This is a genomic window from Streptomyces sp. NPDC043996 (assembly GCF_056435225.1).
Genome location: NZ_JBWKEY010000005.1, coordinates 1 through 57,671, shown reverse-complemented (window position 1 = coordinate 57,671; position 57,671 = coordinate 1). Strand labels below are relative to the sequence as shown.

The 57,671-nt window shown below is 71.1% G+C and carries 43 protein-coding genes and 1 pseudogene; 15 read left to right on the top strand and 29 right to left on the bottom strand.

What is annotated here, in order from left to right:
• Positions 1-236: 236 nt before the first annotated feature.
• Positions 237-389, top strand: coding sequence for a DUF6082 family protein (locus AC07A4_RS14480; RefSeq protein WP_478598888.1), 153 nt, complete (start codon positions 237-239; stop codon positions 387-389).
• Between the two features lie 53 nt (positions 390-442).
• Here AC07A4_RS14480 and AC07A4_RS14475 read toward each other — a convergent pair whose 3' ends face one another.
• The gene (locus tag AC07A4_RS14475) at positions 443-1,645 is read right to left on the bottom strand and encodes a citrate synthase (RefSeq protein ID WP_478597646.1); all 1,203 of its coding nucleotides are present in this window, start codon (positions 1,643-1,645) and stop codon (positions 443-445) included.
• A 121-nt stretch (positions 1,646-1,766) separates the two neighbouring features.
• Between AC07A4_RS14475 and AC07A4_RS14470 the strand changes: the two genes are divergently transcribed.
• The 4 genes from AC07A4_RS14470 (at position 1,767) to AC07A4_RS14455 (ending at position 6,432) form a co-directional block, all read left to right on the top strand.
• On the top strand, positions 1,767-3,035 hold the full coding sequence (locus AC07A4_RS14470) for a citrate/2-methylcitrate synthase (protein ID WP_478597643.1): 1,269 nt from the start codon (positions 1,767-1,769) through the stop codon (positions 3,033-3,035).
• A gap of 36 nt (positions 3,036-3,071) precedes the next feature.
• Positions 3,072-4,007: a sucrase ferredoxin gene (locus AC07A4_RS14465; protein ID WP_478597641.1), complete on the top strand. Its 936-nt coding sequence runs from the start codon at positions 3,072-3,074 to the stop codon at positions 4,005-4,007.
• A gap of 101 nt (positions 4,008-4,108) precedes the next feature.
• Entirely contained in the window at positions 4,109-5,758 is a 1,650-nt protein-coding gene (locus AC07A4_RS14460; protein WP_478597639.1) for a sensor histidine kinase, read from the top strand.
• Entirely contained in the window at positions 5,755-6,432 is a 678-nt protein-coding gene (locus tag AC07A4_RS14455; protein ID WP_478597636.1) for a response regulator, read from the top strand. The genes AC07A4_RS14460 and AC07A4_RS14455 overlap by 4 nt, the downstream gene beginning before the upstream one ends.
• 48 nt (positions 6,433-6,480) lie before the next feature.
• Here AC07A4_RS14455 and AC07A4_RS14450 read toward each other — a convergent pair whose 3' ends face one another.
• The 6 genes from AC07A4_RS14450 to AC07A4_RS14425 all read right to left on the bottom strand — a co-directional run bounded on the left by AC07A4_RS14450 (position 6,481) and on the right by AC07A4_RS14425 (position 13,435).
• Positions 6,481-8,073, bottom strand: a complete 1,593-nt coding sequence (locus AC07A4_RS14450) for a solute symporter family protein (RefSeq protein WP_478597634.1) — start codon at positions 8,071-8,073, stop codon at positions 6,481-6,483.
• Positions 8,070-8,591 carry a DUF485 domain-containing protein gene (locus tag AC07A4_RS14445; protein WP_478597632.1) on the bottom strand — a complete coding sequence of 174 codons (522 nt, stop codon included), beginning with the start codon at positions 8,589-8,591 and terminating at the stop codon, positions 8,070-8,072. The genes AC07A4_RS14450 and AC07A4_RS14445 overlap by 4 nt, the downstream gene beginning before the upstream one ends.
• Before the next feature lie 88 nt (positions 8,592-8,679).
• Complete coding sequence (locus AC07A4_RS14440) at positions 8,680-9,375, bottom strand: response regulator (protein WP_478597629.1); 696 nt, start codon at positions 9,373-9,375, stop codon at positions 8,680-8,682.
• Positions 9,376-9,473: 98 nt separating this feature from the next.
• Positions 9,474-10,622: a sensor histidine kinase gene (locus AC07A4_RS14435; protein WP_478597627.1), complete on the bottom strand. Its 1,149-nt coding sequence runs from the start codon at positions 10,620-10,622 to the stop codon at positions 9,474-9,476.
• Positions 10,623-10,655: 33 nt separating this feature from the next.
• Positions 10,656-11,162, bottom strand: coding sequence for a DUF1453 domain-containing protein (locus tag AC07A4_RS14430; RefSeq protein WP_478597625.1), 507 nt, complete (start codon positions 11,160-11,162; stop codon positions 10,656-10,658).
• A gap of 149 nt (positions 11,163-11,311) precedes the next feature.
• Positions 11,312-13,435: a DNA gyrase/topoisomerase IV subunit B gene (locus AC07A4_RS14425; RefSeq protein ID WP_478597624.1), complete on the bottom strand. Its 2,124-nt coding sequence runs from the start codon at positions 13,433-13,435 to the stop codon at positions 11,312-11,314.
• A 452-nt stretch (positions 13,436-13,887) separates the two neighbouring features.
• Here AC07A4_RS14425 and AC07A4_RS14420 point away from each other — a divergent pair, with 452 nt between their 5' ends.
• Positions 13,888-14,118, top strand: a complete 231-nt coding sequence (locus AC07A4_RS14420) for a DUF7455 domain-containing protein (protein WP_478597621.1) — start codon at positions 13,888-13,890, stop codon at positions 14,116-14,118.
• Between the two features lie 281 nt (positions 14,119-14,399).
• On the opposite strand, the gene AC07A4_RS14415 is transcribed toward AC07A4_RS14420, so the two are convergent.
• The 7 genes from AC07A4_RS14415 to AC07A4_RS14385 form a co-directional block, all read right to left on the bottom strand.
• Positions 14,400-15,230: a S1 family peptidase gene (locus AC07A4_RS14415; RefSeq protein ID WP_478597619.1), complete on the bottom strand. Its 831-nt coding sequence runs from the start codon at positions 15,228-15,230 to the stop codon at positions 14,400-14,402.
• A 138-nt stretch (positions 15,231-15,368) separates the two neighbouring features.
• Complete coding sequence (locus tag AC07A4_RS14410) at positions 15,369-16,916, bottom strand: RNA polymerase sigma factor (RefSeq protein WP_478597617.1); 1,548 nt, start codon at positions 16,914-16,916, stop codon at positions 15,369-15,371.
• A 577-nt stretch (positions 16,917-17,493) separates the two neighbouring features.
• A complete protein-coding gene (locus tag AC07A4_RS14405; RefSeq protein WP_478597615.1) occupies positions 17,494-18,384 on the bottom strand; it encodes a FadR/GntR family transcriptional regulator in 891 nt (296 codons plus the stop codon).
• A 163-nt stretch (positions 18,385-18,547) separates the two neighbouring features.
• Positions 18,548-20,557, bottom strand: a complete 2,010-nt coding sequence (locus AC07A4_RS14400) for an ABC transporter ATP-binding protein (protein ID WP_478597613.1) — start codon at positions 20,555-20,557, stop codon at positions 18,548-18,550.
• 187 nt (positions 20,558-20,744) lie between these two features.
• Positions 20,745-21,506, bottom strand: coding sequence for an NUDIX hydrolase (locus AC07A4_RS14395; RefSeq protein WP_478597610.1), 762 nt, complete (start codon positions 21,504-21,506; stop codon positions 20,745-20,747).
• A 119-nt stretch (positions 21,507-21,625) separates the two neighbouring features.
• Positions 21,626-23,719, bottom strand: a complete 2,094-nt coding sequence (locus tag AC07A4_RS14390; RefSeq protein ID WP_478597607.1) for a glycogen debranching N-terminal domain-containing protein — start codon at positions 23,717-23,719, stop codon at positions 21,626-21,628.
• Positions 23,720-23,935: 216 nt separating this feature from the next.
• Positions 23,936-25,552, bottom strand: a complete 1,617-nt coding sequence (locus tag AC07A4_RS14385; RefSeq protein WP_478597605.1) for a DUF4192 domain-containing protein — start codon at positions 25,550-25,552, stop codon at positions 23,936-23,938.
• 133 nt (positions 25,553-25,685) lie between these two features.
• Here AC07A4_RS14385 and AC07A4_RS14380 point away from each other — a divergent pair, with 133 nt between their 5' ends.
• Positions 25,686-27,875 (top strand): RecQ family ATP-dependent DNA helicase, encoded by a 2,190-nt coding sequence (locus AC07A4_RS14380; RefSeq protein WP_478597602.1) that lies wholly within the window; start codon positions 25,686-25,688, stop codon positions 27,873-27,875.
• Positions 27,876-28,095: 220 nt separating this feature from the next.
• A complete protein-coding gene (locus tag AC07A4_RS14375) occupies positions 28,096-28,752 on the top strand; it encodes a hypothetical protein (protein WP_478597600.1) in 657 nt (218 codons plus the stop codon).
• 428 nt (positions 28,753-29,180) lie between these two features.
• Here the strand turns inward: AC07A4_RS14375 and AC07A4_RS14370 are convergent, their stop codons facing one another.
• From AC07A4_RS14370 to AC07A4_RS14360, 3 genes are all read right to left on the bottom strand, one after another.
• Entirely contained in the window at positions 29,181-29,840 is a 660-nt protein-coding gene (locus AC07A4_RS14370; RefSeq protein WP_478597597.1) for a hypothetical protein, read from the bottom strand.
• Positions 29,841-29,917: 77 nt separating this feature from the next.
• On the bottom strand, positions 29,918-30,619 hold the full coding sequence (locus AC07A4_RS14365) for a ribonuclease HII (RefSeq protein ID WP_478597594.1): 702 nt from the start codon (positions 30,617-30,619) through the stop codon (positions 29,918-29,920).
• Positions 30,620-30,938: 319 nt separating this feature from the next.
• Complete coding sequence (locus tag AC07A4_RS14360; RefSeq protein ID WP_478598887.1) at positions 30,939-31,553, bottom strand: TetR/AcrR family transcriptional regulator; 615 nt, start codon at positions 31,551-31,553, stop codon at positions 30,939-30,941.
• Between the two features lie 126 nt (positions 31,554-31,679).
• On the opposite strand from AC07A4_RS14360, the gene AC07A4_RS14355 reads away from it, so the two are divergent.
• Positions 31,680-33,236, top strand: coding sequence for an MFS transporter (locus AC07A4_RS14355; RefSeq protein ID WP_478597591.1), 1,557 nt, complete (start codon positions 31,680-31,682; stop codon positions 33,234-33,236).
• A gap of 143 nt (positions 33,237-33,379) precedes the next feature.
• Here the strand turns inward: AC07A4_RS14355 and AC07A4_RS14350 are convergent, their stop codons facing one another.
• The 3 genes from AC07A4_RS14350 to AC07A4_RS14340 are packed head-to-tail and all read right to left on the bottom strand — an operon-like array spanning position 33,380 to position 36,605.
• Positions 33,380-34,288, bottom strand: coding sequence for an ADP-ribosylglycohydrolase family protein (locus tag AC07A4_RS14350; protein ID WP_478597589.1), 909 nt, complete (start codon positions 34,286-34,288; stop codon positions 33,380-33,382).
• 12 nt (positions 34,289-34,300) lie between these two features.
• Entirely contained in the window at positions 34,301-34,960 is a 660-nt protein-coding gene (locus AC07A4_RS14345; protein ID WP_478597587.1) for a histidine phosphatase family protein, read from the bottom strand.
• Between the two features lie 34 nt (positions 34,961-34,994).
• The gene (locus AC07A4_RS14340; RefSeq protein ID WP_478597584.1) at positions 34,995-36,605 is read right to left on the bottom strand and encodes an ABC-F family ATP-binding cassette domain-containing protein; all 1,611 of its coding nucleotides are present in this window, start codon (positions 36,603-36,605) and stop codon (positions 34,995-34,997) included.
• 315 nt (positions 36,606-36,920) lie between these two features.
• Between AC07A4_RS14340 and AC07A4_RS14335 the strand changes: the two genes are divergently transcribed.
• Positions 36,921-37,532 (top strand): TetR/AcrR family transcriptional regulator, encoded by a 612-nt coding sequence (locus AC07A4_RS14335; RefSeq protein ID WP_478597581.1) that lies wholly within the window; start codon positions 36,921-36,923, stop codon positions 37,530-37,532.
• Positions 37,533-37,635: 103 nt separating this feature from the next.
• Here AC07A4_RS14335 and AC07A4_RS14330 read toward each other — a convergent pair whose 3' ends face one another.
• On the bottom strand, positions 37,636-38,241 hold the full coding sequence (locus AC07A4_RS14330; RefSeq protein ID WP_478597579.1) for a YdbC family protein: 606 nt from the start codon (positions 38,239-38,241) through the stop codon (positions 37,636-37,638).
• A gap of 33 nt (positions 38,242-38,274) precedes the next feature.
• A complete protein-coding gene (locus AC07A4_RS14325) occupies positions 38,275-39,057 on the bottom strand; it encodes an arylamine N-acetyltransferase family protein (protein ID WP_478597576.1) in 783 nt (260 codons plus the stop codon).
• Between the two features lie 159 nt (positions 39,058-39,216).
• Between AC07A4_RS14325 and AC07A4_RS14320 the strand changes: the two genes are divergently transcribed.
• A complete protein-coding gene (locus AC07A4_RS14320) occupies positions 39,217-39,744 on the top strand; it encodes a TerD family protein (protein ID WP_478597574.1) in 528 nt (175 codons plus the stop codon).
• Positions 39,745-39,806: 62 nt separating this feature from the next.
• Here AC07A4_RS14320 and AC07A4_RS14315 read toward each other — a convergent pair whose 3' ends face one another.
• Together AC07A4_RS14315 and nrdR are read right to left on the bottom strand one after the other, a co-directional pair.
• Positions 39,807-42,701 carry a vitamin B12-dependent ribonucleotide reductase gene (locus AC07A4_RS14315; RefSeq protein WP_478597571.1) on the bottom strand — a complete coding sequence of 965 codons (2,895 nt, stop codon included), beginning with the start codon at positions 42,699-42,701 and terminating at the stop codon, positions 39,807-39,809.
• Positions 42,702-42,839: 138 nt separating this feature from the next.
• A complete protein-coding gene (gene nrdR, locus AC07A4_RS14310; RefSeq protein WP_478597569.1) occupies positions 42,840-43,382 on the bottom strand; it encodes a transcriptional regulator NrdR in 543 nt (180 codons plus the stop codon).
• Positions 43,383-43,895: 513 nt separating this feature from the next.
• On the opposite strand from nrdR, the gene lexA reads away from it, so the two are divergent.
• The gene (gene lexA, locus AC07A4_RS14305; RefSeq protein WP_478597567.1) at positions 43,896-44,681 is read left to right on the top strand and encodes a transcriptional repressor LexA; all 786 of its coding nucleotides are present in this window, start codon (positions 43,896-43,898) and stop codon (positions 44,679-44,681) included.
• Positions 44,682-44,957: 276 nt separating this feature from the next.
• Here lexA and AC07A4_RS14300 read toward each other — a convergent pair whose 3' ends face one another.
• The 5 genes from AC07A4_RS14300 to AC07A4_RS14280 form a co-directional block, all read right to left on the bottom strand.
• On the bottom strand, positions 44,958-46,928 hold the full coding sequence (locus tag AC07A4_RS14300) for an ATP-dependent DNA helicase (protein ID WP_478597564.1): 1,971 nt from the start codon (positions 46,926-46,928) through the stop codon (positions 44,958-44,960).
• A 40-nt stretch (positions 46,929-46,968) separates the two neighbouring features.
• Positions 46,969-48,756, bottom strand: coding sequence for an IucA/IucC family protein (locus AC07A4_RS14295; RefSeq protein ID WP_478598886.1), 1,788 nt, complete (start codon positions 48,754-48,756; stop codon positions 46,969-46,971).
• Positions 48,757-49,048: 292 nt separating this feature from the next.
• The gene (locus AC07A4_RS14290) at positions 49,049-49,825 is read right to left on the bottom strand and encodes a GNAT family N-acetyltransferase (protein ID WP_478597563.1); all 777 of its coding nucleotides are present in this window, start codon (positions 49,823-49,825) and stop codon (positions 49,049-49,051) included.
• A 149-nt stretch (positions 49,826-49,974) separates the two neighbouring features.
• Positions 49,975-52,188, bottom strand: coding sequence for an IucA/IucC family protein (locus tag AC07A4_RS14285; protein WP_478597560.1), 2,214 nt, complete (start codon positions 52,186-52,188; stop codon positions 49,975-49,977).
• A 282-nt stretch (positions 52,189-52,470) separates the two neighbouring features.
• Positions 52,471-54,174: a diaminobutyrate--2-oxoglutarate transaminase family protein gene (locus tag AC07A4_RS14280; protein ID WP_478597558.1), complete on the bottom strand. Its 1,704-nt coding sequence runs from the start codon at positions 54,172-54,174 to the stop codon at positions 52,471-52,473.
• 382 nt (positions 54,175-54,556) lie between these two features.
• Between AC07A4_RS14280 and AC07A4_RS14275 the strand changes: the two genes are divergently transcribed.
• From AC07A4_RS14275 to AC07A4_RS14265, 3 genes and pseudogenes are all read left to right on the top strand, one after another.
• Positions 54,557-55,783: a trypsin-like serine peptidase gene (locus tag AC07A4_RS14275; RefSeq protein WP_478597555.1), complete on the top strand. Its 1,227-nt coding sequence runs from the start codon at positions 54,557-54,559 to the stop codon at positions 55,781-55,783.
• Between the two features lie 341 nt (positions 55,784-56,124).
• Entirely contained in the window at positions 56,125-57,333 is a 1,209-nt protein-coding gene (locus AC07A4_RS14270; RefSeq protein ID WP_478597552.1) for a trypsin-like serine peptidase, read from the top strand.
• Between the two features lie 77 nt (positions 57,334-57,410).
• Positions 57,411-57,671, top strand: a pseudogene (locus AC07A4_RS14265) (helix-turn-helix domain-containing protein); the annotation flags it as partial.

Sequence of the window (57,671 nt, the reverse complement as noted above, 5' to 3'; positions counted from 1 at the left end):
GACAGGCATGGCGTTCGGCACGCACCGCCCTCCTGTGGGGCAGCGCCGTCACCGCCGGCATCGCGCTCGTGGGCCTGGCGTCCTCCTGCTCATCGTCACCCTGCTCATGCAACAGCGTGAGCTGCGCCTCCAGAGACAAGAGCTCGCACATCAGAGGGAAGAACTGACGGCGTCCCGGGCGGAGTTGCGCCGCAGCGCCGTTCTCCGAGGACGACCTCGTCGTCTACGCCTCGAGCCTGCTGTCCAGCCCCGCCTTCCTGCGCTACTGGAACGCCACCCGGGTCCACAAGAGCCAGCTGCCCGCGGACAGCGCGGAAGGGCGCATGTTCCGGATCTTCGAGCGCGCCCTGGCCGCCCAGCGCAGGGGAACACCCCCGTCCACAGCGTGATCGGGGATGTTCCGCGGCCACCGGCCCCGCGCGGGCGTTCGGCGGGGCGCCGCTCAGGCGAGCGGCGGCACCGCCACCGGCGGCTCCACCCCCACGTACCGCGCCGCCGGGCGGATGATCTTCGAGTCCTCCGCCTGTTCCAGGATGTTGGCGCTCCAGCCGACGACCCGCGCGGAGGCGAACGTCGGCGTGAACATCTCACGCGGCAGCCCGCACAGCTCCATGACCACACCCGCGTAGAACTCGACGTTGGTGTGCAGCTCACGCCCCGGCTTGAGCTCCGCGAGGATCGCCTCGACCTGCCGCTCGACCTCCACGGCGAACTCGACGAGGTCGCCGCCGAACTGCTGGGCGATGCCACGGAGCATCCGCGAGCGCGGGTCCTCGGTGCGGTAGACGGGGTGCCCGAAGCCCATGATGCGCTCGCCCGCCAGGACGCGTTCACGGATCCACGGGTCGATGCGGTCCGGCGTACCGATCGCGTCGAGCGTGTCGAGGGCACGGCTCGGGGCACCGCCGTGCAGGGGGCCGGAGAGCGCGCCGACGGCACCGACGAGACACGCGGCGACGTCCGCACCGGTCGACGTAATGACACGAGCCGTAAACGTTGACGCGTTGAAGCCGTGATCAATGGTGGAGATCAAGTATTGCTCAATGGCCCGCGTCCGGACCGGGTCCGGCTCGGAACCGGTCAGCATGTACAAGTAGTTGGCGGCGTACGACAGGTCGTCACGCGGCTCCACGGGGTCGAGGCCCTGGCCTAGCCGGTACAGCGCGGTCAGCAGCGTCGGCACGACGGCGGAGGCGGCGAGCGCGTCGGCGCGGCGCCGGTCACCGTCGATGTCGTACACCGGCCGAAACCCCTTCGAGGCGCCGAAGAGCGAGAGTGCGGTGCGGAGTCCGGCGAGCGGCCCGGAGAGCGCGCTGGCGCGGGCGATGTCGGGCAGCGCCGCGCGCACCTCGTCGGGCAGGTGCCGCAGCGCCGCGGCCTGCTCGGCGAAGGCGGTCCGCTCCGCGACGCCGGGCAGTGAGCCGTGGAACATCAGGTGCCACACGTCCTCGAAGCCGCGGGTCTGCGCGAGCTCCACGGCGGAGTACTGGCGGTAGTGGTAGAAGCCCTCGCGTCCCCGAACGTCCCCGAGACGGGTCTCGGTGACGACGACACCCGCGAGGCCCCTGGGGACCTCGACAGGGCTCCCCGGGGTGACAGGGGCTGTGGGGGTGGTGGGGGCGGCGGCGGAGCCATTGATCGGCATGGGTGTTCCTCGACTTCCTCCCTGGACTTGATTTGACTGTCCATGCTTGACTCGAGTTCTGTCAATATTGATTGAATCAATGCACAAATGCAGGTGTCGAGACACAGATACGGTGACGCCCATGACGGATCAAGAAGCGGGTGCGGTCGCACGCGAGAGGCGACGGATCAGCACCAAGGAGGCCGCGGAACTGCTCGGAGTGAAGCCCGAGACCGTGTACGCCTATGTGAGCCGCGGTCAGCTCAGCAGCCGCCGCGGCCCCGGAGGGCGCGGCAGCACCTTCGACCCCAAGGAGGTCGGGGCACTCGCACGCCGGAACCGGCGCGAACCCGCCGCCGCGGCGGCCGCCAACGAGCTCTCTGTCCGTACCCGCATCACGCTCATCGACAAGGACCGCTACTACTTCCGCGGCGTGGACGCGGCCGAACTGGCCCTGGGCCACTCCTACGAAGAGGTCGCCGAGTGGCTGTGGACCGGCGTCCTGCGCCCCGGCATCCACTTCACGCCCCCGCCGGAACCCGCGGGGGCCGCACGGCTCGCCGTGCGCGCGCTGCCCGCGCACTGCGCCCCCACCGACCGGCTGCGCGTGGCGGCCATCTCGGCGGCGGCCGCCGACCCGCTCCGCTTCGACCTCTCCGAGGAGGCGGTCGTCGGCACGGCGCGCACCCTGATCCCCACCCTCGTCGCGGCGCTGCCGCCCGTCCTGCACACGCATCGCGACGGCGGGCCGCTCGCCGGGCGCCTGTGGGGGCGGCTCAGCGGCCACAAGCCCGAGGAGGCCGCCCTCCACGCCCTGGACACGGCCCTCGCGCTGCTCGTGGACCACGACCTGGCCGCGTCCACCCTGGCGGTCCGCGTCGCTGCGTCCGCGCGCGCCCACCCGTACGCGGCGGTGTCGGCGGGCCTCGGCGTCCTGGAGGGCCCGCTGCACGGCGCGGCGAGCGGCCTCGCGCACCGCATGCTCCTGGAGGTGCTCGACCGGGGAAGCGCGGTACCGGTCGTCGCGGACGAGCTGCGCGCGGGCCGCCGCGTCCCCGGGCTCGGCCACCGGCTCTACGCGGGCGAGGACCCGCGCGCGCAGGCGCTGTTCGGCCTCCTCGAGGTGATGCCGAAGGCCGGCCCCGCCCTGGCCGCGGCGCGCGACGTCGTGGCGACCACCGCCCGCCACACCGACCTGCGGGCCAACGTCGACCTCGCGCTCGCCGTGCTCACCGTGTCGTCCGGCATGCCCGCCGAGGCCGGCGAGACGATCTTCGCGGTGGCGCGGACGGCCGGCTGGATCGCGCACGCCATGGAGGAGTACGAGGAACGGCCGATGCGGATGCGTCCGGTCGGACAGTACGTCGGGCTGCGGCCGCCGCAGCCGTTGCCCACCACGCCGGAGGCGTGAATCACGCCGGGGCGGGCGCGGGTTAGGCTCACCTCCGTGAGTACGTGCGCGACCGCCTCGCGGGACCTGAACGAGCCTCTCGCTGGCACCGCGGCCACCGCCAGGACCTGGCTGCTCCTGGAACAGTCCGGCCCCTGGGGCGCCAAAGCGCTCACGTCCAGCCACCTGGACCCGGAGGTCGGCCGCGCCCTGGAGAGCGCGGCCGAGTCGACCGGCGTGCGCGTCGCGCTCATCCGCCGCCCGGGGCGGCACGCCGACTGCCACACGCCCGCGCGGCACCGGGTGTTCGTGGCTCACACGTCGCCGGGCGCGACCTGGCTGCGCTCCCATGTGATCGACGAGCCACGGCAGTTGCTGGACCTGGACTTCGCCGCGCTCGGCGCAGGCGACCACGGCGGCTTCGGCGCACCGCACACCGGCGAGCCGCTCGCGCTCGTGTGCACGAACGGCAAGCGTGACCGCTGCTGTGCCCTGCTCGGCCGCCCGCTGGCCGCCGAACTCGCCGCATCGGGCGAGGAGGGGGTCTGGGAGATCACTCATCTAGGTGGTCATCGCTTCTCCCCCACGCTGCTCGTCCTGCCGTATGGATACGCGTACGGACGGACAGCGGCCCCCGCGGTGAAGGAGATCCTTCAGGGCGTGCGCGAGGGACGCGTCGTCACCCAGGGCTGCCGGGGGAACTCCGCCTGGGACCGTCCCGGACAGGCCGCGGAGCTCGTGGTGCGCTCGGCCGCCCGGGAGCACAGGGCGGACGTCCTGAGCGTCGTGCGCACGGAGGGCGACGCCCCGCGCTGGACGGTCACGGTCGCCCACGCCGACGGCCGCCGCTGGCAGGTCACCGTCGCCCAGGGCTCCTCGCTGCCGCCGCGACCGGAGAGCTGCGGCGCGGCGCTGGGGTCCCCGGCGCGAATGGACGTGGTGGCCGTGCGCGAGATCACCGACGAGGCCCCCACGCGCGGGGCAGGCGGCTGAGAGCAGCGGCTCCAAGAGATCCCCCTGAGAGCTGCAGCCCCAGGAGATCCCCGCCACACTCCCCTCGGAGAACTCCGTCCGCCGCCGTACCGTTCGTACCCATGAGCCCGACTCCCCCTGCCCGACGTCTACGCCTCGGCCTGCCGCGGCGCGTCTTCTCGCAGGTCCTGCTGATGCAGCTGGCGATCGCCGCCGGGGTCACCGTGCTCGCCACCGGTCTGTTCCTCGCGCCGCTCAGCAAGCAGCTCGACGACCAGGCCATGCGCCGCGCGCTCGCCATCGCCCAGACGACGGCGGCGCAGCCGCGGATCGTCCAGGACCTCACCTCGACGCGTCCGGCGGCCGACGGGCCCGTGCAGGCGGCCGCCGAGCGCATCCGCGAGGCCAGCGGAGCCGAGTACGTCGTGATCATGAACAAGCTGGGGGTGCGCTGGTCGCACACCGACCCCGGCGAGATCGGCAAGGTCGTGTCCACCGACCCCAGCGACGCGCTCGCCGGCCGCGACGTCATGCAGATCGACAGCGGCACGCTGGGCCGCTCCGCGCGCGGGAAGGTGCCGTTGCGGGTCGCGGGCGGCGACATCGTCGGTGCCGTCTCCGTGGGCATCGAGTACGACAGCGTCCGCGAGCGGCTGATCCACACGATCCCGAGCCTCTTCGCGTACGCGGGCGGGGCACTCGCCGTCGGCGCGCTGGCCGCGTACCTGATCTCGCGACGGGTGCAGCGCCAGACCCGGGACCTCGCCTTCTCCGACATCTCGGCGCTGCTGGCGGAGCGCGAGGCGATGCTGCACGGCATCCGCGAGGGCGTCGTCGCCCTGGACCGCGGCGGGCGCGTACGGCTGCTCAACGACGAGGCTCAGCGGCTCCTCGGACTCGGCGCGGAAGCGATCGGCCGGCCGCTGGACGCGGCGCTCGGCCCGGGGCGCACCACGGACGTCCTCGCGGGACGGGTCACGGGCACCGACCTGCTGACCGTGCGCGGCCAGCGCGTCCTGGTCGCCAACCGCATGCCCACGGACGACGGGGGCGCCGTGGCGACCCTGCGCGACCGCACCGAACTGGAGCAGCTCGGCCGCGAGCTCGACTCCACGCGCGGTCTGATCGACGCCCTGCGCGCCCAGGACCACGAGCACGCGAACCGCATGCACACGCTGCTCGGCCTGCTCGAGCTGGAGATGTACGAGGAGGCCGCGGAGTTCGTCGGGGAGGTGGCGGGCGCGCACCGGGTGACCGCCGAGCAGATCACCGAGAAGATCCAGGATCCGCTGCTGGCGGCTCTTCTGGTCGGCAAGGCGACGGTGGCCGCGGAGCGGGGCGTGGCGCTCGCCGTCTCCGAAGGCTCCGTGTTGCCCGACCGGCTCGTCGACCCGGGGGGCCTCGTGACGATCGTCGGGAACCTCGTCGACAACGCGCTGGACGCGGCGGCGGGCACACGGCACGCACGCGTGGAGGTCGTTTTGCGTACCGAGGGTCTACAGGGACGCACGGTCGTGCTCCAGGTGCGCGACTCCGGTCCCGGTGTTCCTCCTGAGCAGCACGAGGCGGTCTTCACGGAGGGCTGGACGACGAAGGAGCCGCCGGTGCACGGCCAACGGGGCATCGGCCTGCCTCTGGTGCGCAGGCTGGCCGAACGGCAGGGCGGTGGCGTACGGCTCGGGACGAGTCCCGACGGGGGCGCCGAGTTCACCGTCGTCCTGCCCGAAGGGCTCGCGGAACCGCGACCGGTCACTGCCGAGGAGGCCCGATGATCGACGTACTGGTGGTGGACGACGACACGCGCGTCGCGGACGTGAACGCCGCCTATGTGGAGAAGGTCCCGGGCTTCCGCGTGGCCGGGCGGGCCCACAATGCGGCCGACGCGCTGCGGCTCGTCGAGGAAGTGCCCATCGACCTGGTGCTGTTGGACCACTATCTGCCGGACGAGACGGGGCTCGCCGTGGTGCGGACGCTGCGCGAACGCGGCCACCAGACCGACGTGATCATGGTGACGGCGGCGCGTGACGTCGCCACGGTACAGGCGGCGATGCGGCAGGGCGCGCTGCAGTACCTGGTCAAGCCGTTCTCGTACGCGGGTCTGCGGACGAAGCTCGACGCGTACGCGACGCTGCGGCGCACCCTGGACGACGGCGGCGAGGCGGAGCAGGCCGAGGTCGACCGGATCTTCGGCGCGCTCTCGGCGACTACGGCGCCCGAGCTGCCCAAGGGACACTCCCCCACCACCGCGGAGCTCGTCCGCAGGGCCCTGATGGCCGCTGAGGGGCCGCTCTCCGCTCAGGAGCTGGGGGAACACACCCGGCTCAGCCGGCAGACCGCACAGCGCTATCTGAAGCTGCTGGAGCGCACGGGGCGGGTGCGGCTGAGCCTGAAGTACGGCGACACGGGGCGGCCTGAGCATCGCTACGAGTGGGTGTCCGGCCGCTGACGCGGTGCCGCCGCACCCGTGCGGCGGCACCCCGTGGCTTCGGCGCGGTCACACGGCGCCCGCTCCGGTCAGCGACCGCACCTCTGTCTCGGCGTGTTTGGCCTCGTCCGCGCGGTCCCTGGAGGTGACCGTGCCGAGCCAGCCCGCCAGGAAGCCCAACGGGATCGACACGAGCCCCGGGTTGTCCAGCGGGAAGTACTGGAAGTCCACGCCGGGGAACAGGGACTCCGGGCTCCCGGAAACCACGGGCGACAGCATGACGAGCACAAGGGCGGGCAGCAGGCCCCCGTACACCGACCACACGGCGCCCCTGGTGGTGAAGTTCCGCCAGAACAGCGAGTAGAGCAGCACGGGGAGATTGGCGGACGCGGCGACCGCGAAGGCCAGGCCCACCAGGAACGCGACGTTGAGATCGCGGGCCAGCAGCCCGAGCCCGATCGCCACGACGCCGATCCCGGCGGCGGCGACGCGCGCCACCGCGACCTCGCTGCGCTGCTTGCCGTGCTTGCGCCGCAAGGACGCGTACAGGTCATGGGCCACGGACGCCGATGAGGCGAGCGTGATCCCGGCGACCACGGCGAGGATCGTGGCGAACGCCACGGCGGCGACGACCGCGAAGAGAACCGTTCCACCGGTGGAATCCGCGCCGCCGCCGAGATCCAGCGCGAGGAGCGGAACCGCCGTGTTCCCCGCCGCGTTCGATCCCCGCACCGCGTCGGTGCCGACGATCGCGGCCGCGCCGAAGCCGAGCACGATCGTCATCAAGTAGAAACCGCCGATGAGGCCGATGGACCAGACGACGGAACGGCGCGCGGCACGCGCGGTCGGCACCGTGTAGAAGCGGGAGAGGATGTGGGGCAGCCCGGCGGTGCCGAGCACGAGCGCGAGGCCGAGACTGATGAAGTCGAGCCGCGCGGTCCAGTCCCCGCCGTACTTCAGGCCGGGCGCGAGGAAGTCACGCCCGTGTCCGCTGCGGTCGGCGGCGGTGCGCAGCAGTTCGTTGAAGTCGCCGTGGAACCGCATCAGGACCAGCACGGTCAGCGCGATCGTGCCGCCCATCAACAGGACCGCCTTCACGATCTGGATCCATGTGGTGGCCCGCATCCCTCCCATCGACACATAGATCACCATGAGCGCGCCGACACCGATCACCGTCCACGCCTGCGCGGCCTCGCTCGTGCCCCCGAGCAGCAGCGCGACCAGCGAGCCCGCCCCCACCATCTGCGCCACCAGGTAGAGCACGGACACGGTGACCGAGGACGTTCCCGCGGCGATGCGCACCGGCCGCTCCCGCATCCGTGCCGCGACCACGTCGGCGAGGGTGAACCTCCCGCAGTTGCGGACCAGTTCGGCCACGAGCAGCAGCACCACCAGCCAGGCCACGAGGAACCCCACCGAGTACAGCAGCCCGTCGTAGCCGTACAGCGCGATCAGCCCGGAGATGCCGAGGAACGAGGCGGCCGACATGTAGTCGCCCGCGATGGCAAAACCATTCTCCATGGGCGAGAACAACCGTCCGCCCGCATAGAACTCCTCCGCCGAGCCGTGGCGATTGCGGCTCACATACGTCGTGATCGCGAGCGTGACCGCCACGAACACGCCGAACAGCACGAGCGCCAGCGTCTGGTGGTCATCGGTCACCGCTCGGCCCCCTGCCTCAGCGCCCGCTCTCTCTCCTGCTCGAACACGGCCCAGCGCAGATCGAGCGCCGCCCGGTCCCGCCGCAGCCGGGCATGCCGCGCATACGCCCAGGTCAGCAGGAACGTCGAGAGGAACTGCGCGAGTCCGGCGAGCATCGCCACGTTCACGGCCCCGGTGACGGGCCGTGCCATGAGCTCCGGCGCGGTCGTCGCCGCTACGACATACGCCACGTACCAGGTGAAGAAGGCGACCGCCGCCGGGACGACGAACCTCCGGTAGCGACGGCGCACCTCCTGGAAAGCGGCGCTCGCCTGCACCTCCAGATAGATGTCGGCCGCGCTGGCGGGCCGCGCCACCGCGGCGTCCGGCCCCGGCGGTGTCGGCGTACCCGTGCCGTCCAGCTCGCCCCAGCCAGAGGCAAGCTCGTCGTACCACGGATCCTTCACATCACCGGGCCGATCCCGCCCGGCATCGCGGCCGTCGTGGTTCTCCACCGAACTCTCCTTGCCCGCAGCCATGTTCGGCCGCGTGCCCAAGGATGGGCAGAACAGGAAGATCCCTGACTCTTGTCCCCCCGCTCTTCACCCCATCAGGTGAAGGTGATCCTCACCTGCGCGTACTCCCCGGCAGCTGCGCGAGACCGTGCCGATACGCGTAACGCACCGCCTGGGCCCGGTCCTTGAGGCCCGCCTTGGCGAACAGGTTGTTGATGTGCGTTTTCACGGTGGCGGTGGAGACGTGCAGCGCTCTAGCGATCTCCTGATTGGTCATCCCTTCCGCGATCAGAGCGATCACCTCCGTCTCCCGCACGGTCAGCCCGTCCGGCGGCTCCGCCCGTCTCGTGGCGGGATCCGGCTCCGAGAGCCGCTCGAGCAGCCGCCGCTGGATCTTCGGCGACAGCCCCGCTTCCCCGGACAGCACGTCCTCGATGGCCCGCACGATCTCGTGACCACCGGCGTCCTTGGTGAGATATCCCCGCGCCCCGGCTCGCAGTGCCGGGAACAGCGACTCGTCGTCGGCGAACGTCGTCAGCACCACGACCTGCGTGCCCGGATACTCGGCCCGGATCCGGCGGGTGGCCTCCGCCCCGTCACAGCGCGGCATCCGCAGGTCCATCAGGACCACATCCGGCGCCAGCTCCGCGACGAGCCGCACCGCCTCTTCGCCATCGCCGCCAGCACCGACCACCTCGACCCCCGGCAGCAGCCCCAACAGCATCACGATGCCCTCACGCACCACGGTCTGGTCATCGACCACGACCACACGCGCGGGCGCCTTGCCACCACCCGTCGCCCCCTGCACGGCGCGACCGTCCTGCCCCAGCCCAGCACCCGCACCGCCCTCAGCACCAGCACCAGCACCAGCCATGGGGGCACCGACGCGGTGCCCTTCGTCCCCTGTCATCCCGGCACCCTCAGCCTCACCGCGAAGCCCTCCTGGTCCGGCCCCGCTTCCAGCGAACCGCCGAGCAACTCGGCACGCTCGCGCATACCCAGCAGACCGTACCCAGCTCCCGAAGCGGCCAGTTCACCCGAATTCCCGCCCGAATCCCTTACGTCCAGCGTGACTTCCCCCTCTCCGTACGCCAGGCACACCGTCACCTTGGCCCCTTGCGCGTGCTTCCGTACGTTCGTCAGGGCCTCCTGCGCCACCCTGCGCACCGCCTGCGAGGCCTCCGCCGCGAGGAGCCGCCGCTTGCCGGAGACCGCGACGGCGGCTCCGTCAGACGCGGCGAGCTCTCGCAGATAGTCCTCGACCGGCGTCATCTCCCCGCGCAGCGCGGACAGCGCCTGCCGGGTCTCGGCGAGGCCTTCGGCGGCCATGGACCGTGCGGCCACCACCCGTTCGAGGACCTGCCGCCGCTCCGCGTCCCGCTCGATCAGCAGCCGGGCCGCTTCCAGGTGGACCAGCTGGGCGGACAGGCTGTGCGCCAGCACGTCATGGATCTCCCGTGCGATCCGGGCGCGCTCGGCCAAGGCGGCCGACTCCGTCTCCGCGGCGCGCGCCGCCCTCTCCTGTGCGAGCAGCCGCTGGGCGTTGCCCCTGGCCTCGGCGTCAAGCCGCAGCACGTATCCAGCGAGACCGAGCCCCACGGTGATGGCGGCCGTGGTCGGCCAGGGGTCCTCGTTCATCACGGCGAACGCTCCCAGTGCCGTCGCGGCGGTGATCACCGCCGCGCCGAGTGGCAGCCGCTCCAGGGCCAGGGCCGCGCTGCCGCACCACAGCACGGCCGCGGGAACGTCGAACCCGGTTGCCTGGGCCGTGGCGCCCATGCCCATGAGCAGCCCCAGCGCCAGCAGAGACGGCCAGGCACGCTGCTCCAGCGTGGCCCGGAAGTACCCCGCGATCACCACCACACACAGAGCGAGCGCCGCCACCGCCAGGGCGACGCCCCAGCCGGGGAGCTCACGCCGTCTGAAAGTGCTCCAGAGCATCATGCCGAGGAACACCACGCGCACGCCCCAGTTGAGCAACCGTCGGGACCGCGTCATCGCCGCGTCGGCGAGCGCCTCCCGAGCGGGCCAGCGCATCCAGCTCTCACGCGTCATGCCGACTCCTCTCCCGTCCGCACGGGCGCCTCCTCACCGTACGGCGCCGGTGAGCGCGGTGGCCGGGCGGAGGGCGTGGACCCGCAGTTCCAGGAGTCCCGCGCGCACCAGGAGTGACGCCGCCAGCGCGAGGAGCAGCGCGCCTGCGCCCTGGTGAACGCCTAGGAGCAGGCCTATGCCCATCAGCCCGAGCCGCGAGGCTATGCCGATGCCCCACACCACAGCGGTGGCTCTGGTGCCCCGGCTCCACACGGATCCGTCGGGCTCGGACCAGACGTGGCTGGTGCGGGCCCAGGCGGCACCCATCAGCAGGCCGACGAGCACCTCGCCGCTGAGCAGCGCGAGGGAGACGGCGGAGTGGTGCGGGTCGATGAGGCCCGACTCCCGCAGAGCGCAGTAGGCGAGCACGGCGGGCACCAGCCACCAGCGTCTGGCCCCTGTCATGTGCTGCGGCTTCATCTGGCGTATGACGACCAGCGCGACGGCGGCGAGGATCAGCAGCGCGTTGGCGAAACCGGGCATCACGGCCTCCGATGGCATGCGCGGACGAAAAAGTGCGACGCCTTCGAAGTTACGGAATCGGCCCTGCTCAGAGCATCGGACCGGGGGTGGATCGCGGGTGGATCAGGTGCCTCCACCCAGGGGTGGAGGCACCTGTCGCGGCAGCGGAGCCGACGGCTCGCCCGCGGCTACGCGTCGATGCGCGAACGGTCGAGCGTGGCCGCCGAGCTCGTGATGAACTCCTTGCGGGGCGCGACCTCGTTGCCCATGAGCAGGTCGAAGACCTGCTCGGACGCTTCGAGGTCGGCGATGTTGATGCGGCGCAGGGTGCGGTGGCGAGGGTCCATCGTGGTCTCGGCCAGCTGGTCGGCGTCCATCTCGCCAAGGCCCTTGTAGCGCTGGATGGAGTCCTTGTACCGCACGCCCTTGCGTTCGAGCTCGAGCAGCGTGTCGCGGAGTTCGCGGTCGGAGTACGTGTAGACGTACTTGTCCTGGCCCTTCTTGGGCTGGACCAGCTCGATGCGATGCAGCGGCGGGACGGCGGCGAACACGCGGCCCGCCTCGACCATGGGCCGCATGTAGCGCTGGAAGAGCGTCAGGAGCAGGCAGCGGATGTGCGCGCCGTCGACATCGGCGTCGACCAGGAGAATGATCTTGCCGTAGCGGGCGGCGTCGATGTCGAAGGTCCGGCCGGACCCGGCTCCTATGACCTGGATGATCGCGCCGCACTCGACGTTCTTGAGCATGTCCGACACGGACGACTTCTGGACGTTGAGGATCTTGCCGCGGATCGGCAGGAGTGCCTGGAACTCCGAGTTCCGCGCCAGCTTCGCGGTGCCGAGGGCGGAGTCTCCCTCAACGATGAAGAGCTCGCTGCGATCGACGTCGTCGCTGCGGCAGTCGGCGAGCTTCGCCGGGAGCGAGGAGGACTCCAGCGCCGTCTTCCGGCGCTGGGCGTCCTTGTGCTGGCGGGCGGCGATGCGGGTGCGCGCCGCGGCGACGACCTTCTCCATGACCGCGCGCGCCTGGGCCTTGGCGTCGCGCTTGGTGGAGGTCAGGAACGCCTTGAGCTCCTTGGCGATGACGTTGGCGACGATGCGGTTGGCCGCCGACGTGCCGAGGACTTCCTTCGTCTGGCCTTCGAACTGCGGCTCGGCCAGGCGGACGGTGACGACGGCGGTCAGGCCCTCCAGCGCGTCGTCCTTGACGACGTCGTCCTCGGCGACGCGCAGCAACTTCTGGCCGCGCAGCACTTCGTTCACCGTCTTGGTGAGCGAGCGCTCGAAGCCGGTGACGTGGGTGCCGCCCTTGGGCGTGGCGATGATGTTGACGAAGGACTTGATCGTCGTGTCGTACCCGGTGCCCCAGCGCAGCGCGACGTCGACGCCCAGCTCGCGGGTGACCTCGGTGGGCGTCATCTGGCCATGGTCATCCAGAACCGGCACGGTCTCCTTGAAGGTGCCCTGCCCGGAGAGGCGCAGGATGTCGCAGACGGCCTTGTCCTGTGCCAGGTACTCACAGAATTCGCTGATGCCACCGTCGAAGCGGAAGGATTCCTCACCCTTCGTGCCGCCCTCACCGAGGCCGAACTCGTCCCGCACGACGATCGTCAGGCCCGGCACCAGGAAGGCGGTCTGGCGGGCGCGCTGGTGCAGGTTCTCCAGGCTGAGCTTGGCGTCCTTGAGGAAGATCTGGCGGTCGGCCCAGTAGCGCACGCGGGTGCCGGTGCGGGTCTTGGGGATCTTCTTGACCTTGCTCAGGCGCGCCGCGGTGTCGAACGGGGCTTCGGGCCCGGACTTCGCGAACGCACCGGGAACGCCGCGCCGGAAGCTGATGGCGTGCGTGTGGCCCGCGCGGTCCACCTCGACGTCCAGGCGGGCCGACAGGGCGTTCACCACTGAGGCGCCCACGCCGTGCAGGCCGCCGGAAGCCGCGTACGAACCGCCGCCGAACTTGCCGCCCGCGTGCAGCTTGGTCATGACGACCTCGACACCGGAGAGCCCGGTCTTGGGCTCGACGTCGACGGGGATGCCTCGGCCGTTGTCCCGGACCTCCACGGAGGCGTCGTCGTGGAGGATGACCTCGATGCGGTCGCAGTATCCGGCCAGGGCTTCGTCGACCGAGTTGTCGATGATCTCCCAGAGGCAGTGCATCAGGCCGCGACTGTCCGTCGACCCGATGTACATCCCCGGACGCTTGCGGACGGCCTCGAGCCCCTCCAGGACGAGCAGGTGCCGCGCGGTGTAGTTGGAACCGTCCCGGTCTGCTCCGGTCAGCAACGCTGTGGACGGCACGGACGTCTCGGCGGTCACGCGGTTCGCTCCTCGCTGAATTTCAAGGGATGCCCTTGTGGGTAAGGGCTCGGCTTCTGTTGCCGGTCAGAGGGTACCGAGGCCTGGTAGAGCCGCTGCCACGCCACCCTCGACTCGCCCTGGACCAGGTCCAGGCTAATCCAGAAGCGTACGCGTGTTCGATCCCTCGTTGGAGTGAAGTGCACGTCACGTTCCCTTCCAGGCATGAACCATTTAGGCTCCGGGCACGTCCTCATGAACAACCGGCAAGCCAGCCGGGACGGACCTGACCTGACAGACAGCGCGAAACCGTACGACACGTAAGACACGCACTACGGCACATTCGCCGCCAACCGGCAGCAGACAGCCGCCTCGAAAGAAAAATTCGAGGAAAAGCCACGAGCGGGAACGTTTTCGGCCTGGTTGGATGTTGACCCTGGTACGACAGCTCGTCGAGCTAGAGAAGAGGCGACGTGACTACTGTTCTGACCCCCGCGAGCCCCCTGACGGCCGCTGACCGCTGCGACCGCTGCGGCGCCCAGGCTTATCTGCGCGTCGTGCTGCTCAGTGGCGGTGAACTGCTCTTCTGCGCCCACCACGGTCGCAAGTTCGAGCCGGAACTCAAGAAGATCGCCGCCGAGATACAGGACGAGACGGAGCGCCTGACGGCCGTGCCGTCCAACACCTCCGAAGAGGAACGCTGACGCGTCACACCCACGACGAGCGAGCGCCGGACCACCAGACCGGCGACCGGGCGGCTGCCCCTGTAACCCAGGAGCAGCCGCCCGCTGGCGTTCCTCGGCCCGCAAGGGCAGTCGGCCGCCCCGCGGCCCCCATTGAGCAAAGGCGGCGCCGGAGGCCCAAAGCACCCGTGCGACCCCCTCCTTGCCCCTTCAGGCGCCAGTCGAGGGCCCTCTAAGGCTCCGCCTCAGGAGGGCGCCTCCAGGCCCCAGGAAGCGCCCTCCGGGCTCCCGGCCACCCGGCCTCATCCGAACCGCTTCATGAGCCGGACGACGTCCGAGACCCGCGTATAGACCCCGGGACTCCCCGCCCGGCCGCAGCCGCTCCCCCACGACACGAGCCCGATGAGTCGGCCTTGCGCCACCAACGGCCCTCCGCTGTCGCCCTGACAGGCGTCCCGCCCGCCCGCCGACTCGCCCGCGCACACCATCGACGACGCGGTGTACGTGCCGTCCACGCTGCCCTCGTAGGCCTGCTCGCACACCGCGTCCGAGAAGACCGTCACGCTCGCGGAACGCAGCGTGCGCGCGTAGTTACCGAGCCCCGTCGCATCGCCCCAGCCGTAGACCTCGGCCTTGGTGCCGGGCTTGTACGCGGCGTCCCCTGCGCCCGCCATCCGGATCGTGCGCGCCTCGGGCAGCGGCCGGGACAGCCTCAGCACCGCGACGTCACCGGCGTTCGTATAGGCGTTGTACTCCGGATTGATCCAGACGCTGCGTACCGGAATCTCGCTCCCGGCATCGGTGCGCAGATCCTCGCGGCCTGAGATGACCATCAGGTCCTGCATGCCCTTGAGAGGCACCCCGAGCACGTCCTCGCCCATGCAGTGGGCGGCCGTGAGCACCGTCGAAGGGGAGATCTGCACACCGCCGCAGAACTGCCCGGACCGCGTACCCCCGAACTGGGCACGGCTGGCCAGCGCCACCACCCACGGGCTGTCGGCCACGCGCACGGGCCTGCCGCCGACGATCACGCTGTCGGCCGCCGCGGGGGGCGGGGAAGCCAGCGGCAGCACGGCCGCCGCGGCCCCTAGGACCAGCGTTCCCGCCAGCGCTCGGGCGAAGGGACGACGCATGCGATCTCCTCACTCTGGGTTGCCATCGCCTACCCAGAGTCAACGAACGTCACACGTGCCGCATGCGTGCCACGCAGACGGACGAAGGGCCCGGTGCCTCCCCTGGGGAGGCACCGGGCCCTTCTGAGGCGCTGAGACCTAGTCCAGGTAGTCGCGCAGGACCTGCGAGCGCGACGGGTGACGCAGCTTCGACATCGTCTTCGACTCGATCTGGCGGATGCGCTCACGCGTCACTCCGTAGACCTTGCCGATCTCGTCGAGGGTCTTCGGCTGACCGTCAGTGAGACCGAAGCGCATGGAGACGACGCCCGCCTCACGCTCGGAGAGCGTGTCGAGGACGGAGTGCAGCTGCTCCTGGAGGAGCGTGAAGCTGACGGCGTCGGCCGGGACAACGGCCTCGGAGTCCTCGATGAGGTCACCGAACTCGCTGTCGCCGTCCTCGCCCAGCGGAGTGTGCAGGGAGATGGGCTCCCGGCCGTACTTCTGGACCTCGATGACCTTCTCCGGGGTCATGTCGAGTTCCTTGGCCAGCTCCTCCGGGGTGGGCTCACGGCCCAGGTCCTGGAGCATCTGGCGCTGCACGCGCGCGAGCTTGTTGATGACCTCGACCATGTGCACCGGGATACGGATGGTGCGGGCCTGGTCGGCCATGGCACGGGTGATCGCCTGACGGATCCACCAGGTGGCGTACGTGGAGAACTTGTAGCCCTTGGTGTAGTCGAACTTCTCGACCGCGCGGATCAGACCGAGGTTGCCCTCCTGGATGAGGTCCAGGAAGAGCATGCCGCGGCCCGTGTAGCGCTTGGCCAGGGAGACCACGAGGCGGAGGTTGGCCTCCAGGAGGTGGTTCTTGGCGCGACGGCCGTCCTCAGCGATGATCTCCAGCTCGCGCTTGAGCTTGGGGGCGAGCTTGTCGGCGTTGGCCAGCTTGTCCTCGGCGAACAGGCCCGCCTCGATGCGCTTGGCGAGCTCGACCTCCTGCTCGGCGTTGAGCAGGGGGACCTTGCCGATCTGCTTCAGGTAGTCCTTGACCGGGTCGGCGGTGGCGCCGGCCGCGGCGACCTGCTGCGCGGGCGCGTCGTCCTCGTCCTCGTCGGAGAGTACGAAGCCCTGAGCGCCCTCTTCCGCAGGCTCGCCCTCGCCGGGCTTGCCCACGGTGGGGGTCTCCTCGGTGCCCTCCTCGTCCAGGAGCTCACCGGCCTCCTTCTTGGAGGCGGTCTTCTTCGCCGTCGTCTTCTTGGCGGCGGTCTTCTTCGTAGCGGCCTTCTTGGCCGTCGTCTTCTTAGCGGCGGCCTTCTTGATGGCCGTGCCGTCCTCAGCCACGCCTTCACCGACCGGCCTCGCGGCGGCTGTGGCGGTGGCGGGCTTCGTGGTGGTGGTCTTGGCCGCGACCGTCTTCGTCGCGGTGCGCTTGGCCGGACTCTTCGCTGCGACGCTCTTGCGGGGGCGCTTCGGCTCCGCGGCACTGACCATCAGCGTCACACCCTCTTCCTCGAGGATCTGGTTGAGGCTGCGCAGAACGTTCTTCCACTGAGTGGCCGGGATCTGGTCAGCTTCGAAGGCACGACGCACGTCGTCGCCGGCGATCTGCCCATCAGCCTTTCCCCGCTCGATGAGCGCCATCACAGAGACGGATTCGGCAATCTCCGGCGGGAGCGTACGGGATGTGCTGGCCGACACGAACAACCTCTCGGAACGTTGGAAAACGACTTCCGGCCCCGTCCACCATGGATCGGAGCCGACGACCGGCGGCTGGGGATTGGGCCGACGGCGCGGGCGGGGCCATGGAGCTGCACAGCGTCGTGAACGACTGCTGTATTCCCTCCTCGGCTGTCACCTCTTAGGTCATCGCGCTGTCCGTGGGAGCGTTACGCCCAATCTACGTGGCCCGAGTCACACCCCGTATGCGTCTAAAAACACCTAGACGCGGTCAAAATCGACCAGGATTCAACCAAGGGGTGACGGGAGCTTCAACCATCAACCAGTTGGAAGCGCACAGAACCAGGCGGGAGGGTGCATCCCTCCCGGCCGAAAGCGCGCTTCTCGCTTCCGGAGCACGCGTCCCGCCGTGCCGTCCCCCTCCACCCCACCACCTCCCTGGCGTGATCGCCAGGGTTTCGCGGCCTCCATGTCCGCGTCGCCGGGCTCCCGGCCCCTGGAAGGGCCCGGAAAGCCCGGCGACGGAGGAGAGGTCAGCGGAAGTCGGAGCAGCGAAACGATGCTGCGCGGCGCGCACGGCTGCGGTGCCGACGCGGCTGCGCGGTCAGTGCTCGCGAGGAGCGGGCACGACCCGCTCCACCTCCGGGTGGACGGTGAGGAGCTGGCGCATGGCGGCTTCGGCGGCGGCTCCGTCACCCGCGGCGAGGGCGTCGGCGATCCGGGCGTGGTGGGCCAGCGAAGCCTCAGTGGGGCGGTCACAGCCGGTGACGGGTCCGCCGGAGACGTGGAGCGCGGCCGAGACGATGCCGGAGAGGTGCTCCAGCATGCGGTTGCCCGCGACCTGGATGAGCAGCGCGTGGAACTCGGCGTCGGCGCGGGCGAAGGTGATCGAGTCGCCCTGGCCGAGGGCGTGCCCCATGATCTCGACCATGTCGGAGAGCCGCTGCTGCACTTCCTCGCGGCCGTGTCCGGCGGCCAGCCGGGCCGCCAGCGGCTCGATGGTCCACCGCAGCTCGCTGAGTTCGCGACGCTGGTCGTCGCGCTGCGGTCCGAACGCCCGCCACTCGATGATGTCCGGGTCGAGCAGGTTCCAGTCGCTGACCGGGCGCACGCGGGTGCCGACGTTGGGGCGAGCGCTGACGAGGCCCTTGGCCTCGAGCACGCGCAGCGATTCGCGGACGACGGTGCGGGAGACCTCGAACCGCTGGCCGATCTCCTCGGGGACGAGCGGCCGGTCGGCGCCGAGGTCCCCGGAAACGATCATCTGGCCCAGCTGCTGGACGAGTTGGCCGTGCAGTCCGCGGCCGCGGTTGCCCGCCGCCCGTCGGCCTACGCGGCCCAGGTCCTGGTCGGCGCCGTCCCAGGCGGGTGCCACTACGCGGTCGGCGCCGTGGGTCTCCGCGTAGGGGTAGCGGTCGAGGTCGCCCGTCGGACCGGCGAGGCCGGCGTCTGCGGTACGGGCGGTGGTCATCATGGTGTGCGCAAGGGTACTCACGGATTCAGTTGTCGGCCTGGCCCTCAAGTCCCTTGAGGTCTTTGGTGAAAAGCACACGAAAGGGTGATCGCTTACCTCGCTGCAATTGACGCCTTATCGGAAAGAAGTGGCTGCTCCGCGAAGACTTGCGCACAGCTCGGGCCCCAAAGGCGCCAGAAGGCCGTCAGCGGACCCTGCCCCGCATCCCCGTCAGCACATACGCGCAGAGCAGCACAGTGAGCGACAACATCAGCGCGCTACCTACGGGTTGGGCGATCACCCGGAGCGCTCCGGCCAGATACCGCTCGGCCCCGAACGGCCAATCGACCAGCGCGAGCTCACGCAGCCGCCCCGGAAACCCGGCCGCCGATCGCACAGACGGGCCCTCCAGCGCCTTTTGTACGAGCGGTACGACGACGATCGGCACCGCCAGCACGGCCGCGAGCCCAGCGGGGGTGGACCGGAAGACTCCAGCCGCCAGGACGCCGGCCCACGCGCAGCCGATCATGAGGGCGATCCAACTCGCGCTCGCCGAAAGCCAGTCCGGGGGAACTTCCGCGAGCTCGTATCCGTATACCAGGTGGAGCAGCGCGGCGTCGCACCCCACGGTGAGCCCGGCCAGCAGCAGTGCGGTGACGGCGGCGACAGCGAGCTTCGCGGTGAGCAGGCCGAGGCGACGGGGCACGGTCCCGCGGTCCGCCGCCAGAGCGGGGTGGCGGAACTCCTCGCCGAAGGCCAGCGCGCCGAGCAGCCCGGCGCCGAGGGCAGCGGGCGGCAAGGGCAACTCCTCGGGCCAGGCCGCCAGCAGGTAGACCTGCGGCGTGTGGCCGGTTCGGGCGAGGAACAGACACAGAAGCGCGGAGACGGCGAGGACGGCGGCCGTCGTGAGGTATCCCGCACCGACACCGACCGCGCGGCGCACCTCATAGCGCAGGGGGCGCAGCGGGTTCGGGGCCGCGCGGAGGGCGATGGGAGGGGGCAGGGGCGACAGGGGAGCCGCCGCATGAGCGGGTGCGGACGCGGCTGCGCGGTCCGGCGCACCCAGGGCGGAGGCCGTCACGGGCGGGCGCTCCGACGGCTCCTCGCGGCCAGCGTCTGCCACCGGTGCGTCACGCGTCGCCTCTGACGGGCTTCCGGCCGCCGTGTCAGCCTCACCAGCTGTCCCGCCAAGCCCCGTGGTGGACGTGCCCGGCTTGGGAGGCTCGCTCGAGACCGAGTCGTCCCCTCGCGCCGACGCGCCATGTGGGGCCGACACGGGTCCAGGCCCACGGCCCTCCTCCCGCCTCGGTTCGGGCTCCCGGGTCTCATCGGTCAGGGAGGGGCCCGCGTCCCCGACCTCATCAGCGAGTTGATGGACGAGGATGCCGTGCCGGAACGCGGTCTCCCCCACCTCTCCGCACGTGCTCCCGTACACCGACAGCCTGCTGCCGTCCTCCCGCACCACCTCCACGGACCGCCGGTGCGAGCGGGCCTCCTTGGCCAGCAGAGCGGCGAGGCGCGCCGCGTGCGGGCTGCGGACGGCGACGCGCGGCCTGAGCCGGGTGCGGGCGAACTCCGCCGCGCCCTGATCGGCGACCAGTCGCCCCGCGTCCAGCGTGACCACCCTGTCGGCGACCCTCGCGGCCTCCTTGGCGTCGTCCGTGGTGAACAGGACGGTCCCGCCCCGTGTGGCATGGTCGCGCAGGACGCCGTGCAGCCACTCGCCCTCCCGGACCGAAAGCCCGTCGACGGGTCCGTCCAGAACGAGCGTGTGCGGGTCCGCGAGCAACGCGCAGCCGAGCCCGAGGCGACGGTCCATGCCGCGCGAGAGCGTGCCGAGGCGCTGGTCGCGCAGGCTGACGAGCCCGACAGCCTCAAGCACGACATCGGCGCGCGCGACGGGCGCGCCGACGGCGGCGCACAGCATGCGCAGGTGCCCCCGGACCGAACGGGCCGGGTGGCCGGGCACCTCGCCGAGCAGGACGCCCACTTCGCGCGAGGGATGGGCGATGCGGTGCAGCGGGCGCCCCCTGAAATAGGCGACGCCGCGCCCCTGTTGGAGTTCGAGCGCCAGCCTGAGCGTCGTTGTCTTGCCCGCACCATGAGCACCGAGGAGGGCGGTGACCTGTCCCGTCCGCGCCGCGAAGGACACATCGTCGACGGCGGGCGGGAGGTCCTTGCGGGGGTTGCTGGTCAGTCCGATGGCCTGGATCATCGCTTCTCTCGCAGCAGGTGCGACCGCGCGGCGGCCGGGGCGAGTCCGCCGGATCGGGGACGGACGAACCCCGTGGGTACCGCAGCAAGATAACGCGACATTTCCGGCTTTTCACCGAGGATGCGCGCCGCGCGCGTCAGCCGCGGCCTTGTTCCGGCAGGCGAGAAGCGGTGATCCAGACTCGGGATCAGGCGTCGGGTCTCAGCATCGGAGGGTTGAGGAGCGTCGCGCCCCCGGCCCGGAAGAGCTGAGCCGGGCGGCCGCCCTGGCGGGTCGTCGTGCCGCCCGTGGGCACGAGGAAGCCTGGGGTGCCCGTCACCTTGCGATGGAAGTTGCGCGGGTCGAGGGCGACGCCCCAGACGGCCTCGTACACGCGACGCAGCTCACCGACCGTGAACTCCGGCGGGCAGAACGCCGTGGCCAGTGACGAGTATTCGATCTTCGAGCGCGCGCGTTCCACGCCGTCCGAGAGGATCTGCGCGTGGTCGAACGCGAGCGGCGCGGCCTGCTCTCCCTCGCGGCCGTACCCGCCTTGGTGGAGCAGGGCCTCGACCGGGGCCCAGCGCGCGCTGTGCGCGTCGCCGCCCGCCCGGGGCGCCGGCAGATCCGGTGCGAGCGCCAGGTGGGCGACGCTGACGACGCGCATCCTGGGATCGCGCTTCGGGTCGCCGTAGGTCGCCAGTTGCTCAAGGTGTGCGCCATTGGCCTGGACCGGGCTGTCCGGGTCGTGTGCGCAGAGCCCCGTCTCCTCCGCCAGCTCGCGCGCTGCCGCCGCCGACAGGTCCTCATCCGCTCGCACGAACCCACCGGGCAGCGCCCAACGTCCCTGGAACGGCGGCTCACCACGGCGCACGGCCAGCGCGCACAGGGCGTGGCGGCGCACGGTCAGCACGACCAGATCGACGGTGACAGCGAAGGGCGGGAAGGCCGACGGGTCGTAGGGCGACATGCCGCGATCATAGTCGTCTGCCTGACGATAAACACCTCCTACGCCATCTGGTTCCAGCCCCGATCCCCAGGAGCCTCCCGTACGGCCCGTCACTGTCCGTACACCCGCGCTCAGCGACATCACACCCCCAACTGCAGCCCGTCGGCCGCTTCCTCGACCATGGCCAGGCCGAGCCGACTGACACGCACCGAGAACGGAGCGCCCGACACCCGCAGAGCCGTCAGCCCGAGCTCGCCCAAGGGGGCGCTACGGACCGGCCGCAGCGTCACCGTGCCCGTTGGCGCGTCCGGACGAATACCGGCGAGCACCGTCAAAAGGTGGACTCCGGCCGCCGCGCTGACAGCCGCGGGGCGGCAGGCCGCGGGATGGGGCAGCGGCACGCCGTCCGCCACCCGCTGCTCACCGCCGTACATCTCCGGCAGCCTGAACCCGAACACCGCCGCGGCGTCGAGCACTCCTCGCAGCAGGGACCCGGCCTCCTTCTCGTATCCCGCCGCGGCCAGGCCCGCGACGGCGACGGCCGTCTCGTGCACACGCACCGCTCCGCCACGGTGCCCGAAGGGGTTGTACGCCGCCTCCTTCGCGCCCAGGCTGCGCAGGCCCCAGCCCGAGTCCATGGCCGGTCCTCCCAGCAGCCTCGCGACCTGCTCGGTCTGCACCTTGTCGAGCAAGCCCGGGGCAAGCTCGCCTGAGCCGAGCAGACCGGTGTCCAGTAGGTGGGCCGCGCCCCCGGTCAGGTGCGCCAAGGGCCGCCCATCGATGTGGAGCGCCGTGGCGGGCCTGCCACCCGTACGGTCCGGCACCCAGAACCGCTCCCGGAAACGGGCTCGCAACCGTTCCGCCCACTGCCGCAGGTCCGCGCCGCCCGGGCGTCCGTGCGCGTCGAGCAGGTCGGCGCCCAGCAGGGCTGCCCGGTGCGCGTGGGCCTGTGTCTCGCAGCGGACAGGACCGGAGGAAGGGGCGTCGGGATGGGTGTCCCGCACGAACCCCCCGCTCGTCGCGGCGCCGAGGAGCCAGCTCAGGCATCGCTCCGCCGGGGGCAGCAGCTCCGTCACGTCGGCCTGCGGCATGCCCCAGCGCCAGGCCTCGGCCAGGAGGGCCGGGAACAGGAGGGTGGCCTCGACTCCCGTGCAGCCGGGTGGAAGGTGGGGGCCTGTGTCCCTCATCGGCCCCGGGATCATGCCTGCCCGTGGCCCGGGGGCGGTGAGCTGGTCGCGGGCCAGGGCACGCAGCGTGCCCTCCGCGAGCCGGGTGCCGAGCGGCAGCGTCATCCGGGCCGCCGTGAGGGCCTCCGCGGGCGCGCGGCCGCAGCGCCAGGGCGCGCCAGCCGCCACGTACACATCCGCGGGGTGGGCGGGGTCGCGCAGCAGCAGGGCTCGCAGGTCCGCCATCGAGGTGTCCAGCAGGCGCTGGACGGCGGGGTCGTCTCCCGTCGCCTGGGCGGCGGACAGCGGGCTGGCCACGCCCTGGCCGACCGCTCTCAGAGGGCCCGCGCCGTGCGGGCGCACCCGCAGTTCCACGCTCTGGCTGCCTCCCGGCGGCAGGTGCACTTCCCAGCGCAGCAGCCCCGCCGATGCCAGCGCGTCTTTCGGTGCCGGGACGGCCGTGACCACGCAGTGGCCCTGGCCTGAGGACCAGCGCATGCCGGAGTCGTGGACGCTGGCGGGCAGTTCGGGACCGGCACGGCCGGACGCGACCGCGCCGAGCTCCGCGAGGTCCGTCCCCAGTGACACCTCGACCGGCAGCCTCAGGGGTCGGCTGGCGGAGCTGTGCAGGGTGATCCTCTCCGTGCCGTCGGCGTGCCGGGTCCGCTCGACGACGATGTCCGGGTCCGGGCCTCCGTCCGCTGAGGGGAGGAGCGTCGCCACGAAGCGGGCGCTGTCCGCCGACAGCATCCGCGCCTGTACCGCGACCGGCTCCCGACCGGCCACGCGGACCTGGCAGCGGGACAGCATCCGTCGGCCCGCGCGATAGAACCCTTCCAGCCCACGGCCGTTCAGCTGCCCCTGGTCCGTGGAGACCGCGAGCGCGGGCAGAGCGACGCAGACCAGTGCGTCGTGCACGGGTGGCAGTGCGGTGGGACGTGGCGTCCCGGGTGCTGGGCCGGTGGGCGGGCGTCGGGGAACCGGTGCGGGTGCCCGGAAGCCGTGCGGCTCCGTGCCGTCGGCCCTCTCGGGCCTGGGGGAGACAGGATGCGAGGCGGGAACGGACATGGGACAGCCACTTCTGCGTTCTCTGCGCTACGGAGACTCGGTCGCGGAACAGCGGCACGGCCCGGACGCGGGTACCGCCACTCAGGTGAACGGTGTGGGGGCGCTCCAAGTCACGCATGTGTTCCAAGAAGCCGCCCATCCGGCCGCGTGATCGCGCGGCGACCAGCGCCCCACGCGCCAGCACGGACCACTTCGGGCGTTGCCCGGCGGGCCGAGTCACCTGCTGTTCCTCGTGCCGCGCCGGGTCGTGCGCTGTCGGTTCCGCGGCCCCGTGCCCGCGCTCTCGCCGCCGCGCGAGCCGGGGCCGGAGGCACGGGAAGGGCGGCGGCGACCGCGAGGTGCGGCCCTGACGCCCGCGCTGGGGACCGCGTGGTCCACAGCGTCGGCGCGGTTCAGGGTGTCCGGGCACTCCGGGGTGTCCGCACAGTGCGGGGTGTCCGGGTGATCCGGGTGATCCATGGGGTCGGGGTGACCCGAGGGCGGGGAGTCCAGGGCGCCCGTGGGCTCGGGCGAGATTCCGGGAGGCCTGGTTTCCGGTGATCCAGGGAGTTCCCAGGACTCAGTGTCGCCCGACGGTTGCGAGTGATCAGGGCTCGTCTGCGCCGCCATCGCGGCCCGCTCTGAGCGCTCGCCCCGCTCGGAGGACCAGACCCGTTCGGAGGGCTCGACCCGCTCGGAGGTTTCCGAGTACCCGCCCCGCTCGAAGCGCTCGCCTCGCAGAATGCGCCGGATCGGTTCCGGATCCCCGTCCATGCTGCACACCGGGTGGAGGAGCAGGGCGAAGGCATAGTGCGGGTCGGCGATCAGTGCCATGGTCAGGGCTTCCTGTCCCTCGGCGAGATCACCGAGGGACCAGGCGACCCACCCCGCGAGTGTCAGTGGCGCGGCCGCGTGCTGCCCGAACTCTCCGACGCAGCGCCGTGCCAGCGCGCGCCACAGCCTGAGCGCCGGGGCCGCCTCCTCGCCTTCCATCCACTCCGCCGCGCGATCGCGTGTGGTGCGGTCCTGGAGTCCGAGGATCAACGCGGCGGCTTCGTCGACGCGGATCAGTTCGTCGTCCTGGGCGTCCGCTTCACGCGTGTCCGCGAGGGGGGCCGCGGCCGCGAGGCGCTCCATCACGCGTCGGGCCAAGCTGAGCGTCTCGGAGGCGACTTCGGCCTGGCCGCCCTCCCCGAGGAACCTGGGCACGAGTACACAGGCCGTGTGGTGCAGAGCTCGCGCCTGATCGGCCGCGGCCGCGGTCCGCCAGGGCGTGAGGCGAGTCCTGATCCGCCCCTGTCCCGGCCCGACCTGGAAGCCCGCGTAGGCGGTGGCCGCGGCCAGCACGGAGGTGCCCGCGGGGAGCAGGGGGACGCCTTCCGGCGGGCAGCAGCGCTGGTCCGGGCAGCAGTACGTCCAGAAACGGCCGTCGGAGACGCACACCACTTCCAGTACCGGGACGTCCAGGCTGCCGCACTCCGTGCGCAGCGCCTGGGCCAGCGGCCTGAGACGCTCCATGACCTGGCGCCCGGAAGTGTCCCCCGCGAACACGTCCGGCTCCTGGCAGAGGAAGGCGACTGCTCCGTCGGGCCGGGCCTCACGCCGCTCGCCGCCGCTCACGAGGCATTGGGCCAGCTGCTCGGCGACTGGCGGCCAATCCTCCGCGCGCTGCGGCACTCCGAGTCGGACCCGCCCACCGAAGCGGCCGCGCGGGCCGTGCAGGGCGATGAGGACGACGCTGTTCTCGGGCTTGAAGCCAAGCAAGTACGGCAAGGCGTCGGCCAGTTCGGCGGGCGTGCGGAGGGTGACCACGGTCTCGTCGATCGAGTCGGCTGGTTCGCTGCGATTCGTCATGCGCCGACTCTGCACCGGAATGACACGCTCCGGTTGAGCCTGTGGATAACCCTGACCAGGGACACGCCAAGACTTATCCACAATCCGGCGGTCGAGTTCGCCGGATGTCAGACCCATCGGGTTGCATGGAGTCATGAGCAACGAAGAGCTGCGCACGGCGGCCGACGCCATTCTCGCCCGCCTCGTCGGCGGCGCCTCCCCCACCTCCGACGGGTCCCCGCCGCCGGACGGCCCTCGCCTGCGCGAAGACCAGTGGCGGGCGATCGAGGCCCTGGTCGCCGACAAGCGGCGCGCGCTCGTCGTGCAGCGCACGGGATGGGGCAAGTCGGCGGTGTATTTCGTCGCGACGGCCCTGCTGCGGCAGCGAGGCGGCGGCCCGACAGTGATCGTCTCGCCGCTGCTCGCACTGATGCGGAACCAGGTGGAGTCGGCGGCACGGGCCGGCATCCGCGCCCGCACGATCAACTCGTCCAACACCGAGGAGTGGGACACCATCCAGGCCGAGGTGGCCGCGGGTGACGTGGACGTGCTGCTGGTCAGCCCGGAGCGGCTCAACAACCCGGACTTCCGCGATCAGGTCCTGCCCAAGCTCGCAGCGGCGACCGGCCTGCTGGTCGTCGACGAGGCGCACTGCATCTCCGACTGGGGCCACGACTTCCGCCCCGACTACCGCCGACTACGGACGATGCTGGCCGACCTCCCGCCCGGCGTCCCGGTCCTTGCGACGACGGCGACGGCCAACGCCCGCGTGACCGCGGACGTCGCCGATCAGCTCGGCACCGGCGGCGGATCGGACGCCCTCGTGCTCAGGGGTCCCCTCGACCGGGAGAGCCTCAGCCTCGGTGTGCTCCAGCTCCCGAACGCGGCGCACCGTCTGGCCTGGCTGGCGGACCACGTCAACGAGCTGCCGGGTTCCGGAATCATCTACACCCTCACCGTCGCCGCCGCCGAGGAGGTCACCGCCTACCTCCGGCAGCGCGGCCACACCGTCACCTCGTACACCGGGAAGACGGAGAACGCGGACCGGCAGCAGGCCGAGGAGGATCTGCTCGCCAACCGCGTGAAGGCCCTGGTCGCGACGTCAGCTCTGGGGATGGGGTTCGACAAGCCCGACCTCGGGTTCGTCATCCACCTCGGTTCCCCGTCCTCGCCGATCGCCTACTACCAGCAGGTGGGCCGCGCGGGCCGTGGCGTCGACCACGCCGAGGTGCTGCTCCTGCCCGGCCAGGAGGACTCGGCGATCTGGAACTACTTCGCCTCGCTCGCCTTCCCGCCCGAGGAGCAGGTGCGCCGCACCTTGGACGTCCTGGCGCAGGCGGACCGCCCGCTGTCCCTGCCCGCGCTGGAGCCCCTCGTCGAGCTGCGCAGATCACGGCTGGAGACGATGCTGAAGGTCCTCGACGTCGACGGCGCGGTCCGGCGCGTCCAGGGCGGCTGGATCGCGACGGGCCAGCCCTGGACGTACGACACCGAGCGCTACGCCTGGGTCGCCAAGCAGCGCCAGGCCGAGCAGCAGGCCATGCGCGAGTACGCCACGACCACTTCCTGCCGCATGGAGTTCCTGCGGCGCCAGCTGGACGACGAGGAAGCCGCACCGTGCGGGCGCTGCGACAACTGCGGGGGCAGCCGCTTCGACGACGCCGTGTCGTCCACGGCACTGGATTCGGCGCGCGGCGAGCTCGCCCGCCCGGGAGTCGAGGTCGAGCCCCGCAAGATGTGGCCCACCGGTCTCGCCGCCGTGGGCATGACCCTCAAGGGTCGTATCCCGGCCGGGGAACAGGCCTCGCCGGGGCGGGCCCTCGGCCGACTGTCGGACATCGGCTGGGGCAACCGGCTCCGTCCGATGCTCGGGTCCCAGGCGCCGGACGGCCCGGTGCCCGACGACGTCACGAAGGCGGTGGTGGAGGTGCTGGCCGACTGGGCGAAGGGACCTGGCGGCTGGGCCCCGGGCGCTCCCGACGCCGGCCCTCGCCCCATCGGCGTGGTCACCATGCCCTCGCGTTCCAAGCCCCAGCTGATCCAGTCACTCGGTGCGCGGATCGCGGAGATCGGCCGCCTGCCGCTGCTCGGCTCACTCGAGTACGCGGCTGAGGCGGCGGACACACGAGTGCCACGGAGCAACAGCGCCCAGCGCCTGCGCGCTCTGGACGGCTCCCTGACGGTCCCGCCCGCGCTGGCTTCGGCGCTCCAGTCAGCGGCCGGACCCGTGCTCCTGGTCGACGACGCGACAGAGACCGGCTGGACGCTCGCGGTGGCCGCGCGCATGCTCCGGCGGGCTGGCGCCGAGGGGGTGTTGCCGCTGGTCCTGGCCGTGCAAGGGTGACGCCCGCATCATCGTGGGCCGCACTGGGCAGGGATATGCGAGACGTATCACCGGATACTGGTCAGCGGCTTCAATTGCTCGTTGCCGCAAGCCAGTACGACGGGAAGAATTGGCAGCGCTCCCCGCGTGGCTCCCTCGTGGTCCGGTAGGGCTGTGCCGCGGTGCGCTCCCCCAGTCCGACCCCCGCCCTGTGTAGGGGCGCGTAGCCGAAGGGAGGATCGTGACCTTCGGATTCGCTCCGTCCACATCGGCATCCACGTCGTCGGATTCCCTGACCACCGCCGCGATGCCCGATGGCAGCCCGCAGCCGACCCGCATGCTCGAGCCTTCTCAGTGGTCAGCCGCCGAGATCCCTCTGCTCCGGAATCCGCGCGAGGTCGTGAGCGGTCTGCACACCCGGCACCGACCCACACCGGCCACCGCGATCGTGGCCGTGCTCGATCCGGAGGAGCGGGTGCGGGCATCGGCCTCGTTCGCGCGTCGGGAGAGCGCGGTGGATGGCTGGGTGTTCCGCAATGCCCTGCTCGCCCAGTTGCGCCGGGTCATCCCGCATGACCTGCGGCGGCGCACCCCCGTGCGGACCGCTGTGCTCCTCTACTGCCGGGACGGGGACGCGCGTTGGACGCAGGAGGACGGGGCGTGGATGTGGGGGCTGCGGGACGCTTGTACGTTGCACGGGCTGCGGTGCGGGGCGTACATCACGCTGACCCGGGAGGGCTGGCAAGTGCTCGGCGAAGGCCGCGGAGGCCGTCGGCCAAGTGCCACGTCGTCACCCGAGGATCAGATGGGTGCGGTCGGCGCCCCGCGGGGTGAACCCCCGCAGCCTCGTACGGGCGGTGCGGCGTCGGAGATGTTACGGCGCGTGGCGGCACGGTAGGGATCGGATCAGCTCGGGTGAGGATCGACTTCCGGCCGCACCGCGCCTGGCGCATGCGGCAGCAAGGCGGCCTTACGTCGACGCCGTAGCGCGTCCGGCATGCTGACGACCGCGCCGCACCAGGCATGGCGGGGCCGGATGATCCGCACGGGCCCGAGCGAGCACACCGAGCACCGAGCACCGAGCACCGAGCACCGAGCACCGAGCACCGAGCACCGAGCACCGACAGGATCACACGGTGTGTGCGGCGTGACGCGGCCCACAGCGTGCCACACGGTGGGTGCGGTGCATGTGTCGCACGCGGCGCATGCGCCTCATGCGTCACACACCGCACCGTGCCACGGCGTCCGGTGCCGCGACCGGGCGCATCGCGCCCCCGGACCGCGGCTCCCCACCACTGTCTGCCCTGCCGGGGCCGGGCGGGAGCGTCAGACGCCCGCGCCCAGCATGGCGTTGATGTGCTGCGGATCACCGCAGACGATCAGCACGCTGCCAGCCCGGGTGAGGGCCTTCGGCAGGGCGGCTACCGCCGTCTGCTCGCTGCCGCCGTTCAGCGCCACCACGACCACGGGGCGGGTGGCGGCACGGTCCAGGGCGGCGGCGTCGGCGTAGAAGACGTCGTCACCGGCGTCGTGCTGGGCCCAGTAGGCGGCGTCGCCGAAGGACAGCTCGTGGGTGGCCCACGGGTGCGGCTCGCCCGTGGTGATCACCAGGATGTCGCCGGGGGCGCGGCCCGTGTCGAGCAGCAGGTCGACGGCTTCCTCGGCGGCGTCGATGGCGCCTTCGGCGGAAGCCGGGATCAGCTGGATCTGCGGAACCGCGGCGGCGGAGGCTTCAGGGGCAGCCGGAGCGGTCGGCTCCGGCTTGACGGCCTGGGCCTGCGGCCCGGGCTTGACGGCCGGTTCGCGCGTCGCGCGCTGCGCGGGCGGCATCGGCCGCGCGGGACCCGGACGGCCGGGTCGCGACGGAGCCGCGGGACGCGGACCGGGTACGGGGCGGGGGGTCGGCGCGGTGCGGCCATTGGCCGGAGTGACGCGGGGACCCTGGGCACTCTCGTGAATCTGAGGCTCCTCGGGAATGAGAGGCATGCGTAGTTGTCTATCAAACGCCGATGCGATGCGCGTCGGCGGGTGGCACATGAGTGCGACCGGAACTGCGGAAAACATCAAAAATCAAAGCCGAGCTGGCCCTCGATTTCCGGAACGTTTCCCTCCGCCCAGCTGCGGGCTTTCTTGAGGTGCCGCCACTGGGGCAGCGCATCAAGATACGCCCACGAAAGCCGGTGGTACGGAGTGGGCCCCCGTTCCGCCAGCGCGGCCTTGTGCACCGGTGACGGATAGCCGGCGTTGGCCGCAAAACCGAAGTCTGCATGTTCGATGCCCAGTTCGGCCATCATTTTGTCGCGCTGAACCTTGGCGATCACCGACGCCGCGGCGACGGCCACACAGGACTGGTCGCCCTTGATCACCGTACGGACCCGCCACGGGGACCCGAGGTAGTCGTGCTTCCCGTCGAGAATGACCGCTTCCGGTCGGACCGGCAGCGCTTCCAGGGCGCGCACCGCGGCGAGCCGCAGGGCGGCCGTCATCCCCAGGTCGTCGATCTCCTCGGGGGACGCGTGCCCCAGCGCGTGGGACGTGACCCAGCCCAGCAGCTCCTCGGCGAGTTCCGTCCGCCGCTTGGGGCTGATCAGCTTGGAGTCAGTGAGCCCGGCTGGCGGCCTGCGCAGTCCCGTGACCGCCGCGCAGACGGTGACCGGGCCCGCCCACGCTCCGCGTCCGACTTCGTCGACACCGGCGACGATCTTCGCTCCGGTGGTGGCGCGCAAGGAGCGCTCGACGGTGTGGGTGGGTGCTTCGTACGGCATGGCGCCTGACAGCGTACGCCGCCGATGACCACTCGCGACACCCCGGTTCGCCGAGCGCCGGGCGGGTTCGCGCCAAAGTGCCCCACGCCCGCGCGACGGGCCCGTCCGGGGCGGCCGCGCGCGCCCGCGCCCCCGTCCGCGCGGCTCACGCCTGGCACCTGCGCGCCGTGGCGAGCCGCGACCCCGCCCAGCTCGCCACGGCGCACAGGCGGCGCGGCCCAGTGCGCGAGGCAGGCTCACGGACTTACACCGGGCTCACGGGCTCAAGCCGGACCCGCGGACTCATGGCGTACGAGCGATGACACCGGGCTCGGCGGACCTACGGGCGCAGCAGCGGGACCATGACCTGGTCGATGAGGTCGGTGAATTCCTCGTCGGACCATTCGCTCCCGCACACCTTGGTGCGATACATCATCATGGCCGGAATCACATCGCAGACGTATGCGCCCATCGCCCCGGAACGGACCTCTCCGCGCTCGATTCCACGGCGCAGGACCTGTCGGATGAGTTCCACACTGGGCTCGATGACCCCTTCGACGATCACTCCATGAAAGCGCTCGGCGGCCGCCGTGTCGCATTCGTGAAGCACCGCCCGCAAAGCGTGGCCGGGGCGCGAGGTCATCGCCGTGCGCATCTGGCGGCACAGTTGCAGGAGGTCCTCCCGGACGCCGCCGCAGTCCGGCACCTCGTCGAGCTTGGGTAGTCCGACTTGCAGGGCCTGAACGACGAGGTCCTCCTTGGACGGCCAGCGGCGGTACACCGCCGCCTTGCCGGTCTGCGCGCCCGCAGCCACACCCTCCATCGTCAGACCGCTCCAGCCGACCGTGCTGAGCTGCTCCAGCGCGGATTCGAGGATCGCGCGCTCCAGCACGGGACCTCGACGGCGCGAGGAGACCGCCTGAGCGGAAGCGGTCTTCCAGCGCGAAGTAACCATCTGCATCTCTCCGTTGAGCATCAAGGCAGCCCTCAGTGAACGGTTGCGTTCACTGTCCGGGGTTCACTACCGTGGGACGCGACAGTGAACGGATGCGTTCACTAACGCACTTGTGGGGGATCCATAGTGACAACCTCTCAGTTAGCGCAAGATCAAAAGCCCGGCGCCGCCCGCCGGGAAGGACGCCCCGGCGTGGCCCTCACCATCATCGCCGCCTGCCAACTCATGGTGGTACTGGACGCGACGATTGTGAACATCGCGCTTCCGCACATTCAGGACGCGCTCAACTTCTCGACAACAGACCTCACTTGGGTCGTCAGCGCCTACACCCTCACCTTTGGTGGCCTGCTGCTTCTCGGCGGGCGCGCGGGGGACATCCTGGGGCGGCGCCGGGTCTTCATGGCGGGCATCCTGCTGTTCACGCTCGCCTCGCTCCTCGGCGGGTTCGCGCAGGAACCCTGGCAGTTGCTGGCCGCGCGCGCCCTTCAGGGTGTCGGCGGCGCGATCGCGTCGCCCACGTCGCTGGCACTGATCACGACGACGTTCCCCGAGGGCCCGGAGCGAAACCGCGCGTTCGGTGTGTTCGCGGCCGTCTCCGCGGGCGGCGGCGCCATCGGCCTCCTGGCGGGCGGCATGCTCACGGAGTGGCTCGACTGGCGCTGGGTGCTGTTCGTGAACGTCCCCATCGGCGTCCTGATCGCCTTCCTGACCCCCCTGTACATCAGCGAGTCCGAGCGCCATCCGGGCCGCTTCGACTTCGTGGGTGCCCTGACCTCGACGGCCGGTATGGCCGCGCTGGTCTACGGGTTCATCAGGGCATCGGAGGACGGCTGGCGGGACGGGCTCACGCTGGCTTCGTTCGGCGCGTCCGTCGTCCTGCTGATCGCGTTCGTCCTCATCGAGAGCCGGGCCAAGGAACCCATCACTCCGCTCAGGATGTTCGCCGACCGCAACCGGTCAGGCACCTACCTGATCATGCTGAGCCTGGCTGCGGCGATGTTCGGCATGTTCTTTTTCATCGTGCTCTTCGTCCAGAACGTCCTGGACTACACCCCCATCGAGGCGGGCCTCGCGTTCCTGCCTGTCACGGTCGCGATCGTGATCGGCGCAGGGCTCTCACAGCGGCTGCTGCCGGTCCTCGGGCCCAAGCCCTTCATGGTGACGGGCTCGACGATCGTCGCTCTGGGGCTCGGCTGGCAGACCTTCATCACTCCGGACAGCTCGTACGCCAGTGGGGTGCTCGGTCCGATGCTGCTGTTCGGCTTCGGCATGGGGCTGAACTTCGTGACGCTGACCCTGACCGCGGTGTCCGGCGTCGCGGTCCACGAGGCCGGTGCCGCCTCCGGCCTGCTCAACGCTACGCAGCAGGTGGGTGGCTCCCTCGGTCTTTCCATCCTGACCACCGTCTTCGGCACGGCGAGCCGGGACGAGGCCAAGGATCAGCTGCCGGACTTCATGGCGAAGGCCTCACCGGAGCAGAAGGCCGCGTTCACCAAGTCCCACGAGCTCCCGGCACCCTGGGGTCACGAGGTGCTGTCCAAAGGCATCTCCACGGCCTTCCTCCCCGCCGTCGGCATGGCTGTGCTCGCCCTGCTGACCGCGTTGGTGGTCATCCGCGTACGCAAGAGCGACCTGGACGCGCTGGCGGGTACGGCGAGCGCCGCGGGCCCCTCGGCGGGCTGACAGGGACCGTGTGTGCCGGGCCGCCACCCGCGACAGCGAGACCGACCCGGCACACCTCAGGGGCTCGGCGCGGCAACCAGGCCCAGCACCACGGCCAGGCCCCCGCCTCCGACCGGTCGCACGCTACCGACCGGCCGCACGCGTCAGACAGACGCGACCGGCACCCACTCGGGCAGCGCTTCCGTGCGCTCCAGCCAGCTCGCGGGCGGCGCCCCGGTGGCGGTGGCCGCGACGACTCCCCCGACGATCGCGCAGGTGGTGTCCACGTCACCGCCGACGCCCACGGTCGTCCAGAACCCCCGCTCGTAGTCGCCGAGCGCGCGAGCGGCCGACCAGAGCGCGAAGGGCACCGTGTCATGCGCGGTCGTACGGCGACCGCAGCCCAGGACGGCGGCGACCGTCCCCGCGTCGTCGTAGTCCAGCATGTCCCGGGCCCGCCGCAGCCCCGCACCCACGGCGCTGCGCGGCACCAGCGCGATGACGCCGTCAAGGAGCGCCTTGGAGGTCGGCGGGCCCGCGGGGTCCGCCGCCAGTGCCGACGCGGCGGCGACCGCCATCGCACCGACCACGGCCTCCCGGTGCTGATGCGTCGGGTAGGCGGAGATCTCCGCCTGATGGGTGGCCTGCTCGGGGTCGTCGGCGTACCAGGCGCCGAGCGGCGCGATCCGCATGGAGGCGCCGTTGCCCCAGGACCCCTGCCCCTTGAACAGGGCCGAGGCGAGCTCCCGCCAGTCCCCGCCGCCGCGGACCTGCTCCAGGAGGCGGTTCACGGCCGGGCCGTACCCCCGGTCGGCGTTCTGGCGCTCGGCGAAGGACCAGGCGAGCGCGTCCTGGTCGATCCTGCCGTGAGCGGCGAGGACCGCCAGCACGGAGCAGGCCATCTCGGTGTCGTCGCTCCACGGCCAGGGACCGTCCGGCAGCTCGCGCCGCTTGAGCAGGGGGTAGCGCGCGGGCGGGAAGAACTGGGAGCCCAGCGCGTCTCCCACCGCCAGTCCGCGCAGGCTGGCCAGGGCGCGGCCCAGGCGCCGGTCGGGAGAGAGGTCAGCGGTCATCGCTCTGTCACTCTATCCGGTGATGCCGTACGGCTCCGGCTCACGCCAGCTCTCGAAGGGCCGGTCGAGTGTGTACTTGCCGTTCTCACCGAGGAGCAGCGTCCGCGTCTCCCCGTTGCCCGGGTTGGAGAGCGATTCGAACTCGGCCACCGACCAGTGGAACCAGCGCATGCAGAACAGACGCATGGTCAGCCCGTGCGTGACCAGCAGGACGTTCGGCGGGTGGTCGGGGGCCTCGAAGCTGCGGTAGAGGCTCTCCAGGAAGGAGCCGACCCGGTCGTAGACGTCGGCGCCCGACTCACCCTGTGCGAAGCGGTAGAAGAAGTGCCCGTAGGCGTCGCGGTAGGCCTTCTGCAGCCGGACGTCGTCCCGGTCCTGCCAGTTTCCCCAGTCCTGCTCCCGCAGCCGGGGCTCCTCCCGGACCCGCACCAGCCGCGGGTCCAGGCCGAACGCCCGGAAGGTCTCGTGGGTGCGACGGTAGGGCGAGACATACACGCTGACGCGCTCCTGGCCGAACAGCTCCCGCAGTCGCGCACCCGTCTCCTCCGCCTGCCGCCAGCCGGTATCGGTGAGGGCGAGCGCGTGGTCGGGCTCGCGCTCGTACACGGTGTCGTCGGCGTTTCCTGCCGACTCGCCGTGCCGGACGAGGACGATGCGCCGGGGTCGAGCCATGGCTCGACCCTAGATCGGGTGCTCGTCGCGTGGCTCAGCCGGGTAGCCGGCCGGACTCCATCCGGCGTATTCGCCCGGTGAAGCGACGCTTGAGGAGCCGGTCGTGCGAGACCACCACGAGGGCACCGGTCCAGTGCTCGAGGGCTTCTTCGAGCTCCTCTACGAGGGTGAGTGCCAGGTGGTTCGCCGGTTCGTCGAGCAGGAGGAGGTCCGCGGGCCGGGCGAGCAGCCGGGAGAGGGCGAGCCTGCGGCGCTGGCCCGCGGAGAGCGATCCCACGGGGACGTGGAGGTCACGGGGCCGGAACAGGCCGTACGAGAGGAGCAGTTCGGTCTGTTCCTCGACGGTGAGAGGCAGGCCTCGCCCGAACGTTTCGAGTACGCGCTCCTCGGGGCGGCGCACGGGGATCTCCTGAGCGAGGTAGCCGATGCGGCCGCGGCGGACGACCGTGCCCTCGTCCGGTTCGAGCACGCCCGCCAGGATGCGCAGGAGCGTGGACTTGCCCGCTCCGTTGCCCCCGTGGATGAGGAGTCGCTCCCCGGCGGAGACCGTCAGCTCCGGGATCCGCAGGCGGTCGGCGACGCGTACGCCCCGCAGTTGCACCAGCGTGCCTTCCACCGCTCCGGCAGTCGGTCTCGCGGCGAAACTCAAGGGCTCCGGAGGCCGGGGCACGGGGTGCTCGCGCAGGCGGCGCAGCCGTTCCTGAGTCTGGCGGACACGTCCTGCGATGGACGCCTGCACCCGGCCTCCGGCCCGGTCGTACGCCATCTTGTTGTTGTCCTTCATAGAGCGGCCACCGGCGACGGCGTGCGCCGTCGTCGCCGCGAACTCCTCGAGGCGGCGTGTCTCCTCGCACCACGCGTCGTAGGACTGTTCCCAGCGCTGACGGGCCGCGGCGCGCTCCGCGAGCAGGCCTCGATAGCCGTCGCCGTAGCGCACGACCGTGCGGCGGGCTTCGTCCACCTCGAGGATCGCGGTGGCGACGCGCTCCAGGAACGTCCGGTCGTGCGAGACCGCGATGACCGTGCCCCGGTGCGCGAGCAGGGCGGTCTCCAGCCAGTCCAGCGCGGTCTCGTCGAGGTGGTTGGTGGGTTCGTCGAGGAACATCACCTCGGGGGCGGCGGCGATGAGGCAGGCCAGGCCGAGTCTGGCCTGTTCGCCGCCGGACAGGCTGCCCAGCTCGCGGTGGCGGTCGATGTGGGCGAGCCCGAGGGCGTGCATGGCCTTGTCCACGCGGGCGTCCGCCTCGTACCCACCGCGCAGTTCGAAGGCGGTCAGCAGGTCTCCGTACTCCTCCAACTCCTCGCTCGGCGCCGAGGCGAGATCCGCTTCGAGCTCGCGAAGGCGTCGTTCCATGGAGCGCAGGTCGGCCAGGGCGGTGTCGATGGCGTCGCCGACACCGCGGTCCGCGGGCAGTTGAGGCGTCTGCGCGAGAAGACCGACGCCTCCCTCGGACACCGTCACCACTGCGCCGCTGTCGGGCTGGTCGTGGCCCGCCAGCAAGTGCAGGAGCGTGGACTTGCCCGCTCCGTTCTCCCCCACGACACCGATGCGTTCGCCGGGACGGATCGCGAAGGAGATTCCGTCGAAGAGAAGCCGGTCACCCCGGAATTGGGTCACAGCACGTACTGAGATCTGAGTAGACAAGGGCACCCCCGCGCTCGTAAAGCCATCCACCCCGACAAGCAAACGCAACGCTTGTCGCATTACGATGAGTCTGACACAGTCACCTCGCTAACGCAACACGAGTAGCAATTGAGTGTGTGGCCGTCGCGGTCACGCAGAAGGGCAGAGATGAGAGACGAGGCTGTTCGCGCAGGTCAGGCCGGTGGGATTGATCGTTCGGGCGCATCGCAGGGGGATGGCACGGGCGGCAGCGACCGGCGTTCCACCGCAGGCCAACCCGTCAGGCGTGGGACGAACCAGGACACGACCGCGACGACAGCGGAGCCCGCCGGGCCCGTGGCCGAGTCGGCCGCTCCAGGCACCCGCCGCCCCGGCGGCCGCACCGCCCGCACCCGCGCGGCCGTGCGCGACGCCGTGCTGAGCGGCCTGAGCGACCACGGCTACCCCGGCCTCACGGTCGAGTACGTGGCCGAGCACTCGGGCGTCCACAAGACCACGCTCTACCGGCGTTGGGGCGGCCTCGAGGGCCTGGTGGCCGATGCGCTGGCCCTGGCGGGCGAGGACAGCTGGACCCCGCCGGACACGGGCAGCCTTGAAGGCGATCTGCGCGCGCTCGCCCGCGAGGTCGTCGACGCGTTCACCGACCAGCCGAAGGCCGCGGCGCCGACCGCCTTCATCGCCGCCGCCTTCCAGTCCTCGCGCGCGGCCGAGGCGCTGCACACGTTCTACGCGGAGCGGTTCTCGCGCTGCGAGGCCGTAGTCGCACGCGCCGTCGCACGCGGCGAGGCGGCCGCGGACACCGATGCGGCCGCGCTCGTCAGGTCCGTGTCAGCGCCCCTCATGCTGCGCCTGTTCATCACCCGGGAGCCGATCGACATCGCGCTGGCCGATCAGTCCGCCGCCGCGGCCCTGGCCGCCACGCGCGCGGGGGCGTTCGCCCGACAGTGATCACCACCAGCCAGCAGGCCCAGCGGCACACCGTACTGCTGCCCCGCCCCGTACCCGCACGCTCGCCCCAGGCCTCACACCGCGCGCGCCCGCCCTGACCGGCTCACACCGTCCACGACGGCTCCAGGTGCACGACATCGCCCGAGAGCGCGGCGACATCCGCCTCCGTCTGCGCGCGCAGCGAGAGCCGCTCCACCCGCTCCGCGCGGTACTTGCCGTGCTCGGCGGCGGACTGCCACATCGACAGGATCAGGAACTCATGCCCGGGGGCCTCCCCGAACAGCCCCCGGATCATGCCCGGCGATCCGGCCATCGCCGGGTTCCAGACCTTCTCCTGCATCAGCGCGAAGTGCTCCACCCGCTCCTCATGGACCCGGCAGTGCGCCACACGCACCACGTCGACATCCGTGAAGCGCGGTTCGAAGCCCGTCTTCACGTCGAACCGGTAGTCGAAGAGCTTGGTCTGGATGTCCTTGTACGTGCCCACCTGCGCCGCCGCAAGCCGGTCGTGCGAGCGGGCCATGAAGGAGTCGTAGAACGCCCGGCTCTCCCAGAACGCGAAGACGTGCGCGACGTCGGGACGGCCACGGCTCCACCCTCCGCCCTGCCCCCGGAATCCCGGCTCCCCCAGAAGCCCCGCCCACTTTCGCTGCGCCCGTTCGAATCCCCGACGGTCCACTACAGAGCAGCGAATCCACTTGACCAGCACCGCGCCATCGTACGGCGCGGCGCGTGCCGCGGGTCACGCTCCCTGGTAGTGCACCCGGACCAGGTCGGCGTACTCCTCGTCATCGAGCTCGATGCCGAACTCCCGCACGAGTACGTCCCTCAACTCGCTTACAGGTACGCCCCGTTCCTCCCTGGTGCCCTCGGGTCCGGTGACCGTCAGTTGCGCACCGGTCAGCCGTCGGCGCTCCCCGGCAGCGGCACGCTGCAGGACCGGGCGGCTGGCGAAGGGCGACACCGGGTGCGTCGAGGTGAAGTGGTTCATGACTACGTAGTCGACGGGCAGGCACGGAGTCTGCGTGTACGCGTAGAGGTCGAACCAGCCGTCAGGGTGCTCGGTGCGCAGCACCATCGCGCCGTCCGCCTCGCGCTTCAGGCTGAAACGCCACTCTCCTTGACGCACGTCCGCACCGTCGCGCAACGGGATCGGCTCCAACAGGCCTTCGCCTCCGAAGCCGACGTCACAGTGCCACGATTCGCCGTCCACCTCGACCTTCAGGAGCATGTGCGTCACCGGGCGCGTGAAGGACGCGCCCGCCCTGACGCGGGCTCCAAGTCCCGTGACCTGGAAGCCGACGCTTTCGAGTGCCGCGGCGAAGAGGAGGTTCTGTTCGTAGCAGTACCCTCCGCGCCGACGGCGCACCATCTTGTCCTGCAGGTCGGCCACGTCCAGCAGGACGGGACGACCGAGCATGATCTCGAGGTTCTCGAAGGGGAACGCCGCCACGTGGGCGCGGTGGAGCGCCCTCAGCGTCTCCAGATCGGGCTTCGCCTCCCCCTCGTATCCGATTCTGGCCATGTAGGCCCTGACATCCAGTTCGTTTCCGCTCCACATCACGCCACAATGATCACCGCAGGCACGTCGGAGGCCAACCGCGGGGTTCAGGACCCTGATGTCAGTGGCAGGCCTTAGCGTGTTCTTGGCACTGATAACCGGCTGTGGGTGAGGGGGAGTTCGGTGAGTATCAGGAAAGGGCTCAAGAAGGTCGAGGTCGGCCTGAGATGGGACCCCAGCCCGTCGGGCACGTCACCCCACGACCTGGACATCATCGCGGCGACGTACACCTCCGAAGACCCTTACGGCAGCCCCGCCTACCTCGTGCACTTCGACAGCCGCTCGCCGGACGGCACGATCACGCTCAGCAGGGACAGCAAGACCGGCCAGGGGTTCGGCTACGACGAGGTCATGGTCCTGGAGCTGGAGCGGCTCGCCGAGAGGTACGTGCGCGTGGTGGTCGGTGTGGCCATCCAGCAGCCTTCGGAGGGCAGGGTCTTCGGGGACATAGTGAATGCCTCGGTCCGCATTCGCGAGGGGTACACGGACCTCACCGAGCACGACTTCGCGGAGGTGGCCGGCTGCACGGCCTCCGTGGTCGCCGAGTTCGCCCGGGACCAGCCCGGCGGGCCCTGGGCGTTCCGCGAGCTGCTCCACGGCTTCGACACCGACCTGGCGTCCTTCACGTCCGCCATGGGCGGCGTCCGCTGAGAACGCGGTGAGGGGCGGCGGACCCGAAGGCCCGCCGCCCCTCACCTCACGGCGTCATGCGGTCAGCTGCAACCGCTGGTGGAGCCGCAGCCCTCGCAGATGTAGCACGAGCCCGCGCGCTGCATCTTCGTACCGCAGGAGAAGCACAGCGGCGCGTCAGCCTGGATGCCCAGCTGCATCTCGACGAGCTCGGCGCTGGTGTGCGCCTGCTGCTGCGGGGCGGGCACCTCGGCCTTCACCGCCGGGGCGGCCACGGCCTTCAGGGTCTCCGTCTGGCGCGGGGCGGACTGGGCCAGGCCCTCCACGTCGACGTCCTCGTCGGCCGGCTCGTACGAACCGGTCTCCAGGTGCCGCTGGCGCTCCTCGGCGGAGTGGATGCCGAGCGCGGAGCGGGTCTCGAAGGGCAGGAAGTCCAGCGCCAGGCGGCGGAAGATGTAGTCGACGATCGACTGCGCCATCCGGACGTCCGGGTCGTCGGTCATGCCCGCGGGCTCGAACCGCATGTTCGTGAACTTGGAGACGTACGTCTCCAGGGGCACGCCGTACTGCAGGCCGACCGAGACGGCGATGGAGAAGGCGTCCATCATGCCCGCGAGGGTCGAACCCTGCTTGGACATCTTCAGGAAGACCTCGCCGAGACCGTCGTCCGGGTAGGAGTTGGCGGTCATGTAGCCCTCGGCGCCGCCCACCGTGAAGGAGGTGGTGATGCCGGGACGGCCCTTGGGCAGGCGCTTGCGGACCGGGCGGTACTCGACGACCTTCTCGACGGCCTCGCGGATCGTCGCCTCGGTCTTCGCCGTGACCTCGGCCTTCTCGTCCTCCTTCTTCTTGGCGGAGAGCGGCTGGCCGACCTTGCAGTTGTCGCGGTAGATCGCGAGCGCCTTGACGCCCATCTTCCAGGCCTCGAAGTAGACCTCTTCGACGTCCTCGACGGTCGCCGTCTCCGGCAGGTTGACCGTCTTGGAGAGCGCGCCGGAGATCCACGGCTGGATGGCGGCCATCATGCGGACGTGGCCCATCGCGGAGATGGAGCGCTCGCCCATGGCGCAGTCGAAGACCTCGTAGTGCTCGGTCTTCAGACCCGGGGCGTCGATCACATTGCCGTGCTCGGCGATGTGGGCGACGACGGCCTCGACCTGCTCCTCCTGGTAACCCAGGCGGCGCAGGGCCTGCGGCACGGTGCCGTTGACGATCTGCATCGAGCCGCCGCCGACGAGCTTCTTGAACTTGACCAGGGCCAGGTCCGGCTCCAGGCCGGTGGTGTCGCAGGACATCGCCAGACCGATGGTGCCGGTCGGCGCGATGACCGACGCCTGCGCGTTACGGAAACCGTTCTTCTCGCCGAGGCGGATCACGTCCTGCCAGGCCTCCGTGGCGGCGGCCCAGATCGGCGTGTCCAGGTCGTCCGTGCGGACGGCCACGGCGTTGGCGTCGGCGTGCTGCTTCATGACGCGCTGGTGCGGCTCGGCGTTGCGGGCGTAGCCGTCGTAGGGGCCGACGACCGCGGCGAGCTCGGCGGAGCGCTTGTACGAGGTGCCGGTCATCAGCGACGTGATGGCCCCGGCGAGGGCGCGGCCGCCGTCGGAGTCGTAGGCGTGGCCGGTGGCCATCAGCAGGGCGCCCAGGTTGGCGTAGCCGATGCCGAGCTGGCGGAAGGCGCGGGTGTTCTCACCGATCTTCTGCGTCGGGAAGTCCGCGAAGCAGATGGAGATGTCCATCGCCGTGATGACCAGCTCGACGACCTTGGCGAAGCGCTCGGCGTCGAAGGACTGGTGGCCCTTGCCGTCGTCCTTGAGGAACTTCATCAGGTTCAGCGAGGCGAGGTTGCAGGACGTGTTGTCCAGGTGCATGTACTCGCTGCACGGGTTCGACGCGGTGATCCGGCCGGACTCGGGGCAGGTGTGCCAGTGGTTGATCGTGTCGTCGTACTGGATGCCGGGGTCGGCACAGGCCCAGGCGGCCTCGGCCATCTTGCGGAAGAGCGCCTTGGCGTCGACCTCCTCGATGACCTCGCCGGTCATGCGGGCACGCAGGCCGAACTTGCCGCCGGACTCGACCGCGCGCATGAACTCGCCGTTCACGCGGACCGAGTTGTTCGCGTTCTGGTACTGGACGGACGTGATGTCGTCGCCGCCCAGGTCCATGTCGAAGCCCGCGTCACGCAGGGCGCGGATCTTCTCCTCTTCCTTGACCTTGGTCTCGATGAAGTCCTCGATGTCGGGGTGGTCGACGTCGAGCACGACCATCTTCGCGGCACGGCGCGTGGCGCCACCGGACTTGATCGTTCCTGCGGAGGCGTCGGCACCCCGCATGAAGGAGACCGGCCCCGAGGCGTTGCCTCCGGAGGACAGCAGTTCCTTGGACGAACGGATGCGGGAGAGGTTCAGGCCGGCACCGGAGCCGCCCTTGAAGATCATGCCCTCTTCCTTGTACCAGTCGAGGATCGACTCCATGGAGTCGTCGACGGCAAGGATGAAGCAGGCGGAGACCTGCTGCGGCTGGGGCGTGCCGACGTTGAACCAGACCGGCGAGTTGAAGCTGAAGATCTGATGCAGGAGGGCGTACGCCAGCTCGTGCTCGAAGATCTCGGCGTCCGCGGGGGAGGCGAAGTACTTGTAGTCCTCGCCAGCCTTCCGGTACGTCTTCACGATGCGGTCGATGAGCTGCTTGAGGCCCACCTCGCGCTGGGGGGTGCCGACCGCGCCCCGGAAGTACTTGCTCGTGACGATGTTGACCGCGTTCACCGACCAGAAGTCAGGGAACTCCACGCCGCGCTGCTCGAAGTTGACCGAACCGTCGCGCCAGTTGGTCATGACGACGTCACGGCGCTCCCAGATCACCTCGTCGTACGGGTGCACGCCGGGGGTCGTGTGGATGCGCTCGATGCGCAGGCCCTTGCCGCCCTTGGCTCCCTTGGTGCGAGAACCTCGTGCCGGGCCGCTCGTCGTCTCGGTCATGCCGCCTCCCTGTATCAGGCTAAAACGCCCTGAAGTGCCGCGTTCTTCCCGCGGCACGGTGTGTGTCTTCTCGTCGCGCACGCCACTCCGGGCGTCGCGCGACAGGTCTGGTTCGCCGCCGAACCGTCGGGCGGACGGTCAGTCGGCGGCAGTGGCGGGCTGCGGGACTTCGACAGTCCCTCCGGGCCCACAGCCGGTCGCGGCATGCTCCGCGCCGGAGCCGTCCGGCGCGCTGTCCCGCCGGCCCCTCAGCTCCTTGATGGCGGCCTCGAAGTCCTCGAGCGAGTCGAACGCCCGGTACACGGACGCGAAACGCAGATAGGCGACGAGGTCCAGCTCCTGCAGCGGGCCGAGTATGGCCAGCCCCACGTCGTGGGTGGTCAGCTCGGCACTTCCGGTGGCGCGCACCGCCTCCTCGACCCGCTGGCCGAGCTGGGCCAGCGCGTCCTCCGTCACCGGCCGCCCCTGGCAGGCCTTGCGGACGCCATTGATGACCTTGGTGCGGCTGAAGGGTTCGGTCACGCCAGAGCGCTTGACCACCATCAGTGAGCAGGTCTCCACCGTCGTGAAACGACGCGAGCAGTCCGGACACTGACGGCGCCTGCGGATCGATGTGCCGTCATCGGTGGTGCGGCTGTCGACTACGCGGCTGTCGGGGTGCCTGCAGAAGGGGCAGTGCATGGAACTCCAACCCTCCTTCATGGCACGACTCACAGGCCTCTACGGACCCTTGAGGCCCTCGAAGCAGCCCCAAGCATAGGCGATGCCCGAGCACCCGGAAGACCGGGGACCACAACTTGTGGGCTGCGGTCGCAATCCAACCACTAGATCTGGGGTTTGCCGTAAATTTCGACGCCGTCGCGTGTCGCGCGGGCGCCTCCGTCGCGGCGGCGTCCGCCTCGCGCGCGGGGGCGGGCTCGACCACGCCCACGCCACCCGAGTGAGGTCGGTGCGGGGTTGACGGGGCCCAGAGTGGCACTATGAAAGCCTCACTCGGCAGGGTTACGACCCCGGCGGTGAAGCGTACCGTAATGAACCGAAATGACTTTCGGCTCGAGCGTTAGCCATACACCCAGGCACATGATCACGTCAGGGAATCTACGATTTTTCACTCGAACGTGTGTTTGGCGCAACCTTTCGAAAGCAACTACCGTTGGCTAACTAGGGAGAACATCTCGAGAGGGGCCGACCGACGTGACCACCACCGCAGACAGCGCGACCATCACTGCCCAGGACCGCTCCCGGAGCCGATTCGAGCCGGTGCATGCCATGAATGACGCAGCCACGAACCAGGAGGGGCCCAAGCCCACGCGCTCCCTGCCGGGCCGACCTCCAGGAATCCGCGCCGACAGCTCGGGGCTCACCGATCGCCAACGCAGGGTGATCGAAGTCATCAGGGACTCGGTGCAGCGGCGTGGTTACCCGCCGTCCATGCGGGAGATCGGGCAGGCGGTCGGCCTCTCCAGCACCTCGTCGGTGGCGCACCAGCTGATGGCTCTGGAACGCAAGGGATTCCTGCGCCGAGACCCCCACCGTCCGCGCGCCTACGAGGTCCGCGGTTCGGACCAGCCCAGCACGCAGGCCACGGACACCACGGGCAAGCCCGCCGCCTCGTACGTCCCGCTCGTCGGCCGCATCGCGGCAGGCGGCCCGATCCTCGCCGAGGAGTCCGTCGAGGACGTCTTCCCGCTCCCCCGGCAGCTGGTCGGCGACGGCGAGCTGTTCGTCCTGAAGGTCGTCGGTGACTCGATGATCGAGGCCGCCATCTGCGACGGCGACTGGGTGACTGTCCGCCGCCAGCCCGTCGCCGAGAACGGCGACATCGTCGCCGCCATGCTCGACGGCGAAGCCACGGTGAAGCGCTTCAAGCGTGAGGACGGCCACGTCTGGCTGCTCCCCCACAACTCCGCGTACCAGCCGATTCCCGGTGACGAGGCCACCATCCTCGGCAAGGTGGTGGCGGTGCTGCGCCGGGTGTGAACCCGTGCCCCTTGACCGGGCCCCGGAACCCACTGCGCCGGTTCCGGGGCCCTGCGCTGTCCCCGCGCCCCGTGCCCGCCCTGACGCTCGGGACAGCCGCCGCGCCCGCCCTGGCGCGTTCGGCCCACCAGCCCCCGAGGTCGGCGCACGGGGACGCCACCGGCGGCCAGCCGACGACCGCTCCCGGCCCCCGACGCTCCCCCGCCGCACCGGGCGCGTAGGCACACGGAAAGGCGCCCACGTCTCCGCAGGCGCCCCCTGAAGCCCTCGTCGGGCCTACTCGCCCTTCTCCTTCGCCGCGGCGTCGATGGCCGCCAACGACCTGCGCGCCTGATTACGGTCCGTCGTGTACCAGAAGTCCGGAAGCGACGCCCGCAGATAGCTGCCGTACCGCGCCGTGGCCAGACGCGGATCCAGGATGGCCACCACGCCACGGTCCCCCGACGCCCGTACGAGACGACCGGCACCCTGCGCCATCAGGAGAGCGGCGTGCGTCGCCGCGACCGCCATGAAGCCGTTCCCACCCGCCTCGTCCACCGCCTTCTGGCGAGCGCTCATCAGCGGATCGTCGGGGCGCGGGAACGGAATCTTGTCCATGATCACCAGCTGGCAGCTGGGGCCCGGCACGTCGACGCCCTGCCACAGGGACAGCGTGCCGAACAGGCACGTCCGTGTGTCCGCCGCGAAGTTCTTGATCAACTCGCCCAGGGTCTCCTCCCCCTGGAGCAAGATCGGCATGTCGAGCCGCCCACGGAGCTCCTCGGCCGCCGACTGTGCCGCCCGCATCGACGAGAACAGCCCGAGCGTGCGCCCGCCCGCCGCCTCGATCAGCTCGGTGAGCTCGTCCAGCATGTCGTCACGCGTGCCGTCGCGCCCGGGGCGGGCCAGGTGCTGCGCGACGTACAGGATCCCCTGCTTGCGGTAGTCGAACGGCGAGCCGACGTCCACGCCCTTCCACACCGGCGCGTCCTCCGACCGCGTGCCTTCAGGGGCGAGCCCCAGGCTCGCCCCCACGCCGTTGAAGTCGCCGCCGAGCTTGAGGGTGGCGGACGTGAGGACCACCGAGCGGTCGGTGAAGAGCTTCTCGCGGAGCAACCCCGACACCGACATGGGCGCCACGCGCAGGGAGGCGCCGAAGCGGTCATGGCGCTCGTACCAGACGACGTCGTACTCGGAGCCTGTCGTGATGCGCTCCGCGACGTCGTGGATGGTCTCCACGGCGGCCAGGGCCTGCTTGCGGACGGCGTCCTCGTCCTGAACGGACTTGTCGCGCGTCGTACCGAGCGCGGTGATCACCGCGCGGGCGGCGTCCCGCAGGGCCATCAGCGCGTAGGCGAGGTCCTCCGGGATCTCTTCCAGGCGGCCCGGCAGCGCCAGCTCCATCAGCCGCTCGAAGCCCTCCGCGGCCGTCTGGAGCTGATCCGCCACCTTCTCGTCGACGAGCTTCGCCGAGCGGCGCACCGCGCGGTTGACCTGCCCCGGAGTGAGCTCGCCGGTGGCGACGCCCGTCACCCGGGAGACCAGCTCATGGGCCTCGTCCACGATCAGCACCTCGTGCTGGGGCAGGACCGGGGCACCCTCGATCGCGTCGATCGCGAGCAGGGCGTGGTTGGTGACCACGACCTCGGCGAGCTTGGCGCGCTCGCGCGCCATCTCGGCGAAGCACTCCTGGCCGTACGCGCAGCGCGTGGCGCCCAGGCACTCCCGGGAGGAGACGGAGACCTGCGCCCAGGCCCGGTCGGACACGCCCGGCGTGAGGTCGTCGCGGTCGCCGGTCTCCGTCTCGTCCGACCAGTCCCGCAGCCGGAGCAGGTCCCGGCCGAGCTTGCTGGTCGGAGCCGCGGTCTCGAACTGGTCGAAAAGGCCCTCTTCCTCCTCCTGCGGCACGCCTTCGTGGAGGCGGTGCAGGCACATGTAGTTCGACCGGCCCTTGAGCATCGCGAAATCGGGGCGGCGGCGCAGCAGCGGGTGCAGTGCGTCCACCGTCCGCGGCAGATCGCGCTCCACGAGCTGGCGCTGCAGCGCCAGGGTGGCCGTCGCGACGACGACCCGCTCCCCGTGCGCCAGCGCGGGCACCAGATAGCCGAGGGACTTGCCGGTGCCGGTGCCGGCCTGAACCAGCAGGTGGGAGCCGTCGTCGATCGCCTCGGCGACCGTCTCGGCCATGGTCACCTGGCCAGGGCGCTCGGTGCCTCCGACGGCGGCGACGGCGGCGTGCAGGAGCTCGGGGAGTGAGGGCTTCGTCATAGCCCGACCACCCTACGGTGCCCCACTGACAACGCCGCGATCAAGGCTGGTGCAGAGGGTTCGGCACGGTCCCGTGGACGGCGGCGTGCGGGCGCTCGGAGCGGTCGCGGTAGCCGTCGAGATGGAGGCGGTTCCGGTTCAGGCACAGCCGCTCGATACGAGGAGTGAGCAGGTCGAACATCTCGTAGCGCTCCTTGAGCTCGGGAGCGCGGGCCTGATGGCGCAGGATCTCCGCCCGGACGAGGGCCCAGAAATCCGACTCGGGCACTCCCAGTTGTTCCTCGCACAGGGGTGCCAGATAGCGGAACACGCCGACGAAGAGTCCCGCGTGGATGAACTGCGTGAGGAACGTCGGCGGCTCCGTGAGCAGGACGTCGCGTACGGCGGGCGGCATGGAGTCGTGCTCCGGCACCCGGTCGGCGCTGACGTTCACGTCGTCCACGAAGTCCTTCACCGCGAGCCGGACGGGCACGTCGCTCTCGTCGAAGACGACGATGGTGTTCTCCCCGTGCGGCGAGAACACCGTGCCGTACCGGTACAGGAACTGCAGCAGAGGCGGCAGCAGTGCCGAGAAGAGATGCCCGAGCCAGACGGTGGGTGTAAGACCGGACCGCTCGACGAGCTCCGCGACGAGCGCTCGCCCCTGGGGGTCGGTGTGCAGCAGACAGGCGAGCGTGCGGGCGCGCTCCCCGGGCGCGAGGTAGCGCTTGAGGGGCTCGCGCCAGATCGCCCCCAACAACTCCTTGTACTGATAGGGAACTTCGGGCAGTGAGTCGTATACGGGATGCTCGACGGCCACGGAGGCGACCTCTCCGAGGAGGATCACCCGGCACTCGTCGCGCAAGAAGGGGTCCGCGTCGCGCAGGGCGTGCACCCAGGAAGTCACGGCCGGGGCAGCGAGCGTCCGCTCTGTGGGCAGACCGCGCCACACCAGGGTGTTGAGGACCGACAACGGCAGCTTGATGGTGTGCCGGTCGGGGCGGGTGGTGTTCAGGAACGTACGGATGGACTGTTGCGGCAGGCGCAGGTCACCGTCGGTCGGCAGGGGGACGACCTTCCCGGCGGCGACGGACGGGGCGAACAGTGGCAAGACGACGTCGTCCCACTGCCAGGGGTGCACCGGCAGGTACAGGTACTCCTGGGGGTCGAGGCCCCGCGCGCGGAGTATGGCGGCGTAGGACTCCCGGGTGGTGGGGGTCAGTTCGCGGGCGTAGAGCTTGTCGGACGTGTCAAGGCTGGTCACGCCCCGGTAGGCGGCGAGGCTGGTGTGGACCGCGATCCAGGGGATCGCCCTGCTCGTGCAGGCTTCGGGCGCCCAGTGTTTGGCGTCGGTGGCGGAGAAACCGATGCGGCCCTTGTTGAGGACGAGCCAGGGGTGGCCGGTCTGGTGTCCTTCCAGTTCCGCGTAGCCGAGGTCGGCGAGCTGCGCCGAGGTCAGCGCGCCGTGGTCGAGGCGGGTGTCCGCGCTGAGGGTGATGGTCAGTTCGCGGATGAGGTGGCCGAGGGTGGCGCCGTCCAGGCCGAGGGTGCCGCGGGCTGACGTGAGGAAGCGCAGCGGGTCGGCCAGGGGTCGCGGCTGTCCGGTGCCGTCGTCGAGGGTCAGGCTGTCCGGGTCCACGCGCCAGCTGCCGTACGCGCCGCGGCGGGCGCGGAAGGCCATCCGGGGACGGGGCCCGTCGGCGGCGGGTTCGTCGAGAAGGACGTGGTACGCGTCCGCGTGGTCGCCCCGCTCCGCCGGGACGGGCTGGATGACCTCCTCGTATGCGAACTCACTGACGATCTTGGCGAGCAGTCGACGGCCGGCCCGCTCCCAGCGGTCCCGCGTCAGCTCGGGCGGGTCGTAGAGGGCGGCGGAGCCATCGGGCGCGGCGGAACCAGGTGTGGCGGAGCCAGGTTCCGCGGAGCCAGGTGCGACGGCGTCGGGCGGGGTGGGGTCGGTCGCGCGGGATGCGTCCGGCGCGGCGGCTCCATCAGGCGTGGCGGCGCCGTCGGACACGGCGGTGCCAGGGGCGTGGGGCGCGGCCGAGGGCTGGGGTTTGTGGGGTGCGGAGGGACGCGGCACGGGGACTCCTCGGAGAGGGAACCGGATCGGGTCGAGCGGTGTATGAGAAGTGAGCGGGTCAGAGCAGGGCGCGCAACGCCCGGTCTCGGACCATGAGCGCGGCTCGCTTGTCGGGCAGGTCCACTTCGGCGGCGAAGCGGAAACCGGCGCTGAGGAAAGCGGAGACGGAGGGGGTGTTGCACAGGTCTGGTTCGGCTACGACACGTGCGCAGGCGGGGCGGTGGTCGAGGACGAGGTCGGCGACGGCTCTCAGCAAGATGCTGCCGATCCCTCGCCCTCTGTTCGCGACACCACCGATGAGGAGGTGGATTCCGGTGTCGTGGGGGCGGGCCGGGTAGTGGCGTGCCAGGGGGTCGAGATCGGCGCGGTAGATCTCCCAGTAGCTCATGGGTGTGCCGGCGAGGACGCCAAGGCAAGGCACGCTGCGTCCGTCGCCGTCGAGTTGGGGGCGCAGATGGGACTCGGTGACGGATTCGGGTCCCGCGAGTTCCCAGAACGCGGCGACGGCGGGGTCGTTCATCCAGCGGCTGATGAGGGGCAGATCGCGGGCGAGGCGGACCGGGACGAGCTGAAAGGCACCAGCGTCCGTTGATGCCGGTCCCCAGGAGGCGATGTGGTCGAGGAGGTCGTGCCGCGCCGGGGCGCGTGCCCCGTCCGCCATGGAGCCTGTGGTGCCGTGTCCGGGGGCTGCCTGGGGTGCCGGGTGGCCATCGGTTTCGGCGATCAGCGCGATGAGCTCGTCGGGCAGCCGTAGGTCGAGGGTCTCTTCGCAGTCCGTGGCGCTCGCGGTGGCGGGCTCGGTTCCGGCGTCGGTGCTCGCGTCGGTGGGAGGCACGACGTCGCTCCTCTCGGCAGGGCGGGTTCAGTGGGGACGGGGCGGGGTCCTCAGGGGTGAGTCAGGTCAGGGCGTGGGCTTGTCGGTAGGTGTCGGCTTGTCGGTGGGCGTCGCTGGTGGGTGGCGACGTACGGGGTTCACGTGGGCGTTCACGTATGGAGGGGGTTCGCGATGGTGACGTAGACGGATTGGGTGTCGACGGGGCCGACGAGTTCGTCGAGGCCGTGCAGTCGGGTCAGCAGGTTGGCCTTGCAGCGCAGCTGGGGCGATTCGAGCAGTCGAGCGGGCAGGGGCGTGCGGAGGCGCCCGGGTCCTGAGGCCACGTCGCCGAGGAAGCGGCGGAACGCGGCAAGCAACAGGCGTTCGTCGGCCAGGCGTTGGGAGCCAAGGGCTCCGATGAGGCCGAAGACGTTGTTGATGCCGAGGTAGTAGGCGAAGCGCTCGTCGGTCACCTCGTCGGTGACGAACGTGTCGCTGTGCTGTCCGACGCCGGAGAGGCGCTTGTCCAGTTCGGCGCGGCGGGACTCGCGGAAGTAGTAGCCCTGGTTGTCCCGGTAGCGGCCGCCGTTGGGCCAGCCGTCGGCGTCGAGCGTCACCACGGTGTTCTGCTGGTGTGCCTCCAGGGCGACGCCCGCCTCGCTGTCGAGCCACAGCACGGGGCGGACGACGCTTTCGAGGTACCGCAGGAACCACTCGGTGGCGACGGCTCCGCGCGGTCGGCCGGTGCGTCCGGCGAGCCGGGTGATGACCTCGGCGAGCCGGGAGCGCATGGGCGGTCGGTCCTGGCCCTGGAGCTGACGGCACGGCCGGGGCGAGACGAGTCCGGCGACGCAGCTCGCGTCGTCGCCGGGGCCGAAGGGGTTGTGCCGGATCATGACGTCGAGGCCGGTGACGGGGATGCCATCCGCTCCGGTGACGGCGAGCCAGGCCGGGTCACGGATCACGTCGAAGCCGGGGTGGGCCGCCTGCCACTGCTCGCCGAGGCCGCTGCGCAGCAGCCGGTGGACCTCGACGCCTCGGTGGAGTTCTTTACGGAGGTTCTCTCGACGGGAGTTGGTGATGCGCAGGCCCAGGGACAGCTTCAGCATGGCCGGGGCGCCGGAGCGGTAGAGCGTGCGTACGGAGGAGGTGGGGTGCCAGGGGGCGCCATGAGGGCCGTGGTCCTTGAGGAGTCCGGCGTCGAGGAGAGCGGCGGCTTCGGGGCGGTGCTTGAGCTCCCGGATCTGCCAGGGGTGCACGGGCAGGAGCGCGTGGCCGTCGGGCGGTGTCAGGTCGGCACCGGCCAGTCGGGCGGTGAGCTGCTCTGCGGGGACGGTGCGGCCGCGCTCGGTCCAGGCCGAGTCCACGTCCAGTACGGAGCGGTCGACAGCCAGCCAGTGCAGAGGGAAGGAGCCGCGCATCTCTGGTGAGTAGAGGCGGGATTCCGTGGTGGAGAGGCCCTCGCGGCTCTTCGGGGTCGGGTGCAGGGGGTGGCCGAGGAGCAGTGACTGTTCGGCGGTGAGGAAGAGGTCGGGGGTGTCTTCCAGGTTGTTTCGGCGTTCAGTGATGAAGTCGGCGGTGCGGCGGACGGAATCGGCGACGCGGGCGACGAGGTCGGCGCCGTCGGGCGAGTCTTGAGGCACCGGGCTTGAGGGCCTCGCCTCGTCAGTGGTGAGGGACGCGTCTGCCGTTGGGTCCGCGCCCGTGGCTTCCGGTGACGGTGGGTTCGTCGGGACCTGGTCAGTCGCGCCGAGGGACGCAGCCTGTGCGTCGGGGGCGACCGGGGGCTGGTCCGTGGCTGGGGCGGTGGGCTGGTCGGCGGTCACTTCGGCGGGCTGGCCGGGGGCCGAGTCGGCGGGCTGGTCCGAGGTCGGCGCCGTGGAGTGGCCGGTGGTCTGGGCGGCGGGGCGGCTCGTAGCCGGTTCTTGAGGCTGGTCTGTGGTCTGGCCAGTGGTCTGACCGGTGGGCCGGTCTGTGGGCCGGTCTGTGGTCTGGCTCTCGGGCGAGTCAGTGGCCTCGTCCAGGACCGGGGTTGAGCGCGGGGGTGGTGCCGTCTCGCGGCTCAGGAGTGCGGCGACGGTGACCGCGTCGACCGGTGGCGCTGTCTGTGGGCCGTCCTCCAGGTAGGGGGGTCCGAAGCGGTGCCAGCCCGTCGGGGACCAGTAGTCGACGGCCACGACGAGGGCCGTGGCGCTGGCCTGGAGGGGGATGCGGAGGGAGCCGTGCTCGGGCGGGGCGATGCCGTTCTCCCGTACCCAGCAGCGCAGGAGGTTCTCGACGGCCGCTGCCTGGGCGGCGGTGCCCGGGTCGGGGTGGTCGAGGAGGTCGGCGGTGCCGTGGGGCAGGCGTTCGGCCCCTTGGTCCTTGCCCTTCTGCCGGGGCACGGTGCCGGTCTCCGTGGCCGCCGGTGATTGCGTGCCGCAGGCGCCTGAGGGGTGTGGTTGGGGACGGCCGTCGGATGCGGGGGTCGCGTTCAAGGGGATTCCTTGCGTTGTTTCGGGCTCCGTGTGGCGACGGGCGGCTGGGACGAGGGGTGGGACAGGGCGGCGGGCGGCTGCCATCAGGTTGTTCGGCCCGCCTAGGTCTGCGCCGCCGTCGAGGGCGTCGACGGCGGCGAAGGGAAGGAAAGGAAGGGGGCGGTGGGCGTGGGTGGTGGCGGGCGTGGGCTAGCGGGGGTGGGAGCGGACCGCCGCGGCGAGCGCGTCGGCGAGGCGGTCGAGGACGGCGGTCGCCTGTTCGTCGGTGATGGTGAGAGGGGGAAGGAGGCGTACGACGCTGGAGTGCCGTCCGCCGAGTTCGACGATGAGTCCGCGGCGCAGGCATTCCCGCTGCACGGCCTCGGCGAGTTCGGGGGCGGGAGGGTGCGCGCGGTTCTCGGGCAGGTCGTGCTCGCTGTCGTACGGGCGCTGATGTGGGTCGGAGTGGTCGCCGGGCTCGGTGGTGGCGGGCCCCGAGGCGCTGGGCCACGTACCGGCGGGCCGTTTGCCGTCGGGTCGATTGCCGTCGGGCCCGTGGCCGACGGGCCTCGTAGGGGTGACGTCATCGGATCGCGTCCCGCCGGAGCGGGCTGTCGGCACCTTGGGTGTGGCGGGCGCCGTGCTGGCGGGACCCGCGTGGTCGCCGCCCTGCGGCGTGATGTCCAGGGTGGCGTGCGGTGGGCCGGTCGGTGCGGACGAGGGCGCCCCGCGCCGAGCGGTGCCCCACCCGTGGTCGAACTCGCCGCTTCCCGGCGTGGGGCGGCGACCGGTCGGGTCCACGAGTTCGACGCCGAGCATCAGGCCGCGCCCGCGGACCTCACCGACGCAGGGGTGCTCGGCGGCCAGGGAGCGCAGGCCGGTGAGCATGCGTGCGCCGAGGGCGGCGGCGCGCTCGGCGAGGCGGTGTTCACGGACATAGGCCAGCGTCGCCGCGCCCGCGGCCATGGCGAGCTGGTTGCCGCGGAAGGTGCCCGCGTGGGCGCCGGGCGGCCAGACGTCGAGGTCGTCGCGGTAGACGATGACGGCCAGCGGCAGGCTGCCGCCGATCGCCTTGGACAGGACCAGCACGTCGGGTACGACGCCGCTGTGCTCGACGGCCCAGAAGGCGCCGGTGCGTCCGACGCCTGTCTGTACCTCGTCCGCGATGAGCGGAATGCCCCGTGCCGCAGTGATGTCGCGCATCCGCCGCAGCCAGGCGTCGGGGGCGGGAAGCACGCCGCCCTCGCCCTGGACCGGCTCGACGATCATGCCGGCGGGCGCGGGGACGCCGGACTTGGAGTCGTCCAGGAGGTTCTCGGTCCAGCGGGCGGCGAGTTCGGCGCCGCGGGGGCCGCCGATGCCGAAGGGGCAGCGGTAGTCCTGCGGATAGGGCAGGCGCGCGACGCGTACGTCCCGCGCGCCGCCGGATGCTTCGAGTGCCCCCGCGGTCATCCCGTGGTAGGCGCCGGTGAACGCGAGCAGCCCCTCGCGGCCGGTGGCCGTGCGCACCAGCTTCAGGGCCGCTTCGACCGCGTCCGTGCCCGCGGGACCGCAGAACTGGACGCGTGCGTGGTCCGCGAAACCGTGCGGCAGCGTCCGGAACAGCTCGGTGGTGAAGGTGTCCTTGACGGGAGTGGCCAGGTCGAGGACGTGCAGTGGCGCTCCCGAGTCGAGGACGGCGCGGATCGCCTCGAGGACGACGGGGTGGTTGTGCCCGAGGGCCAGGGTGCCCGCGCCGGAGAGACAGTCCAGGTAGCGCTGCCCGTCGGCGCCCTCGATCGTCATCCCGCGGGCGCGAACCGGAACGATCGGCAGGGCGCGCGCGTAGGTGCGCGCGGCCGATTCGCGCGCCGACTGGCGGCGCAGGATCCCCTCGTGCGCCGCGGACAACACCGCGGGGGCTGGCTCGGTCACGGCCACGGCTGTCGGTCCTCCCGCTGGGACTGGGCAGGGTCCCGCCGCATCCGGCCGGGTGCGGCGGCGAGTTGGCGCGGGGGTGAACGCGAGCCGCGTTTCCCCCGTATGTACCAACGACGGCGAGTGCGGGGGATCACGGGTTGCCTGAAGATCCTTGCCGTGACGGAACCGTTGCCGTTCCGTCGGCCGTCCCCAACGGCACCGGCATAGTGTGGTGTGCCGTTCATCAGCAACGAGGTGTTCAGCGCCCCTGAGCACCGCGATGTTCTGCGATGACCGACGCCGCAGTGAATAGGTGCGCGGAAATCCGTGCGCGGGGGCGTCCCGCATCGCGATGTCCGGTATTTGGAACGATTCGAGGCCCAGGGGGATTCTCACCATGCGACCCATACGTCCGCTCTTCACCGCTCGTCGTGGGAGGAGCGCACGCGGCAGAACCTCCCCCGTGGCGGCCGCTGTCGCGCTCGGCGCGGCACTCGTCCTGACGGCGACGGCGTGCGGCCCCGGCGACGACAAGGACGACTCGTCCGCGTCGCAGCCCGGCGGCGGCGACGGCGACGGCAAGATCCAGCTTCCCGGCGATCTCGAGGACCGGCTCAAGGACCACGGCATCGACCTCGACAAGTGGAAGGACGGCGCCTGGCGGAACTGGGACAAGGACGACTGGCTGCGCGAGGCGGGTGACTTCGTCAACCCGATCATCGAGGGCCTCTGGGACCCGGACCGCATGCGGGACGCCGACAAGAACCCGGACCGGGGCGTCGACGACAACGACATCTCCGGCGACCAGGGCGTCACGGACCCGACGCCGGAGCCGGTCGAGGCGGCGGGCGTGAAGACGCCGTACCACGACCAGGTGCCCGCGGCCGGGAAGCTCTTCTTCGACGGCCCCGAGGGCTCGATGGTCTGCTCGGCCACGGTCGTCAAGGACCCGAAGAACCCGGGCAAGTCGAACATGGTGTGGACCGCGGGTCACTGCGTCCACGCGGGCGCGAAGGGCGGCTGGTACCGGAACATCGCCTTCGTCCCGTCCTACAACAACGCGGGCAAGGCCACCGCGGACCTCCAGGGCGCGCCGAAGGAGGAGGTCGCTCCGTACGGTGTGTGGTGGGGTGACTGGGCGCAGACCTCCGACCAGTGGATCGAGCAGGGCGGTCCGACCGGCGGCAAGGGCGCTCCGTACGACTTCGCGGTGATCCATGTGACGCCGGAGAAGGGCAGCAAGGCCAAGTCCCTGGAGGAGATGGTCGGTGCCGCGCTCCCGGTGGACTTCAACGCCCCGACCGTGGCCGACATCAAGGACATGACGGCGACGGGCTATCCGGCGGCGCCGCCGTTCGACGGCCAGAAGCAGTTCCAGTGCGCGGACAAGCCGGGCCGGCTCTCGATCAGCGAGCCCGACCCGACGATGTACCGCATCGGCTGCACGATGACCGGCGGTTCGTCCGGTGGCGGCTGGGTCGCCGCGGGTGCGGACGGCAAGCCCGCGCTGGTGTCGAACACCTCGATCGGCCCGGTGACGTCGGGCTGGCTGGCCGGGCCGCGCCTGGGCAAGGAGGCCAAGGGCATCTACGACGCCGTCAGCAAGAAGTTCGCGGGCCAGTAGAGCGGGGGCGGTAGGGGACCCGAGGCCGCCCCGAGGTCGGCAACGGCGAGCGCCGGGTTCACCCACCGTGCGGGTGAACCCGGCCGCCGCCCGGGCGGGATCGTCGCGGTCGCGCCCCGGGGCCCTCGCGCCCCGGGCGCGCGCCACGCGCGTCCGCCGCGCACCACGCACCCGCTTTGTCCGCGTACGGCGTCGAGGGCGTCGAAACCTTCACGACCTCGCCGCTGTTCGTCCCCACCCGCACAGGCATAGTGGGAGGCCAGTCGGCCTGGGCGGCGGATGCCGCACCCACGCCTGACACGCACATGGCAAACATACGTTCTTACGGGGGTTACTGCTCCATGCGTTCCATTCGTGCGCCCTTCGCGCGCGGCCGCGGCCACCGGGCCGCGCTGGCCGCCACCGGGCTCGCCGCGGTCCTGGCGCTCACCGCCACGGCCTGCGGGCCGAGCGACGACAAGGCGAGCGACAAGCCGGACACCGGTGCCTCGCAGGGCGCGGACAAGGGCTCCGACTCCGGTGGCGGGCTGCCGTCCGACCTCACCGACCGGCTCAAGGAGCACGGCATCGACCCGGACAAGTGGAAGGACGGTGCCTGGAAGGACTGGAGCAAGGAAGACTGGCTGCGCGAGGCCAAGGATTTCGTCAACCCGGTCATAGAGGGCCTGTGGAAGCCCGAGCGGATGCGGAAGGCCAAGGACCCGAACAAGACGATCGCGGCCAAGGACGCGGCCGCCGACCAGGGCGCGACCGACCCCGAGCCCGAGCCGGTCCAGGCGAAGCCGGAGAAGACGCCGTACCACGAGAACGCCGCGCCCGTCGGCAAGATCTTCTTCGACTCCCCCGAGGGCTCCATGGTGTGCTCGGGCACGGTCGTGAAGGACCCGCGCAACCCGGGCAAGTCCAACCTGGTGTGGACCGCGGGCCACTGTGTGCACGCCGGTGGGCAGGGCGGCTGGTACCGGAACCTCACCTTCGTGCCCGCCTACAACGACCTCGGCAAGTCCGAGGCGGAGCTGAGCAACGCGGCGCCGCAGGAGATCGCCCCGTACGGCCAGTGGTGGGCGGACTGGGTGTCGACCTCCGGTGAGTGGATCGACCAGGGTGCCGCGTCGGGCGGCGCCGGGGCTCCGTACGACTACGCCGTGATGCACGTGAAGCCGCAGCAGGGCAGCAAGTCCCTGGAGGAGACGGTCGGCAACGCGCTGGAGGTCGACTTCTCGACCCCGTCCGCGCAGAGCGTGGGCTCCATGGGCGCCTGGGGCTACCCGGCCGCGCCGCCCTTCAACGGCCTGACCATGCACAAGTGCATCGACAAGCCGGGCCGTCTGTCGCTGGATCCCGCGCAGCCGACGATGTACCGCATCGGCTGCACCATGACCGGCGGCTCCTCCGGCGGCGGTTGGTTCCGGGTGGTGGACGACAAGACCAAGCTGGTCTCGAACACCTCGATCGGCCCGGCGGCGAACACCTGGCTCGCCGGTCCGCAGCTGGGCTCCGGCGCCAAGCAGATCTTCGACATGATGAGCGAGAAGTACGGGTCTCAGTGAAGGCTTCTCATCCTCGGGTCTGAGGGGTGGGGCTGCTCGGGAGGGCCTGTGACGTGGCAGGGCTCCTGGTCGTTCGGTTGGTGATCTCACTCATCAACGCCTCGACACAGGAGCCCTGTTGGTCCCGTATCGTGCCATGCTCGACATCCCGCATGAGGTCGTCGAGCACGTCTCCTGGCTCATGTACGCCCGAAGGTGTGAGCTGAACTCCCGCTGGCGCAGGCTCGGCTGCTTCAAACAGGCCCTGCTCGCTCTCGTGTACCTGCGCAAGAACGAGACGCTCGCCCAGCTCGGGGCCGGGTTCGGGGTGTCCACCGCGACCGCCGGCCGGTACGTGA

Excerpts from the sequence above, each read along its gene's own strand:
- AC07A4_RS14370 (WP_478597597.1), bottom strand. The coding sequence starts at position 29,840 with ATGCCTCTCATTCCCGAGGAGCCTCAGATTCACGAGAGTGCCCAGGGT.
- AC07A4_RS14350 (WP_478597589.1), bottom strand. The coding sequence starts at position 34,288 with ATGACCGCTGACCTCTCTCCCGACCGGCGCCTGGGCCGCGCCCTGGCC.
- AC07A4_RS14315 (WP_478597571.1), bottom strand. The coding sequence starts at position 42,701 with ATGACCGAGACGACGAGCGGCCCGGCACGAGGTTCTCGCACCAAGGGA.
- AC07A4_RS14325 (WP_478597576.1), bottom strand. The coding sequence starts at position 39,057 with ATGGCCAGAATCGGATACGAGGGGGAGGCGAAGCCCGATCTGGAGACG.
- AC07A4_RS14470 (WP_478597643.1), top strand. The coding sequence starts at position 1,767 with ATGACGGATCAAGAAGCGGGTGCGGTCGCACGCGAGAGGCGACGGATC.
- AC07A4_RS14445 (WP_478597632.1), bottom strand. The coding sequence starts at position 8,591 with ATGGCTGCGGGCAAGGAGAGTTCGGTGGAGAACCACGACGGCCGCGAT.
- AC07A4_RS14475 (WP_478597646.1), bottom strand. The coding sequence starts at position 1,645 with ATGCCGATCAATGGCTCCGCCGCCGCCCCCACCACCCCCACAGCCCCT.
- AC07A4_RS14360 (WP_478598887.1), bottom strand. The coding sequence starts at position 31,553 with ATGGTTACTTCGCGCTGGAAGACCGCTTCCGCTCAGGCGGTCTCCTCG.
- AC07A4_RS14365 (WP_478597594.1), bottom strand. The coding sequence starts at position 30,619 with ATGCCGTACGAAGCACCCACCCACACCGTCGAGCGCTCCTTGCGCGCC.
- AC07A4_RS14430 (WP_478597625.1), bottom strand. The coding sequence starts at position 11,162 with ATGCCATCGGAGGCCGTGATGCCCGGTTTCGCCAACGCGCTGCTGATC.
- AC07A4_RS14345 (WP_478597587.1), bottom strand. The coding sequence starts at position 34,960 with ATGGCTCGACCCCGGCGCATCGTCCTCGTCCGGCACGGCGAGTCGGCA.
- AC07A4_RS14400 (WP_478597613.1), bottom strand. The coding sequence starts at position 20,557 with ATGATCCAGGCCATCGGACTGACCAGCAACCCCCGCAAGGACCTCCCG.
- AC07A4_RS14275 (WP_478597555.1), top strand. The coding sequence starts at position 54,557 with ATGCGACCCATACGTCCGCTCTTCACCGCTCGTCGTGGGAGGAGCGCA.
- AC07A4_RS14395 (WP_478597610.1), bottom strand. The coding sequence starts at position 21,506 with ATGTCGCCCTACGACCCGTCGGCCTTCCCGCCCTTCGCTGTCACCGTC.
- AC07A4_RS14435 (WP_478597627.1), bottom strand. The coding sequence starts at position 10,622 with ATGACGCGTGAGAGCTGGATGCGCTGGCCCGCTCGGGAGGCGCTCGCC.
- AC07A4_RS14385 (WP_478597605.1), bottom strand. The coding sequence starts at position 25,552 with ATGACGAATCGCAGCGAACCAGCCGACTCGATCGACGAGACCGTGGTC.
- nrdR (WP_478597569.1), bottom strand. The coding sequence starts at position 43,382 with ATGCACTGCCCCTTCTGCAGGCACCCCGACAGCCGCGTAGTCGACAGC.
- AC07A4_RS14390 (WP_478597607.1), bottom strand. The coding sequence starts at position 23,719 with ATGTCCGTTCCCGCCTCGCATCCTGTCTCCCCCAGGCCCGAGAGGGCC.
- AC07A4_RS14380 (WP_478597602.1), top strand. The coding sequence starts at position 25,686 with ATGAGCAACGAAGAGCTGCGCACGGCGGCCGACGCCATTCTCGCCCGC.
- AC07A4_RS14300 (WP_478597564.1), bottom strand. The coding sequence starts at position 46,928 with ATGACGAAGCCCTCACTCCCCGAGCTCCTGCACGCCGCCGTCGCCGCC.
- AC07A4_RS14455 (WP_478597636.1), top strand. The coding sequence starts at position 5,755 with ATGATCGACGTACTGGTGGTGGACGACGACACGCGCGTCGCGGACGTG.
- AC07A4_RS14460 (WP_478597639.1), top strand. The coding sequence starts at position 4,109 with ATGAGCCCGACTCCCCCTGCCCGACGTCTACGCCTCGGCCTGCCGCGG.
- AC07A4_RS14270 (WP_478597552.1), top strand. The coding sequence starts at position 56,125 with ATGCGTTCCATTCGTGCGCCCTTCGCGCGCGGCCGCGGCCACCGGGCC.
- AC07A4_RS14415 (WP_478597619.1), bottom strand. The coding sequence starts at position 15,230 with ATGCGTCGTCCCTTCGCCCGAGCGCTGGCGGGAACGCTGGTCCTAGGG.